This window comes from Inquilinus limosus DSM 16000 (assembly GCF_000423185.1).
GTDB lineage: Bacteria > Pseudomonadota > Alphaproteobacteria > DSM-16000 > Inquilinaceae > Inquilinus > Inquilinus limosus.
Genome location: NZ_AUHM01000001.1, coordinates 613,108 through 668,878 on the forward strand (window position 1 = coordinate 613,108; position 55,771 = coordinate 668,878).

Annotated in this window: 54 protein-coding genes (2 of these 54 running past the window's edge); 24 read left to right on the forward strand and 30 right to left on the reverse strand. The window is 69.9% G+C overall.

Annotated elements, in window-relative coordinates; genetic code table 11:
* Positions 1–267, forward strand: the 3' end of a protein-coding gene (locus G537_RS0103015) for a LysR family transcriptional regulator (RefSeq protein ID WP_026868843.1). The gene continues 648 nt to the left of window position 1, outside the view; 267 of the gene's 915 nt are visible here — the last part of the coding sequence; its start codon lies beyond the left edge, outside the window; the stop codon is at positions 265–267.
* Here G537_RS0103015 and G537_RS0103020 read toward each other — a convergent pair.
* From G537_RS0103020 to G537_RS0103035, 4 genes are all read right to left on the reverse strand, one after another.
* On the reverse strand, positions 251–1,900 hold the full coding sequence (locus G537_RS0103020) for an OPT/YSL family transporter (RefSeq protein WP_051247738.1): 1,650 nt from the start codon (positions 1,898–1,900) through the stop codon (positions 251–253). The genes G537_RS0103015 and G537_RS0103020 overlap by 17 nt on opposite strands.
* 109 nt (positions 1,901–2,009) lie before the next feature.
* Positions 2,010–5,801, reverse strand: coding sequence for a hydantoinase B/oxoprolinase family protein (locus tag G537_RS0103025; protein WP_026868845.1), 3,792 nt, complete (start codon positions 5,799–5,801; stop codon positions 2,010–2,012).
* 17 nt (positions 5,802–5,818) lie between these two features.
* Positions 5,819–6,595: an IclR family transcriptional regulator gene (locus tag G537_RS0103030; RefSeq protein WP_026868846.1), complete on the reverse strand. Its 777-nt coding sequence runs from the start codon at positions 6,593–6,595 to the stop codon at positions 5,819–5,821.
* A 157-nt stretch (positions 6,596–6,752) separates the two neighbouring features.
* A complete protein-coding gene (locus tag G537_RS0103035) occupies positions 6,753–7,601 on the reverse strand; it encodes a phytoene/squalene synthase family protein (RefSeq protein WP_026868847.1) in 849 nt (282 codons plus the stop codon).
* Between the two features lie 104 nt (positions 7,602–7,705).
* Between G537_RS0103035 and G537_RS0103040 the strand changes: the two genes are divergently transcribed.
* Complete coding sequence (locus tag G537_RS0103040) at positions 7,706–8,947, forward strand: flavin-dependent oxidoreductase (RefSeq protein ID WP_026868848.1); 1,242 nt, start codon at positions 7,706–7,708, stop codon at positions 8,945–8,947.
* Here the strand turns inward: G537_RS0103040 and G537_RS0103045 are convergent, their stop codons facing one another.
* The 3 genes from G537_RS0103045 to yajC form a co-directional block, all read right to left on the reverse strand.
* The gene (locus G537_RS0103045; RefSeq protein WP_026868849.1) at positions 8,948–9,397 is read right to left on the reverse strand and encodes a cupin domain-containing protein; all 450 of its coding nucleotides are present in this window, start codon (positions 9,395–9,397) and stop codon (positions 8,948–8,950) included. It abuts the gene before it with no gap.
* A gap of 65 nt (positions 9,398–9,462) precedes the next feature.
* Positions 9,463–9,837: an Mth938-like domain-containing protein gene (locus G537_RS0103050; RefSeq protein ID WP_026868850.1), complete on the reverse strand. Its 375-nt coding sequence runs from the start codon at positions 9,835–9,837 to the stop codon at positions 9,463–9,465.
* 23 nt (positions 9,838–9,860) lie between these two features.
* Positions 9,861–10,304 (reverse strand): preprotein translocase subunit YajC, encoded by a 444-nt coding sequence (gene yajC / locus G537_RS36160; protein WP_051247741.1) that lies wholly within the window; start codon positions 10,302–10,304, stop codon positions 9,861–9,863.
* Positions 10,305–10,472: 168 nt separating this feature from the next.
* Here yajC and G537_RS0103060 point away from each other — a divergent pair, with 168 nt between their 5' ends.
* Positions 10,473–11,345 carry an ATP-binding protein gene (locus G537_RS0103060; RefSeq protein WP_026868851.1) on the forward strand — a complete coding sequence of 291 codons (873 nt, stop codon included), beginning with the start codon at positions 10,473–10,475 and terminating at the stop codon, positions 11,343–11,345.
* Between the two features lie 34 nt (positions 11,346–11,379).
* Here the strand turns inward: G537_RS0103060 and G537_RS0103065 are convergent, their stop codons facing one another.
* Together G537_RS0103065 and G537_RS0103070 are read right to left on the reverse strand one after the other, a co-directional pair.
* Entirely contained in the window at positions 11,380–12,903 is a 1,524-nt protein-coding gene (locus tag G537_RS0103065) for an AbgT family transporter (RefSeq protein WP_211230266.1), read from the reverse strand.
* Positions 12,904–12,905: 2 nt separating this feature from the next.
* A complete protein-coding gene (locus G537_RS0103070) occupies positions 12,906–14,063 on the reverse strand; it encodes a M20 metallopeptidase family protein (protein ID WP_026868853.1) in 1,158 nt (385 codons plus the stop codon).
* A 117-nt stretch (positions 14,064–14,180) separates the two neighbouring features.
* Here G537_RS0103070 and G537_RS0103075 point away from each other — a divergent pair, with 117 nt between their 5' ends.
* Positions 14,181–15,083: a LysR family transcriptional regulator gene (locus tag G537_RS0103075; protein WP_026868854.1), complete on the forward strand. Its 903-nt coding sequence runs from the start codon at positions 14,181–14,183 to the stop codon at positions 15,081–15,083.
* A 1-nt stretch (position 15,084) separates the two neighbouring features.
* Here G537_RS0103075 and G537_RS36165 read toward each other — a convergent pair whose 3' ends face one another.
* The 5 genes from G537_RS36165 to G537_RS0103100 all read right to left on the reverse strand — a co-directional run bounded on the left by G537_RS36165 (position 15,085) and on the right by G537_RS0103100 (position 19,972).
* The gene (locus G537_RS36165; protein WP_051247743.1) at positions 15,085–15,936 is read right to left on the reverse strand and encodes a peptidoglycan DD-metalloendopeptidase family protein; all 852 of its coding nucleotides are present in this window, start codon (positions 15,934–15,936) and stop codon (positions 15,085–15,087) included.
* Between the two features lie 101 nt (positions 15,937–16,037).
* Positions 16,038–16,709: a protein-L-isoaspartate(D-aspartate) O-methyltransferase gene (locus G537_RS0103085; RefSeq protein WP_026868855.1), complete on the reverse strand. Its 672-nt coding sequence runs from the start codon at positions 16,707–16,709 to the stop codon at positions 16,038–16,040.
* A 152-nt stretch (positions 16,710–16,861) separates the two neighbouring features.
* Entirely contained in the window at positions 16,862–17,620 is a 759-nt protein-coding gene (surE, locus tag G537_RS0103090; RefSeq protein ID WP_026868856.1) for a 5'/3'-nucleotidase SurE, read from the reverse strand.
* Positions 17,621–17,622: 2 nt separating this feature from the next.
* Positions 17,623–18,897 carry a serine--tRNA ligase gene (gene serS, locus G537_RS0103095; protein ID WP_026868857.1) on the reverse strand — a complete coding sequence of 425 codons (1,275 nt, stop codon included), beginning with the start codon at positions 18,895–18,897 and terminating at the stop codon, positions 17,623–17,625.
* A 343-nt stretch (positions 18,898–19,240) separates the two neighbouring features.
* The gene (locus G537_RS0103100) at positions 19,241–19,972 is read right to left on the reverse strand and encodes a hypothetical protein (protein ID WP_155888476.1); all 732 of its coding nucleotides are present in this window, start codon (positions 19,970–19,972) and stop codon (positions 19,241–19,243) included.
* Between the two features lie 134 nt (positions 19,973–20,106).
* Between G537_RS0103100 and G537_RS0103105 the strand changes: the two genes are divergently transcribed.
* The 5 genes from G537_RS0103105 to G537_RS0103125 all read left to right on the forward strand — a co-directional run bounded on the left by G537_RS0103105 (position 20,107) and on the right by G537_RS0103125 (position 25,128).
* Positions 20,107–21,780 carry an ABC1 kinase family protein gene (locus G537_RS0103105; RefSeq protein WP_026868859.1) on the forward strand — a complete coding sequence of 558 codons (1,674 nt, stop codon included), beginning with the start codon at positions 20,107–20,109 and terminating at the stop codon, positions 21,778–21,780.
* Positions 21,781–21,994: 214 nt separating this feature from the next.
* On the forward strand, positions 21,995–22,204 hold the full coding sequence (locus tag G537_RS36170; RefSeq protein ID WP_064742071.1) for a hypothetical protein: 210 nt from the start codon (positions 21,995–21,997) through the stop codon (positions 22,202–22,204).
* A gap of 279 nt (positions 22,205–22,483) precedes the next feature.
* Positions 22,484–23,275, forward strand: a complete 792-nt coding sequence (locus G537_RS36175; RefSeq protein WP_034850375.1) for a class I SAM-dependent methyltransferase — start codon at positions 22,484–22,486, stop codon at positions 23,273–23,275.
* A gap of 170 nt (positions 23,276–23,445) precedes the next feature.
* Entirely contained in the window at positions 23,446–24,159 is a 714-nt protein-coding gene (locus G537_RS0103120; RefSeq protein WP_026868860.1) for a DNA helicase, read from the forward strand.
* 99 nt (positions 24,160–24,258) lie between these two features.
* Complete coding sequence (locus tag G537_RS0103125) at positions 24,259–25,128, forward strand: alpha/beta fold hydrolase (RefSeq protein WP_026868861.1); 870 nt, start codon at positions 24,259–24,261, stop codon at positions 25,126–25,128.
* A 29-nt stretch (positions 25,129–25,157) separates the two neighbouring features.
* Here the strand turns inward: G537_RS0103125 and G537_RS0103130 are convergent, their stop codons facing one another.
* Complete coding sequence (locus G537_RS0103130) at positions 25,158–25,604, reverse strand: aminoglycoside 6'-N-acetyltransferase AAC(6')-E141 (protein WP_026868862.1); 447 nt, start codon at positions 25,602–25,604, stop codon at positions 25,158–25,160.
* A 191-nt stretch (positions 25,605–25,795) separates the two neighbouring features.
* Here G537_RS0103130 and G537_RS0103135 point away from each other — a divergent pair, with 191 nt between their 5' ends.
* The 3 genes from G537_RS0103135 (at position 25,796) to G537_RS0103145 (ending at position 28,058) form a co-directional block, all read left to right on the forward strand.
* Entirely contained in the window at positions 25,796–26,977 is a 1,182-nt protein-coding gene (locus G537_RS0103135) for an MFS transporter (protein ID WP_026868863.1), read from the forward strand.
* A 99-nt stretch (positions 26,978–27,076) separates the two neighbouring features.
* A complete protein-coding gene (locus G537_RS0103140; RefSeq protein ID WP_026868864.1) occupies positions 27,077–27,547 on the forward strand; it encodes a VOC family protein in 471 nt (156 codons plus the stop codon).
* A gap of 58 nt (positions 27,548–27,605) precedes the next feature.
* Positions 27,606–28,058, forward strand: a complete 453-nt coding sequence (locus G537_RS0103145) for a GFA family protein (protein WP_026868865.1) — start codon at positions 27,606–27,608, stop codon at positions 28,056–28,058.
* A 352-nt stretch (positions 28,059–28,410) separates the two neighbouring features.
* On the opposite strand, the gene tatC is transcribed toward G537_RS0103145, so the two are convergent.
* The 5 genes from tatC to G537_RS36185 form a co-directional block, all read right to left on the reverse strand.
* Entirely contained in the window at positions 28,411–29,238 is an 828-nt protein-coding gene (tatC, locus tag G537_RS0103150; protein ID WP_026868866.1) for a twin-arginine translocase subunit TatC, read from the reverse strand.
* 3 nt (positions 29,239–29,241) lie between these two features.
* Positions 29,242–29,766, reverse strand: coding sequence for a Sec-independent protein translocase protein TatB (gene tatB, locus G537_RS0103155; protein WP_026868867.1), 525 nt, complete (start codon positions 29,764–29,766; stop codon positions 29,242–29,244).
* Positions 29,767–29,828: 62 nt separating this feature from the next.
* The gene (gene tatA, locus G537_RS0103160; protein WP_425402269.1) at positions 29,829–30,080 is read right to left on the reverse strand and encodes a twin-arginine translocase TatA/TatE family subunit; all 252 of its coding nucleotides are present in this window, start codon (positions 30,078–30,080) and stop codon (positions 29,829–29,831) included.
* A 116-nt stretch (positions 30,081–30,196) separates the two neighbouring features.
* Complete coding sequence (scpB, locus tag G537_RS36180; protein ID WP_051247747.1) at positions 30,197–30,805, reverse strand: SMC-Scp complex subunit ScpB; 609 nt, start codon at positions 30,803–30,805, stop codon at positions 30,197–30,199.
* Positions 30,802–31,602 (reverse strand): segregation and condensation protein A, encoded by an 801-nt coding sequence (locus G537_RS36185; RefSeq protein WP_034850376.1) that lies wholly within the window; start codon positions 31,600–31,602, stop codon positions 30,802–30,804. Before G537_RS36185 ends, scpB begins: the two co-directional genes overlap by 4 nt.
* 119 nt (positions 31,603–31,721) lie before the next feature.
* Between G537_RS36185 and G537_RS0103175 the strand changes: the two genes are divergently transcribed.
* Complete coding sequence (locus tag G537_RS0103175) at positions 31,722–32,282, forward strand: flavin reductase family protein (protein ID WP_026868869.1); 561 nt, start codon at positions 31,722–31,724, stop codon at positions 32,280–32,282.
* A gap of 4 nt (positions 32,283–32,286) precedes the next feature.
* Here G537_RS0103175 and nagZ read toward each other — a convergent pair whose 3' ends face one another.
* The 3 genes from nagZ to G537_RS0103190 all read right to left on the reverse strand — a co-directional run bounded on the left by nagZ (position 32,287) and on the right by G537_RS0103190 (position 35,660).
* Complete coding sequence (gene nagZ, locus G537_RS0103180; RefSeq protein ID WP_034850377.1) at positions 32,287–33,306, reverse strand: beta-N-acetylhexosaminidase; 1,020 nt, start codon at positions 33,304–33,306, stop codon at positions 32,287–32,289.
* 11 nt (positions 33,307–33,317) lie between these two features.
* Positions 33,318–34,418 carry an SPOR domain-containing protein gene (locus G537_RS0103185; protein ID WP_155888477.1) on the reverse strand — a complete coding sequence of 367 codons (1,101 nt, stop codon included), beginning with the start codon at positions 34,416–34,418 and terminating at the stop codon, positions 33,318–33,320.
* A 78-nt stretch (positions 34,419–34,496) separates the two neighbouring features.
* A complete protein-coding gene (locus tag G537_RS0103190; protein WP_026868872.1) occupies positions 34,497–35,660 on the reverse strand; it encodes a deoxyguanosinetriphosphate triphosphohydrolase in 1,164 nt (387 codons plus the stop codon).
* A gap of 117 nt (positions 35,661–35,777) precedes the next feature.
* Here G537_RS0103190 and erpA point away from each other — a divergent pair, with 117 nt between their 5' ends.
* The 6 genes from erpA (at position 35,778) to G537_RS0103220 (ending at position 44,058) form a co-directional block, all read left to right on the forward strand.
* The gene (erpA, locus tag G537_RS44620; protein ID WP_026868873.1) at positions 35,778–36,119 is read left to right on the forward strand and encodes an iron-sulfur cluster insertion protein ErpA; all 342 of its coding nucleotides are present in this window, start codon (positions 35,778–35,780) and stop codon (positions 36,117–36,119) included.
* A gap of 105 nt (positions 36,120–36,224) precedes the next feature.
* Entirely contained in the window at positions 36,225–36,995 is a 771-nt protein-coding gene (xth, locus tag G537_RS0103200; protein WP_026868874.1) for an exodeoxyribonuclease III, read from the forward strand.
* A gap of 138 nt (positions 36,996–37,133) precedes the next feature.
* On the forward strand, positions 37,134–39,269 hold the full coding sequence (locus G537_RS36190; protein WP_034850379.1) for a putative bifunctional diguanylate cyclase/phosphodiesterase: 2,136 nt from the start codon (positions 37,134–37,136) through the stop codon (positions 39,267–39,269).
* Between the two features lie 77 nt (positions 39,270–39,346).
* Complete coding sequence (locus G537_RS0103210; RefSeq protein ID WP_162146074.1) at positions 39,347–40,129, forward strand: histidine kinase dimerization/phospho-acceptor domain-containing protein; 783 nt, start codon at positions 39,347–39,349, stop codon at positions 40,127–40,129.
* Positions 40,130–40,430: 301 nt separating this feature from the next.
* Positions 40,431–41,291 carry a histidine kinase dimerization/phospho-acceptor domain-containing protein gene (locus G537_RS0103215; protein WP_026868876.1) on the forward strand — a complete coding sequence of 287 codons (861 nt, stop codon included), beginning with the start codon at positions 40,431–40,433 and terminating at the stop codon, positions 41,289–41,291.
* Between the two features lie 277 nt (positions 41,292–41,568).
* Complete coding sequence (locus G537_RS0103220; protein WP_162146075.1) at positions 41,569–44,058, forward strand: hybrid sensor histidine kinase/response regulator; 2,490 nt, start codon at positions 41,569–41,571, stop codon at positions 44,056–44,058.
* Positions 44,059–44,133: 75 nt separating this feature from the next.
* On the opposite strand, the gene G537_RS36195 is transcribed toward G537_RS0103220, so the two are convergent.
* Positions 44,134–45,090: a crotonase/enoyl-CoA hydratase family protein gene (locus G537_RS36195; RefSeq protein WP_051247749.1), complete on the reverse strand. Its 957-nt coding sequence runs from the start codon at positions 45,088–45,090 to the stop codon at positions 44,134–44,136.
* 553 nt (positions 45,091–45,643) lie between these two features.
* A complete protein-coding gene (locus G537_RS44625; protein ID WP_211230267.1) occupies positions 45,644–46,804 on the reverse strand; it encodes a lytic transglycosylase domain-containing protein in 1,161 nt (386 codons plus the stop codon).
* Positions 46,805–47,088: 284 nt separating this feature from the next.
* Here G537_RS44625 and G537_RS0103235 point away from each other — a divergent pair, with 284 nt between their 5' ends.
* Positions 47,089–47,997: an alpha/beta fold hydrolase gene (locus G537_RS0103235; RefSeq protein ID WP_026868878.1), complete on the forward strand. Its 909-nt coding sequence runs from the start codon at positions 47,089–47,091 to the stop codon at positions 47,995–47,997.
* Here G537_RS0103235 and G537_RS0103240 read toward each other — a convergent pair.
* Complete coding sequence (locus tag G537_RS0103240) at positions 47,984–48,541, reverse strand: TetR/AcrR family transcriptional regulator (RefSeq protein ID WP_026868879.1); 558 nt, start codon at positions 48,539–48,541, stop codon at positions 47,984–47,986. The two genes, G537_RS0103235 and G537_RS0103240, sit on opposite strands and share 14 nt — an antisense overlap.
* 2 nt (positions 48,542–48,543) lie before the next feature.
* Positions 48,544–49,017: a nuclear transport factor 2 family protein gene (locus G537_RS0103245; protein WP_026868880.1), complete on the reverse strand. Its 474-nt coding sequence runs from the start codon at positions 49,015–49,017 to the stop codon at positions 48,544–48,546.
* A 182-nt stretch (positions 49,018–49,199) separates the two neighbouring features.
* On the opposite strand from G537_RS0103245, the gene G537_RS0103250 reads away from it, so the two are divergent.
* The 3 genes from G537_RS0103250 to G537_RS0103260 all read left to right on the forward strand — a co-directional run bounded on the left by G537_RS0103250 (position 49,200) and on the right by G537_RS0103260 (position 51,861).
* Complete coding sequence (locus G537_RS0103250; protein ID WP_155888478.1) at positions 49,200–49,709, forward strand: DUF1993 domain-containing protein; 510 nt, start codon at positions 49,200–49,202, stop codon at positions 49,707–49,709.
* Between the two features lie 219 nt (positions 49,710–49,928).
* Positions 49,929–50,960 carry an NAD(P)-dependent alcohol dehydrogenase gene (locus tag G537_RS0103255; RefSeq protein ID WP_026868882.1) on the forward strand — a complete coding sequence of 344 codons (1,032 nt, stop codon included), beginning with the start codon at positions 49,929–49,931 and terminating at the stop codon, positions 50,958–50,960.
* 91 nt (positions 50,961–51,051) lie between these two features.
* Complete coding sequence (locus G537_RS0103260; protein ID WP_026868883.1) at positions 51,052–51,861, forward strand: DUF72 domain-containing protein; 810 nt, start codon at positions 51,052–51,054, stop codon at positions 51,859–51,861.
* 6 nt (positions 51,862–51,867) lie between these two features.
* On the opposite strand, the gene G537_RS0103265 is transcribed toward G537_RS0103260, so the two are convergent.
* Both G537_RS0103265 and G537_RS0103270 read right to left on the reverse strand, forming a co-directional pair.
* The gene (locus tag G537_RS0103265) at positions 51,868–52,815 is read right to left on the reverse strand and encodes a shikimate dehydrogenase family protein (protein WP_026868884.1); all 948 of its coding nucleotides are present in this window, start codon (positions 52,813–52,815) and stop codon (positions 51,868–51,870) included.
* A 3-nt stretch (positions 52,816–52,818) separates the two neighbouring features.
* Complete coding sequence (locus G537_RS0103270; protein WP_026868885.1) at positions 52,819–53,454, reverse strand: glucose-6-phosphate isomerase; 636 nt, start codon at positions 53,452–53,454, stop codon at positions 52,819–52,821.
* Positions 53,455–53,602: 148 nt separating this feature from the next.
* On the opposite strand from G537_RS0103270, the gene G537_RS0103275 reads away from it, so the two are divergent.
* Positions 53,603–55,105: a xylulokinase gene (locus G537_RS0103275; RefSeq protein ID WP_026868886.1), complete on the forward strand. Its 1,503-nt coding sequence runs from the start codon at positions 53,603–53,605 to the stop codon at positions 55,103–55,105.
* A 154-nt stretch (positions 55,106–55,259) separates the two neighbouring features.
* On the opposite strand, the gene G537_RS0103280 is transcribed toward G537_RS0103275, so the two are convergent.
* A protein-coding gene (locus tag G537_RS0103280) for an aldo/keto reductase (RefSeq protein ID WP_026868887.1) crosses the window boundary here: on the reverse strand, positions 55,260–55,771 show its 3' portion. It continues 322 nt past the right edge of the window; only the last 512 of its 834 coding nucleotides appear in the window; its start codon lies off the right edge, out of view — the gene reads right to left on this strand; the stop codon is at positions 55,260–55,262.

Sequence of the window (55,771 nt, forward strand, 5' to 3'; positions counted from 1 at the left end):
GTGGCAGTGGAAGGCCCGCTCACCGTCACCGAGCCCGAGGTTGCGATCCGGGCGGTGCTGGACGGCGTCGGCATCGGCTATCTCTTCGACCTGCAGATCCGGCCGCTGGTCGAAGCCGGCCGTATGGTGCGGCTGCTGGAGGAATGGACCCCGCCCTTCCCCGGCTTCTATCTCTATTACCCCAGTCGCCGGCAGATGCCGCCGCCGCTGCGCGCCTTCCTCGATTTCGTGCAGCGGCGGCAGGCCGCGCCTAGCGGCGGCCGGTGAACGGCTTGGTCACCGAGTCGAAGAAACTGAACAAGGCGTCGCCGGCGATCACCCCGGCTGCGACCACCTCCATCTCGCTTCGTCCCGCCTCGCCGCGCCAGCGGGTCCACAGGAAACGGATGAAGATGCCGGCCAGCACCGCCCAGCCCGCCAGAGGCGAGTTCAGCAGCAGGCCGGTCGCGAACAGGATGCCCATCTGCCGCTTCGATCCGCCGAGCCACTGGACGATCGCTCCGGGAATCGCCCACAGCGCGAGCGACCGCGCCACCTCCGGCGCCACGCCGGCGCCGATCGTGGCCGCGTAGACCCGGTCGACCGGCGGCAGCATGTCCTGCGTGAAATAGGCTTCCCAGGAGAAGTAGACGACGACGATCGCCACCAGGAATGCGACCATGGCGGCCAGCAGCTGCTGCCGCCGGCCGTCGCGCTCGAATTCCGGGTCGGCGCCGTGGCCGCGCAGGATGTGGCCGGCCTTCAGGTCGTAGCCCATGTCGGCGAAGGCCGGGCCGGTGGCGGCCGAGAAGGCGACCAGCAGCGCCAGGGCCGTCGGCGGGAAGCCGACCAGCATGCCGATGATCAGGGTGATCAGCGCCACGGCGAAGGCCGGGAACCAGCCGGAATGCATCGCCGCCAGGCCGACGATCAACTCGTGCACGAAGGCGGCGAAGGCGGCGTAGACCACGAAGGCGACCAGCATGCCCCAGGACAGCTCGGCCCACAGACCGCCGGCCGCGGCGATCAGCATGGCCAGCGCGATGTAGCCGGCGGTGCCGAGCCCGAGCGCCCGTCGCAGCGCCGCGTCGGACCGTGTGCGGCTGCCGTCGTCGGCGTCGCGGCGCAGGATCGTCGAGCCCACCTGCAGCAGCGCCACCAGCCCGGCGCCGATCATCACCCCGTGCGGGATATAGGCCTTCATCAGGTCGCCGCCCGGGATGATCCCGGCGAAGGCCTCGCCGCCGAAGATCTGGGGGGAATAGCCGCGCAGCAGCAGGCCGACGCCGAACATGGCGAGCGCCCAGATGTTGCCGATGAAGGCGATGCCAAAGGCGGACATCGGGATCTTGAAGAAGGCGCCGACGGCGCCGATGGCCACGCCGACGCCCAGCAGCGCCGCCTTGCGCCCGCCCTCGTCGCCCGCCTTGATCGCCTCGGCCGCGGCCACGCCGGGCGGCCAGGCGCCAGTGGCCGGGAACACCTTGGTGTCGAACATCCGGTACAGCAGATAGGCGTCGAGTAGCATCGCCAGGGCGACGCCGCCGAACATCGGCAGCACAAGGTCCGGCCGGCCCAGCGCATAGGGAATGCCGATCGGCAGCAAGAGGCTGTTGGCGGCGCCGAAGGTGGCGCCGGAGATCGCGCTCTGCGCCAGGTTCTGGACGTGGATCGAGCGGTAGCGGGCGAACAGGCCCAGCGGGATGCGCGCCAGCACCATGGCCGCCAGGGCGCCGATCAGCGAGGTGTTCGCCGAGACGCCGAGGCTGACCAGGATCTGCATGCCGATGATGGCGCCGAAGACGCAGAGCAGGACGATCAGGGCGAGGGTCGCGGGCTCGAACACGCTGGGGTGCCGGCGGCTGGTCGCCGCCGGAACCGCGGGCGCCGCGGTCGGGTCCGCGGTCAGGTCGTGCTGCATGAAACCTCCTGGTGGGGCCGCTTGGCCGCGGCCTTGATCTCGTGATGCGGGCTCTTGGGCGTGCCCCTAACGAAAGGGCCGCGCATCGCCTGGATGCGCGGCCCGCAGCTCATGCGGCCTTGGCGGCGTCGGCCGGTGCCGAGACCAACCCGTCGCCGATGTCGCGATCCAGCGCCGCCCGCGGCCGTTCCGCCGGGTCGCCGTAGCCGGCGCCGCCGGCCAGGACGATCTCGACGATCTCGTCCGGCTTGGCCAGCTGCACCAGCTCGCCGGTGCCGCAGTCGCGCAGAATCTGCCCCTGCGTGTCGCGCACCACGCCGCGCGCGCCGCCGCCCGGCGCCCCGCCGAACAGGCCGGGGTTGCTCGACTTCACCCCCTCCGGATAGACGGCGACGAAGGTGGTCAGCCCGTCATCGGCCAGCTTGCGCAGCGAGACTCGCTGACCCAGCCCGCCGCGATGGCGCCCCGGCCCCCCGGAGTCCCGGACATAGGTCTTCTCCAGCACCAGCACCGGGACACGCGTCTCGAACAGTTCGACCGAAGTGTTAGCGGCCGAGGTCGGCCACAGCAGGCCCGACTTGCCGTCGCCATGCGACGAGGCGCCCTGCCCGCCGCCCATGAACAGCATGTCGGAATAGGTCGCGCCCACCGCGTCGCGGCCGTAGATGGTCGCGGCCACCGGCAGGCCGGTGAAGGCCTGCACCTTGTCCGGCGCCGCCTCGGCCAAAGCACGGAAGATGTTCGGCGCGATGTACCAGCCGGTGCGGGTGCGCAGGTTCACCGCCATCGGCTTGGTGGCGTTCAGGATCGACCCTTCCGGCGCCTTCACCTCGAACGGCCGGTAGCAGCCGGCATTGCCGCGGACATTCGGCGTCAGCATGCATTTCAGCGGATAGGTCGCATGCGCCGCGGTGTAGTTCAGCGTGCAGTTCAGCCCGCCTTGCGGCAACTGCGCCGGTGCGCCTTCGAAATCGAGGGTGATGCGGTCGCCTTCGATGGTCAGCGCCAGCGGATAGCGCAACCGCTCGCCAAGCGGGTTGTTCTCGATCTCCGACCGGTAGACGCCGTCCGGCAGGGCGGCGATCGCCTCGCGCATCGCCTTCTCGGACCGCCCCTGCACCACCGCGGCCAGGGCCCGCAGGTCCTGCATCCCGTATTCGCGCATGAAGGCGACGAGACGATCGGCGCCCAGCGCGTTGGCGGCGACGAAGGAATGGATGTCGCCCGTCACCTGCCCGGGGTTGCGCACATTCTCCGCCAGCAGGCGGAACAGCGTCGCGTTCGGCCGCCCTTCCTCCACCAGCTTCATCGGCGGGATCTGGAATCCCTCCTCGTAGATTTCCCGCGCCCGCAGGCTGTCCTTGGTGCCGCCGATGTCGGAGACATGGCCGACCGTGCCCATCAGCCCGACCAGCCGGCCCTCGAGGAACACCGGCGTGACCACGGCGATGTCGAACAGGTGCCCGGCGCAGAGCCAGGGGTCGTTGGTGACCAGCACGTCGCCCGGCCGCAGCGTCTCCGCCGGGTATTCGGCCAGCAGCGCCTTCACCGCGCGCGGCAGGGTCAGGTTGAACACCGGCATCGCCCGCGGCGAATGCGCCAGCGTCTCGCCCTCGGGGTCCAGCAGCTCGCAGGCGAAGTCCTGGGCCTCGGAGATCACCAGCGAGAAGGCGGTGCGGCAGACCGTCAGCCACATCTCCTCGACCACGGTGACCAGGCGGCTCCACATGATCTCCAGCGCGATCGGGTCGGCCTCGATCCGCGCGATCGCCTCGGGCAGCGGCATCTCGGCCGTGACCAGCGCCTGGACCGGCGCGGCGACGCCGATGGCGATGCGCAGGTTCAGGCTCTCGTCGACCCGCACGACATCGCCCGGCGGCACGATGGTGGTGGATTCCCGCTCCTCGATGATCGCCGGGCCTTCGATCCGGTCGCCCGGCACCAGGGCGTAGCGGTCATAGACCACCGCTTCGACCGCGCCCTCGGCGAAGCGAGCCAGCCGCGTGCCCTTGCGCTTGGCCGCGGCGTCGCCGCCGCCGGCCGCGCCGGTCAGCGACAGCGTCGGGGTCGGGCCAAGGCAGCGGACGCGGAAGTTGATCGCCTCGATCTCGGCCCCGCGATACAGCGAGGTGTAGCGGGCGGTGTAGACCTCGGCGAAGGCGGTGTGGATCGCCTCCAGGCTGCCGGCGCCGATCGGACCGGACGGCAGCGGCACGGCGATCTCGTGCATCTGGCCGGTCAGCCGCATGTCGGCGCTGCGCTCGACCGTGACCGCCGCCGCATCTACGCCCGCCTCGGCCAGCCGCCGCCGGCCCTCGGCCTCCAGTTCGGCCAGCACGCCGTTCACGGCCTCGGCGTCGAAGTCGCCCGAGAAGCGCACCGGATGCGACCGCACCAGCTCGAAGGACAGCGGGGCCGCGAGAAAGCCCAGCGCCGAGGCCGCGCCGGACGCCGGCGGGATGATCACCTCGGCCACGCCCAGGATCCGCGCCACCCCGGCGGCATGGGCCGGGCCGGCACCGCCGAAGCCGACCATGGCGTAGCGGCGCGGATCCTTGCCCTTCTCGACCAGATGCACCCGGGCGGCGGCAGCCATGCTCTCGGTCACCACCTTGTGGATGCCCCAGGCCGCCTCCTCGACTGACAGGCCGAGCGGTTCCGCGACGCGCGCGACCGCGGCCTCGGCCGCCGCCTTGTCCAGCGCCATGCGGCCGCCCAGGAAGAAGCCCGGATCGTAGTAGCCCAGCACCAAATTGGCGTCGGTCACCGTCGGCTCGATCCCACCCTTGCCGTAGCAGGCCGGGCCGGGGTCGGAGCCGGCGGAATGCGGCCCGACGCGCAGCAGCCCGACCTCGTCGATCGAGGCGATCGACCCGCCGCCGGCGCCGATTTCGATCATGTCGATCACCGGCGCCTTGATCGGCAGGCCCGAACCCTTCTTGAAGCGGTGCACCCGCCCCGCCTCCATCATCGGCGCGATCTCGGCGCGGCCATCCTCGATCATGCAGGCCTTGGCGGTGGTGCCGCCCATGTCGAAGGAGATGACGTCGGCCTTGCCGGCCAGCGCGCCGAACAGCGCCGTCGCCAGGCCGCCGCCGGCCGGGCCGGATTCGAGCAGCCGGATCGGGAAGGCACGAGCCGTCTCCGGCGCCACCAACCCGCCGGCGGAATGCATCAGCCGCAGCGTGCCGGCGAAGCCGCGCGCCGCCAACTCCCGCTCCAGCCGCTGCAGGTAGCGGTCCATCAGCGGCTGCACATAGGCGTTGGCGCAGGTGGTGACGCAGCGCTGGTACTCCCACAGCTCGGCCACAATCTCGGAGGACAGCGACATGGCCAGCTGCGGGAACTCGGCGCGGGCGATCTCGCCGACGATCCGCTCATGCTCCGGGTTGCGGTAGGAATGCAGGAAGCAGACGGCGACGGCCTCGACGCCCTCCGCCGCCAGCCGCCGGAGGGCAATGCGGACCGCCTCGCGGTCCAGCGGCTCGACCACTGTGCCGTCGCGGTCCACACGCTCCGGCACCTCCAGCCGCAGCCGGCGGGCCACCAGTAGCTCCGGGAACTGCAGGAACAGGTCGTAGATGTCGTAGCGCTGCTCCGTGCCCATCTCCAGCACGTCGCGGAATCCCCGGGTCGTGATCAGCCCCAGCTTCGCGCCCTTGCGCTCGATCACCGCGTTGGTGACCAGGGTCGTGCCGTGCACCATCTCGCCGACATCCGCCAGCCGGATGCCGGCCATCGCCACCAGCTCCTCGATCCCGATCAGCGCCGCCTCGGACGGGTCGTGCGGCGTGGTCAGCCGCTTGTGCAGCTTCACCGAGCGCCCCTCGCCGTCATAGAGGATGAAGTCGGTGAAGGTGCCGCCGATGTCGAAGCCGATGCGCCAGCGCGTCGCCTGCATGTCGATCCGTTCCTTGGTTACGCTGCGGTGGCCGAGATCGCGGCCTGCCAGTTCGGGTCGCCGGCCAGGGCCGCGACCTCTCGTGCCCCGGCCAGCAGCCGGGCGATGATGTCCTCCCGCTCCTCCGCCGTGACGGTGGACACCGGGTAGGCGATGCAGAGGCTGACCGCCTCGCCCGTCTCGGGCGACCCGACGGCGGCGGCGATCGCGCCGACGCCGCGGTTGGCCTCGTCATGCGATTCCGCGAAGCCGCGGCGGCGGACCTGCTCCAGCCGCTCCAGCAGCTCCGCCAGGTTCTGCGGCGCGGTCGGCGATACCGGCTGCCATGGATCGGGGAACAGCGCCCGGACCTGATCATTCGACAGCCGGGCCAGCAGCGACCGGCCGGTGGCGCTGGAATGGGCCGCCAGCGGCCGGCCGACCGGCGTGGCGACGCGCAGCACATTGGTGCCGGGGTGGTAGGTCAGGCCGGTCACCTCGCCGCCGTCGCGGATCGAGACATAGCCGGTGTGGCCCACGGCGGCGACGATCCGGGCCACCACCGCATCCGCCCGGCCGACCAGCGACGAGGTGGCGCTGAACAGGTGCCCGACACCGACGACCAAGGCACCGGGGCGGTAGCGCTTGGTCTCACCGACAGCCTCCAGGAACCCGGCATCACGCATCGCCCGCAGCAGGCGGGAGATGTTGCTCTTCGGCTGGGACAGCAGCGATGCCGCCTCGGTCACCGTGATCTCGGTGCGGGTGGTGGAGAAGCAGCGCAGGACAGCGGCGGCGCTTTCGAGCGTGGTCATGAAGCCAACCCATAGTTCCATTTTTTGGAACTGTGCTTTCGAATAATGAAACTCTAGCAACAGGCGAAATGGCGGATCAAGCCTGTATCCGCAGGCATGGCAAAGGGTCGGCGGAATGCCGAATTCTGAAACAAGGGAAGTGTTCGGGATCAGGAGGCTAGTAGCGCCCCAGCACGGCCCCGAGCACCAGATCCGCTTGGCGCAGCGGCGGCGGCTCCTGGACCAGAGCGGAGAAGACGTCGTGATCCGCACGACGCAGCCGGCGCAGATAGCCATCCGCGAGCCGGGCGGACAGCAGCGCCGACACGGCGGCCCGCGGCACCGCGTGGCGCAGGCTTCGTGCCTCGGCCAGGTATCCGGCAGCCACTTCGGCCACCTGGGCCACCGCCCGGCGCAGCCCCTCATGCGGCTTCATCTCGAACAGCAGGCCGCGGTCGGCGCCCTCGGCAACCATGATCTCCTGCGGCAGGTAGAGGCGCTTCTGCCGGGCGTGGAACGGCATGGCGCGCATCAGGCCGACCAGAGCCCATGCGGTGCCGATCGCCGTCGCCGCCTGATGCGTCGCGTCGTCGCGAACGCCCAGCACCTCGAGATGCAGGCGCAGCAGCGGCCCGGCCGTATCCGCGGCGTAGCCCTCGAGATCGGCGAGGGTCGCCGGCGGCTCGTCGTCCAGATCGCGCTCACGGGCGTCGATGACGGTGTCGAAATGGCCCCGGCTCAGGTCATGGGCCCAGACAGCCGGGGCCAGGGCGTCGAGCACCTCGTGCCGGCGCGGCCGGCCGTCGTAGATCTCGCCGACCGCATCGCGCCACCATTGCAGCCGGATCTGACCGAGCAGCGGCTGGCTGACCACCTCGCGCGTCTTCGCCACCTCGATGTTGAAGGCATAGAGCGCGAACAGCGCCGCACGGCGCGACGCCGGGGCGAACAGGCAGGTCAGGTAGCGGTCATGGTCGAGGCGGCGAACCTGCTCGCCGTTCTGGCCCAATGGATCGGTGGTCGGCATGGCGGCCCCTATATGCCCGCTCACGGCACCGATCGCCACCGAAGCTTGCCAGCTTAGGCTCCAGGTTGAAGACTTGCCCGCCAAAGCATCGAGGGAGGCGACCGATGAAGGCGATCATCGTCGGTGGCGGCATCGGCGGGCTGACGACGGCGCTGATGCTGCAGGCGCGCGGGATCGGCTGCGCCGTGTTCGAGCAATCGGCCGAGCCGCGGGAGATCGGCGTCGGCATCAACACCTTGCCGAACGCGATCCAGGAGCTTGCCGGGCTCGGCCTGCTCGACCGGCTCGACGCCGTCGCCATCCGCACCCGGGAGTTGCTGTACTGCAACCGCTTCGGCCAGATCGTGTGGCGCGAGCCGCGCGGCCTGGACGCCGGTTTTCCAGTGCCGCAGTTCTCGATCCACCGCGGCCGGCTGCACGGCGTGCTGCACAAGGCGGCGCGCGAGCGGCTCGGCGGCGAGATCCACCACGGACGCCGCCTGGCCGGTTTCGAGCAGACCGGGACCGAGGTCGTCGCCCATTTCGTCGACCGCCACGGCGCGCCGGCCGGAACCGCGCGCGGCGACGTCCTGATCGGCGCGGACGGCATCCATTCGATCGTCCGGGACACGCTCTATCCCGACCAGGGTCCACCCTCCTGGAACGGCGTCATGATGTGGCGTGGCGCGATCGACTGGCCGGCCACTATGGACGGGCGGACCATGATCGTCGCCGGTGGCATGCAGGCGAAGGTCGTGCTGTACCCGATCGCGGCGGGAACCGCGCCGGACCGGCGCCTGACCAACTGGGTGGTGTGCGCCCGCATCGGCGACGGCAGCGCACCCCCGCCCCGGCGCGAGGACTGGTCGCGGCCCGGCCGGCTGGACGAGGTGCTGCCGCACGCCCGGCGCTTCGCGCTGCCGGAGGCCGACATCGCCGAGATCGTCCAGGCGACGCCGGAGTTCTGGGAGTATCCGATGTGTGACCGCGACCCGCTGCCGCGCTGGCGGCACGGCCGGGTGACGCTGCTGGGTGACGCGGCCCATCCGATGTACCCGGTGGGGTCGAACGGCGCATCGCAGGCGATCCTCGACGCCCGCGCCCTGGCCGATGCCCTGGCCGACACGGCGGATGCCGTGACGGCGCTGGAGCGCTACGAGGCCGACCGGCGGCCGAAGACCGCTGAGATCGTCCGGCTGAACCGCAGCGGCGGTCCGGAGGGGGTGATCGACGTGGTCGAGCAGCTGGCGCCGGACGGCTTCGAGGACATCGAGGCCGTGCTGTCGCATGAGGAGCGTCAGGCGATCGTCCGCGGCTATGCCACGGTCGCCGGCTTCACGCCGGCCCAGCTGCGCCGTCCGCGCTGACTAAGCGGGCGGCGGCAGGAAGTCGACGTCATGCTTGGCGGCGAGCGCCACCACCGCCTCCGGCGTCTGCTCCGGCAGGTCGTGGATGGCCTGGAACAGCTCGACCAGCCGGCCGGTCGGCGCCACCCAGAACAGCGACTTCGCGATCGCGCCGCTGTTGTTGAAGATGCCGTGCGGGATGCCCTTGGGCAGTCGGACAAGATCGCCGACCGTGGCCGACGCGTTCTTGCCGTCGAGCAGGAAGTCGAGCCTGCCTTCGAGGATGTAGAGGAACTCGTCCTGCAACGGGTGAATGTGCGGCGGCACGAAGGTGCCGATGCCCAAGGTGGCGTGCCAGGCGAAGCTGTCCTCGGAGATCTGCTTCGGCACATAGGTCTGGCCGAGGATCGACCAGGAGATGCCGTCGATCCCCTCCGCGGCCCCGGTGATACCGGCCGTCATCGCCTTCATCTCGCGCCTCCCCTGCTGCTTGTCTGCAGCTTAGAGACTAAAGCGTTCGCAGCGAACGGGCGACGTCAAACCGGGATCAGCGCCGCGGCGGCGCGGCGGCCTTCGGAGATCAGCACGTTGTAGGTGCGGCAGGCGGCGCCGGTGTCCATCGCGTCCATGCCGATGCCGGCCTCACGGATCTGCCGCCGCAGCGTCGAGGGCAGCAGCACCATGCGCGGGCCGCAGCCGATCAGCAGCACCTCGACCGGTGGGTCGATCCGCTTCACCGGGTCGAGATCGGCCAGGGCCAGATCCTCGATCCGGCCGATCGGCCAGGGCGCCTCGCCCTCCGGCCACACCAGCATCGGCCCCTGATGCAGCTCTCCGGCGATGCGGAAGCCGCCCGGCTGGTAGCCGTCGATCATCCGCCGCCCGGGCGGGATGACGGAGGAGATTTCCACGATCCCGCTCCGTCCCGCTCAGCTCACTTGCGCGCCAGGAAGCGGGCCAGCCCCTTGGGCTTCTCCGCCTCGGCCGGCGCGTTGGCGGCGGCCGGCGCCGCGGTCTCCTCGGCCTTGTCGCCGTTGCCCGACCCGCCGTTCTTGGCCGGCTCGGTGCGGGCCAGGACCGTGGTCACGGTGCTGCGGATCACCTTGACCCGGACGTTCTCGGCGATCTCCACCGTCAGCTCGTCGTCGGCCACCTTCTGCACGGTGCCGACGATGCCGCCGCCGGTGACGATTCGGTCGCCCCGGCGCAGCGCGCCCAGCATGTCGCGGTGTTCCTTCGCCCGCTTCTGCTGCGGCCGGATCAGCAGGAAGTAGAACACCACGAAGATGAGGATCAGCGGCGCGAATTGCACAAGCAGGCCGGCCCCACCGGCCGCGCCGGGATCGGCCGTCTGGGCATAGGCCTCGGAAATGAACATTCCACGCTCCACCTTTACAGTCGCGCGCGACTATAGCGGCCGGGGCTGCGGTTGCAACGGAATCCGGTCCGCCTCCGACGGCGCAAGGGAGGCTTGCGGCGCTTGATCTCGACAGGCGCGCGGCACGATCGTTAGCGTCGGCGGGCCGAAAGCGAAGGAGACCGTCCGGTGGCCGACCTGGATCCGACACATCTGCAACTGCTGACCCGCATCGCCGATGCGCTGGAGCGGCTGGCGCCCCCGCCGCCGGCGCCGACCGACCTGGCCAGCGCCGACGCCTTCACCTGGGACGCCGAGCACGGGCGGCTGCAGCCGGTCGCCACGGTCAGCAAGGTCGACCTCGGCCTGCTGCAGGGCATCCAGCTGCAGCGAGACCTGCTGCTGGAGAACACCCGCCGCTTCGCCCAGGGACTGCCGGCCAACAACGCGCTGCTGTGGGGCTCCCGCGGCATGGGCAAGAGCTCGCTGGTCAAGTCGGTGCATGCGGCGGTGAACGGCGAGGCCGGCGGCGTTCTGGCGCTGGTCGAGATCCATCGCGAGGACATCTCCTCCCTGCCCCGCCTCTTGCACCTGCTGCGCGCCTCGACCCGGCGCTTCATCCTGTTCTGCGACGACCTGTCCTTCGACGGCCAGGACGCCAGCTACAAGTCGCTGAAGGCGATCCTGGAGGGCGGTATCGAGGGCCGGCCGGAGAACGTGGTGTTCTACGCCACCTCGAACCGCCGCCACATCCTGGCGCGGGAGATGATCGAGAACGAGCGGTCGACCGCGATAATCGCCGGCGAGGCGGTGGAGGAGAAGGTGTCGCTGTCCGACCGCTTCGGGCTGTGGCTCGGCTTCCACGGCTGCAACCAGGACACCTATCTGGAGATGGTGGAAGGCTATGCCAAAGCCTTCGGCCTCGAGATCGCGCCCGAGACGCTGCGCGCCGAGGCGCTGGAATGGACCATCACCCGCGGCTCCCGCTCCGGCCGCGTCGCCTGGCAGTACATCCAGGACCTGGCCGGCCGCCTCGGCAAGCGGCTGGAGGCCGCGAAGTAGGAGGAAGGGGCGGCCCGCGCCGCCCCGCCCCCTGTCAGTTCAGGAACAGCCCGACACCCGGCGCCAGCGGCAGGCCGAGCTCGACCCACAGCACCAGGAAGGCGGACCAGGCGATCAGGAAGCCGATCGAGATCGGCAGCGTCATCGCCGCCAGCGTGCCGATGCCGGCATCCTTCTGATAGCGCTGCAGGAACGCCAGGCAGACGGCGAAATACGGGCTCATCGGCGAGATCACGTTGGTGACCGAGTCCGAGATGCGGAAGGCGGCCTGGACCAGCGCCGGCTCCAGCCCCACCAGCATCATCATCGGCACGAAGACCGGCGCCATCAGCGACCACTGCGCCGAGCCCGAGGTGATGAAGACGCTCATCACCATCGCCAGCAGGATGAAGGCCAGCACCAGCGGCGTGCCGCCCAGCCCGCCGGTGTCGAGCAGATGCGAGCCGTGGATCGCGATCCACTCGCCGAGATTGGTCCAGCGGAACCAGGCCAGGAACTGCGAGATGGCGAAGAACAGCACCAGGGTCGGCGCCAGCTCCTTCACTGCCTCGGCCATGTAGCCGGCGACGTCGCGGGCGCTTTTGACCTTGCCGACCGCAGAGCCGTAGACCCAGCCGAGCAGCAGGAAGAACACCGCCAGGATGGCGACGATGCCTTCGAGGAAGGGCGACGGCACCAGCCCGCCCTGCTCGCTGCGCAGCGGCGACCCGGCCGGCAGCACCGCGGCCAGCACCACGGCGAGGAAGGCCAGCGCCACCCAGCCGATGCGCTTCAGGGCCCGAGCCTCGGTGGCACCGATCGGCTCCAGCTTCAGCACCACGTCGCCGGTGTACTTGCCGGCCAGCGGCTCGACGATCCGTTCGATCACCAGCGTGCCGACCAGCGACAGCAGCACCGCCGAGCAGGCGATGAAGTAGTAGTTGTCGAGCGGCGAAACATAGGCGTTCGGGTCGATCGCGTGCGCGGCGCCGGTGGTGATGCCGGACAGGATGATGTCGACCGGGGTGATGAACAGGCTGGCGTCGTAGCCGGCGCCGACCGCGACATAGCCGGTGACGGCGCCGACCAGCGGGTTGCGCCCGACCGCCTGGAAGATCATGGCCGAGAGCGGGATCAGCACGATATAGGCGGCGTCCGAGGCCAGGTGACTGCACATGCCGACCAGGAAGATGACGAAGGTCGTCAGATGCCGCGGCGCCTTGATCACGCTGACCTGCATCAGGCTGGCGATCATCCCGACCTTATCGGCCACGCCGATCGCCAGCATGATCACCAGGATCACGCCGAGCGGCGGGAAGTTGACGTAGTTCTTGGCCAGCGAGCCCAGGGCGAAGACCAGCCCGTCGCCGGAGATCAGGCTCTGGACCAGGACCTCCTTGCCGGTCTTCGGGTTGATGCCGGAGGCGCCGCCCAGCGCCATCAGCCAGGACAGCACGGCGACGACGCCGCAGAGGATGAGGAACAGCAGGAACGGGTGCGGCAGACGGTTGCCGGCCCGCTCGATCAGGGCGAGGAAGCGCTGCATGGCGGAGCGGCTTTCGACGGTCGAGGTGACCATGGTCAACGGCCCCCCAGGCGGCGCTCGGCGATGGCCAGGAACATCCCGGCGGCGACCGGCAGGATCTCGTCCCGGTAGTCGTAGCGGGGGTGGTGCAGATAGGCGCTGTCCTCGCCGTTGCCGACGAAGAAGAAGCAGCCGGGCACCTTCTCCAGGTAGAAGGCGAAGTCCTCCGCCCCCATGGTCGGCAGCGAGTCCATCCGGCCCGAGCGCTCCGGGCCGACCAGGTCGAGCGCGGTCGCCAGCACGAAGTCGGTCTCGCCGGCGTCGTTCACCACCGAGGGGATGCGCATGGTCTGTTCGACCGCCGCGGTGGCGCCGTGCGCCTCGCAGATCTGGGCGATCACCCAGCGCAGCTCCTGGTCGATCCGCTCATACGCGGCCGGCGACCCGTCGCGGGTGTTGATCGACAGCGTCGCCGCCGTTGGGATGATGTTGTGGCTGTTGCCGCCATGGAACTGTGTGACGGTGACGACGCCCGATTCCAGCGGCGACAGGCGGCGCGACACCACGCTCTGCAGCCCCTGCACCACGGCGGTGCCGACGAAGATCGGGTCGATCGCCAGGTCCGGCCGCGAGGCGTGGCCGCCCTTGCCGGAGATGGTGACCTCGTAGAGCGAGCTGCCGCCCATGGTCGGGCCGGCCTTGGCGAAGACGCGGCCGAGCGGATATGCCGGGCGATTGTGGTAGCCGTAGACCCTCTCGACGCCGTCCAGCGCCCCGGCCTCGATCATCCGGGCGGCGCCGAGCCCGCCCTCCTCCGCCGGCTGGAACAGCAGCTTGATCCGACCGGACAGGCGGTCGGCGATGCCGGCCAGCCCGCGGGCGGCCAGCAGCAGCGAGGCGGTGTGCCCGTCATGGCCGCAGGCATGCATCCTGCCCGGGGTCTTCGAGGCATAGGGAAGGCCCGTGTCCTCGAGGATCGGAAGGGCATCCATGTCGGCACGGAAGGCGATGGTCGGTCCCGGCCGGCCGGTGTCGAGCAGGCCGACCACGCCGGTCTCGGCCAGGCCGGTCTCGACCGCGTAGCCGAGGCCGCGCAGGCGCGACGCCACCAGATCGGCGGTGCCGTGCTCCTCGTATTTCAGCTCGGGGTTCGCGTGCAGATGCCGGCGCGTCTCCACGGCTTCCGCGATCGCCTCGGGCGAAAAGCTCTCCATCGCCATCCCTGTCCAGGTTCTCGTTCGACATCCCCTGGTATGAAGGCGATCCGCATGCCACAAGCGCTATAATTCGCACAACGCGTTGCCGCTGCGGCAACGGACGAAAGAAACGTCATGCAGAGCACCGCGCTTCGCTACTTCCTGGAAGTCGCCCGCTCCGGCTCGATCGCGGATGCGTCGAAGCGGCTGAACGTCGCCGCCTCCGCCATCAGCCGGCAGATCGCGAAGCTGGAGCGCGAGCTGGGGGCCGAGCTGTTCGAGCGCCGGCCCCGCGGCATGGTGCCGAGCGCGGCCGGGGAGATCCTGGCCGCGCACGCCCGGCGGGCGATGCTGGACGGCGAACGCGCCGCGGCCGAGATCCGCGAGCTGCAGGGCCCTCACCGCGGCCATGTCCGGCTGGCCAGCTTCGAGGGCTTCGCCCTCGACATCCTGCCGGCGGCGGTGGCCGCGTTCCGCCGCGACCATCCGGGCGTGACCTTCCACCTCTGGGTCGGCACCTCGGTGCAGATCGCCGAGCGGGTGCGGGACGGCGAGACCGACATCGGCATCTCCTTCAACCTGGCGCCCCCGCGCGGCACGACGGTGGAGCGGATGATCCGCCGGCCGATGCACGCGCTGATGCCGCGCACCCACCCGCTGGCGGAACGGCCGTCGATCGCCATGGCCGAGACCCTGCCCTACCCCGTCGCCCTGCCGGACCCGGACCGGACCCAGCGGCAGCTGATCGACGCCTGCTGCAACCTGCAGGGGCTGGCGCTGGAGCCGGTGCTCTCGACCAACTCCATGGCCGCGCTGCGCCGGTTCGCCGACATCGAGGGCTGCATCCACTTCACCAGCGCGATCCGCGACCCCGGCCGGGTGGCGATGGGCGACTTCGTCGCCGTGCCGGTCGCCGACGAGGGCATGACCGACAGCACGCTGCACATCCTGACCATGGCCGGCCGCACTCTGCCGGCCGCGGTGCGCGCCTTCCTCGACGCCCTGCTGGCCGAGCTGGCGCCGGTGGAACGGCCCTAGCTCACTGCAGATACTGCTTCGGGTCGACCGGCTGGCTGTTCTTGCGCACCTCGAAGTGGAGCTGCGGCTGGTCGACGGCGCCGGTCTGGCCGACCGTGCCGATGGTCTGGCCGGCGGTGACCTGGTCGCCCTTCTTCACCGACAGCGACGCCGCATGGGCATAGGCGGTGACCAGCCCGTCACCGTGCTGGATCAGCACCAGGTTGCCGTAGCCGCGCAGCTCGTTGCCGGCATAGGCGACGACGCCGGAGCCCGCCGCCTTGATCGGCGTGCCGGCCGGGGCGGAGATGTTGATGCCCTGGTTCGGCTTGCCGCCGAGCGGCGCGTTGTAGCCGGCGATCACCGAGCCGGACACCGGCCAGGCGAAGCGGCCGGAGCCGCGGGCAGCGGCCTGTGGCGCCGCGGCCGGCGGCGGCTGCGTGCTGGCGACCGGCGGCACCGGGGCGGCGGGCGCCGCGGGCTTCGGCACGATCGAGGTCGGAGCGGACGGCGTCGGCGCCGTGGGCGTCGGGGCGGCCGCGGTGCCGGCGGGCGGGACCGCGGCCGGAGGCACGGTGCCCGGCGGCACCGGCGCGGCGGCGCCGCCCGGCGGCGGCAGGCGCTGCACCGACAGGCCGCTGCCGGTCGAGGGCACGGTGTTGAGCGGCGCGCCCGCGGCGGCGCCCGCCGCCGGAGCCGCGGCGACGGCCCCGGTCGTGGGCAGCGTCACGGTCGGCGCCGGGCCGGGCGCCGATCCCGGCGCGCCGGGCAGGCGCAGGGTCTGGCCCGGCTGCAGCGCATAGGGCGGCTGCAGGCCGTTCAGCGCGATCAGCGCCGGCATCGAGACGTCGTAGCGGCGGACGATGGAGAGCACGTCGTCGCCCGGCTGGACCTGGGCGGTCGCCGGCCGCTGCGCCAGCTGGTCCGCGCCGGGCGGGGTGTTGCAGGCCGCGAGACCCGCGGCGGCGAGGGTCGTCAGTAGGATGGACCGGAGCCGCCATCCTCCCCGTCGGGAAGATCCGGCAGCAACGGCACGAAGCGAACTGGCCACAGATCCTCCCGCTCCAATCCGGTTTCAGTGCGCGTGAAGCGGACCACGCGCTGGTTCCGCTTCTCGTCCCCCATGGGAATCACGATTATACCACCGATCGCGAGCTGGTCGGCCAGCGCCGGGGGCGGCAGGTCGCCGCGATGCGCAGCGGTGACGATGATGCGCTCGAACGGCGCCTGCTCCGGCCAGCCCTTCATGCCGTCGCCCCAGCGCGCGGTGATGTTGCTGATGCGCAACCCCTCGATCCGCCCCAGCGCCAGGTCGAGCAGCGGCTTGTGCCGCTCGACGGTGTAGAGCCGGCGGCAGATCTTCGCCAGCACGGCCGCCTGGTAGCCGGAACCGGTGCCGATCTCCAGCACCTTGTGGCGGTCGCCGACCTCCAGCGCCTGGGTCATCAGCCCGACCACCAGCGGCTGGCTGATGGTCTGGCCATGGCCGATCGGCAGCGCGATGTCCTCATAGGCCTGGTCGAGGAAGGCGTCGGGCACGAAGGCCTCGCGCGGCACCCGCTCGATCGCGCCGAGCACGCGATGGTCGGTGATCCCCGAGCGCCGGAGATGCATCAGCAGCCGGATCAGCCGCGGCTCGGCGATCATGGGCGGGGTCCGGTCGAGGAGGACCGCCTCTCTTCCGTATCCAAAGCCGGCTCGGGCGGAGGAAACCCCCTCCCCCTTCCCCCCTCCCGCAAGGGGAGGGGGGACTGGTTCCGCCATTCACCCGAGCAAAGCCCAACCATGCGACGGCAGCCTCACCCCACGAAGGTCCGCCGCAGGGACTGGATCGCGGCGGCGTGGTTCAGGTCGAGATGCAGCGGCGTCACCGTGATCCGGCCGTCGCGCAGGGCCGACACGTCGGTCTCCTCGCCCTGCAGCGCCTCCTCCGTCCGGCTGGTGCCGATCCAGAAATAGGTGCGGCCGCGCGGATCGAGCCGCTCCTCCAGCACGTCGCCGATCTTGCGCAGGCCGTGCGGCACCACGGCGATGCCCGTCACCGCGTCCGGGTCGACCGCCGGGAAGTTGACGTTGACCAGCACCTGCTCCGGCCAGTCGGTGGCGATCGCCTTGCGCGCCACCTCGGCGCCCCAGCGCGCCGCCGTCTCCCAGTCCGGCCGCCTTCCGTCGGCGAATTGCTGGCTGAAGGCGATGGCGCGGATGCCGAGCAGCGTCGCCTCCATCGCCGCGGCGATGGTGCCGGAATAGGTCACGTCCTCGGCGATGTTGCGGCCGTGGTTGACGCCGGACAGGACCAGGTCCGGCCGCCGGTCCTTCATCACGTGGTTGACCGCCAGCAGCACGCAGTCGGTCGGCGTGCCGTCGACGGCGAAGCGCTTCTCCTCGATCTTCCGGAGGCGCAGCGGCCGGTGGATGGTCAGGGAATGGCTGGCGGCCGACTGCTCGGTCTCGGGCGCGCAGACCCAGACGTCGTCGGAGAGCTCGCGGGCGATGCGCTCGAGCACCGAGAAGCCGGTGGAGTTGATGCCGTCGTCATTGGCCAGGAGGATGCGCATCGTCAGCCCTTCGCTTCCAGGATCTCGAGTCCGCCCATATAGGGCCGCAGCGCCTCCGGCACCTCGATCGAGCCGTCCTGACGCTGATAGGTCTCCAACACCGCGATCAGGGCGCGGCCGACGGCGACGCCGGAGCCGTTCAGCGTGTGCAGGAAGCGCGTGCCCTTCTCGCCCGCCGGGCGGAACCGGCCCTGCATCCGCCGGGCCTGGAAGTCGCCGCAGTTGGAGCAGGAGGAGATCTCACGATACCGCCCCTGCCCCGGCAGCCAGACCTCGATGTCGTAGGTCTTGCGGGCGGAGAAGCCCATGTCGCCGGTGCACAGCGCCATGGTGCGGAAGGCGAGGCCGAGCCGCTTCAGCACGGTCTCGGCGCATTCCGTCATCCGCTCATGCTCGGCGGCCGACTGCTCCGGCGTGGTGATGCTGACCAGCTCGACCTTGCTGAACTGGTGCTGGCGGATCATGCCGCGGGTGTCGCGCCCGGCGGCCCCGGCCTCGGAGCGGAAGCACGGCGTCAGCGCGGTGAGGCGCAGCGGCAGGGCCTCCTGCTCGAGGATGTCGCCGGCGACCAGGTTGGTCAGCGGCACCTCGGCGGTCGGGATCAGCCAGTGGCCGGTGTTGGTGCGGAACTGGTCCTCGGCGAATTTCGGCAGCTGCCCGGTGCCGAACAGGGCCTCGTCGCGCACCAGCACGGGCGGCGCGATCTCGGTGTAGCCGTGCTCGGTCGTGTGCAGGTCGATCATGAACTGGCCGATGGCGCGCTCCAGCCGCGCCAGCGCGCCGCGCAGGACGACGAAGCGCGAGCCGGACAGCTTGGAGGCCGCGGCGAAGTCCATCAGGCCGAGGCCTTCGCCCAGGTCGACATGGTCGCGCGCCGCGTTCAGCCGGCGCGGCTCGCCCACCCGGCGCAGCTCGACATTGGCGCTCTCGTCCGGCCCGTCGGGCACGTCCTCGTCCGGCAGGTTCGGCAGCTCGGCCAGCCGCGCTGCCAGCGCCGCCTCGGCGCCGCGGTCGGCCTGCTCCAGCTCGCCTATCTTCGCCTTGATCGACGCGACCTCGTCCATCAGCGCCTGGGCGTCGCCGCCCTTGGACTTGACGGCGCCGATCTCCTTGGAGGCGGCGTTGCGGCGGGTCTGCAGCCCCTGCAGCTCGGTGGTGATCTGGCGCCGGCGCTCGTCGAGCGACAGCAGCTCGGCGGCGAGAGGCGACAGACCCCGCCGAGCCATCCCCTTGTCGAAGGCCTCGGGATGCTCTCGGATGAAACGGATGTCGTGCATCGCGCGCTCGATCTGTCGGGTCGGGGAATCGTGCGCTGGTTATAGGAGGTGGGCCGGCCGGACGCAAACGGCCCGGGGGCTTCGGATGGGTGCCTTGCCTCTCTCGCGAGGCCGAACGCTCATCCTCCCCCTCCCGCCTGATCCGGCCTCCAGCAGGCCGTTCGCGCGCGGACGCGCGCAGCCCCCTCCCCCTTCCCGCAAGGGGAGGGGGAGTGAGGAAGGCATGGCGGCTTCGTAGGTTGGGTTCGGGGCACGCGAACCCAATGGGCATAGGCGCGGCGGTGAGATGTTGGGTTCGCCCGACGGCGAACCCAACCTACGCGGTCGCGCGCCGCATCAAGACTCAGCTGCTGTCCGGCTTCGGGGGGCTGGACGGAGGGTGACCCTCTTCGAGCACGTCCGATTGTGGAGGCCAGTCGTGCCGGGCCTCGGCAGCCACGGCGACGGCAGCCGTGCCCTCACCGGCCGAGCCGGTAGTGTCGTTGGCCCCGAGGACATCGTCCCAGCCCGGCGGCAGCCGGCTCGGGTCCAGCCGGCGGCCGAGCCAGCGGCAGACCTCCCGCACGAACTCCCCCGCCGACAGGGTGTCGAGCTGCACGTCCAGCACCTCGTCCTCGGTCAGCTTCTCCCACACCTGCTCCCGCAGCCGTTCGGTCTCCTGGGGATCGACGGCCTCGCCGGCCGCGGCGAGGTCCGCGGCCTCGGCCGCCGTGACCGCCTCGACCACCGCCTGAGCAGCTTGCTCCCGCCGCCGGCGGCGGCGCTCCAGCGCCCCCGACTCCTCGCCCTCGGCCCGGCGGTGCAGGTAGTCGCCGCGGATCCGCTCGGCCATCGCGATCGACAGCCGGATCGAGCGCGACAGGCGCGACTGCATCAGCGGGAAATCGGGCGGCTCCTGCGGCTCCGCCGGGGTTGCCTGCTGCTGCCGCTCGGTCAGCCGCTTGCTGCGGATGTCGATCTCGACCACCTCGCGCAGCTTGTCCAGCGCCCATCCCGTCCAGTTCAGGTCGGGATCGGTCGGCCGGGCCTCGCCCGCCTCGCCATCGGTCTGCGCCATGTCTATGGAACATATCATGAACAAAATCGGCCATTAATGCAACTGCGGCTTTGCAGCCCCGCGGCCATTCGCGGCTGGCGGCGGAACGCGGCGGCGGCTAGACGTTGCAGTCCTCTCCGACCGCCCCCCGACCTTCCAGCGCAAGGACGAGCATGCAGGTGTTCCCGACCGCCCTGGTGGTGGCCCGCGACCTGAAGCGGCTGCAGCAGATCGTCACCGTGCTGCTGCGCTTCGGCTTCGGCGACCTGGTGCGCCGGCTGGGGCTGCACCGCCTGCTGAAGCAGGCCGGCCTGGCCCCGGGCGACACCGGGCCGGCCGCACCGGGCCAGGACACGCCCGCCCGGCTGCGGCTGGCGATCGAGGCGCTGGGGCCGGCCTTCGTCAAGCTGGGCCAGATCCTGGCGACGCGCAGCGACCTGCTGCCGCCGGAATGGATCGCCGAGCTGGAGAAGCTGCACGATCGGGTTCCGCCCCTGCCCTACGAAGCGCTGGCGCCGCTGGCCGAGGCGGCGCTGGGCAGCCCGCCCGACGCGGTCTTCGCCCGCTTCGACCGGGAGCCGCTGGCCTCGGCCTCGATCGCCCAGGTGCACCGCGCCGCGCTGGCCGACGGCACCGAGGTGGTGGTGAAGATCCGCCGGCCCGGGCTGCGGCCGCTGGTCGAGGCCGACCTGCGCCTGCTGGCCCATGCCGCCAAGCTGGCCGAGGAGGAGCTGCCGGAGCTGCGGCGCTATCACCCCGAGGCGATCACCAGGCACCTGGCGGCCGCGATCGGCGAGGAGCTGGACCTGGCCAATGAAGGCCGCAACGCCGAGCTGATCGCGGCCCAGTTCGAGGACCAGCCGGAGATCGTGGTCCCGCGCATCCATTGGGCCTGGAGCAGCGAGGAGATCCTGGTGCAGGACTTCGTCGCCGGCGTCCGGCCGAGCGACGAGGCGGCGCTGGACGCGGCCGGACTGGACCGGCGCCGCCTGGCGGCGCGCAGCGCCGGCGCCTTCCTGCAGATGATGCTGATCGACGGCGTGTTCCACGCCGACCCGCATCCCGGCAACATGCTGTGCCTGCCGGGCGACCGCATCGCCTATCTCGATTTCGGCACCATCGGCCGGCTGTCGGCGCGGCGGCGCGACCAGCTGGTGACGCTGATGGCCGCGATCACCGGCGGCAGCGCCGCCGGGGTGCGCGAGGTGCTGCTGGACTGGGCCGGCCAGCCGGACATCGACGCACGGCCGCTGGAGGAAGCCGCCGAGGCCTTCCTGGCGCGCCACACCCGCGGTGCGCTGGGCCGGCTGAAGCTGGGCCAGGCCCTGGCCGAGTTCGTCGCCCTGATGCGCGACCACGACTTGGCCCTGCCGCCCGACCTGGCGCTGGTGCTGCGGGCGCTGATGACCTCCGAGGGCGTGGTGCGGCGCCTGGACCCGGAGCTGGATGTGGTGCGCGAGGTCGAGCCGGTGGTGCGCCGCGCCCTGGCCGCGCGCTACGCCCCCGAGGCGCTGCGGCAGCGCGCCGGGTCGGCGCTCCTGGAATTCCAGGCCCTGGCCGGCGATGCGCCGGGCATCCTGCGCCGGGTGCTGCGGCGGATGGAGAAGGGCCGGGTGCGGCTGGAGGTCGAGATCGGCCGGATGGACCGCTTCGGCCGCTCGATCGAGCGCGGCGCCGCGCGCATCGCCGTCGCCATCGTCACCGCCGCCTTCGTGGTCGGTCTGGCGCCGATCCTGGCCGAGACCGGGCCGCGCCTGTTCGGCATCCCCGGCTTCGCCCTGCTGGGCTGCCTGGCCGCCGCGGCCGGCATCGCTTGGCTGCTGCTGCCGGGGCGGAGACGGGATTAGGATGGGCCGCGGCCGGATCGCGCTCAAGCGCCCTTCCCCGACGGCCGGCTGTCACAAATCTACAACTTCCGCGGTATCCCGATCGGCTCCGCGCTCACCCTCCGATGAAGCTCCGTCATGAGGACGTCATCGGACGCGGCTGAACGGCGCAATTGTTGGATGATGGTTCCTGGCGCGTAGGATCAAGCCAGATCACGGCTACTGGATGGCCACCATGAGCGAATCCTCCAAACCCGACGACACAGACGGCCCGACACAGGATCGGCGCGAGTTCCTGTCCAAATGCGGCCGTTTCGCGGTGATCACGCCGCCCGCCGTCACGATGCTGCTGTCGACCAGCCTGACGTCCGAAGCCATCGCGAAATCCGGGGGCAAGGGCCGACGGAGCACCGGTTTTGCCGAGTGGCGCCCGTCCAGGAAATAAGGGCGGGACCAGCCTGGAGTCAGGCGAAGGGTGCATAAGGGGTAGGATCGCCCGACTTCGGCACACGCCGATCCCGGCAATCCTGCTGAAACATGACGGACCGCAGCCTGGGGCCGGCTCGAGAGCCGGCCCTTCTTTTTTGACCGCGGGCCGGACGCATGTCGTGCGGTGGATCACGGTGGACGCCACGGACCACCGGCAGCTGCGCTCGAGGCATGACCGCTCCCATTGCGGTAGACTGGATTCGCGTGCTGCGAACCTGATCTGCGGACTTTGGCAATGTTCAGCTCTGTCGGAAGAACCGGCGAGGCGTTCGACGACGCGGATGTCGCCGCGTGCTATGCCTGCCGGCCGCCCTACCCGCCCGAGCTGTATCGCAGGCTGCTGGAACTGGCATCGGGACGGGGCCGGCTGCTCGACCTCGGCTGCGGCCCCGGCAAGCTGGCCATCGGCCTGGCCTCCCATTTCGAGCGGGTCATCGCCGTCGACCCGTCCGAGCCGATGCTGCGCGTCGCGCGCAAGCTGGGAGCGGGGCACGAGAATATCGAGTGGGTGCGGGCCCGGGCGGAGGAGACCACGCTGGACGGCCCGTTCGACCTCGCCGTCATCGGGGCGGCCATCCACTGGATGCGCCCCGAGATCGTGATGCCGAAGCTGAAGCATGCCCTGCGGCCCGGCGCGCCCCTGGCGCTGGTGAACGGCGACGAGCCTTCCGATGCGGCATGGATCGATGCCTATCGCGCCCACCTGATCCGCTGGGTCGAACGGGGTGGCGGGACATGGCGCGATCCCGTCAGGACGGCGCCGGCCCATCTCGATTGGATCGACGTCCAGTCCCGGGAGAGCTTCTCCAGCGAGGTCGATCAGACCGTCGACGGCCTGATCGAGACCGAGCACTCGCGCGCGACATGGAGCAGAGCCGCCATGGGAACCGAGGCCGCGAGCGCGTTCGACGGCGAGCTGCGGGGAATCCTGCAGCCGCATGCGGTCGCCGGCCGGATCCGCTATCGCGTCGACGCCGCCCTGGTCGTCTGCCTCCCCCGGTCGGAGCCGAGGGACCCACAGGCCTAGATTCCCGGCCGGCCGCGATTGCGCTATGATCCGAGTCAGGCACGGCCCGCGCCTCCCCCCTCCGCCTGGGAAAGTATACCGCATACGGGGCGACCTGATCATCGAACCGACTGTTCGGGCACCAAGCATAAGGAGGGGTTGCGAAGACGGCTCGCAATAGGAGGTTGCCGATGACTCTGTCCGCGCCGATCTTCCGTCTGAAGCGCAAGGCCAGGCTCCTGTCCCGCGCGGAGGACATCCCGCTGCACGAGGCGCTGAACCGCATCGCCGTCCAGGAAGGCTACAAGGATTGGAGCCTGCTGGCGGCGAAGCAGGCCGCGCCTTCGCCCGCCGCCAGGCTGTTCGCCCGGCTGAAACCCGGCGACCTGGTGCTGCTGGGCGCACGCCCTGGGCAGGGCAAAACCATGATGGGCCTCAAGCTCGCCGTCGAGGCCATGAAGTTCGGCCGTTGGGCCGTGTTCTTCTCGCTGGAATGGACGGAGCGGGACATCCTGGACCGCTTCCGCAAGATCGGGGTCGACTACGCGGAGTTCGAGGGGCTGTTCGGATTCGACTGCTCCGACGCCATCAGCGCCGACCACATCATCGAAGCCCTGGCAGCGGCGCCGCGCGGCACGCTGGTGGTGGTCGACTATCTGCAGCTGCTCGACCAGAAGCGCGAAAAGCCCGAGCTGGCTGTGCAGGTCCGGGCGCTGAAGTCATTCGCGCGGGAGAGAGGGCTGATCATCGTCTTCATCTCCCAGATCGACCGGTCCTACGACCCGGTGCAGAAGCCGTTTCCCGATCTCCGGGATGTCCGGCTGCCGAACCCGCTGGACCTGCAGCTGTTCAGCAAGACCTGCTTCATGAACCAGGGTGAGGTCCAGCTCCGGGCTGCAGGATAGAGACTGACGAATTTTCAGCCGGCGATGTCGGATCGCGGGAGGGATCGTTCGTCCTATCGGCAGCGTGGCGAAACCGCCCGAGATCGAGAGGAGACCCCGATGATCCGCACCGCCCTGATTGCCGCCGCCGTCCTGCTCGCCGGCGGCCCCGCCCTGGCCGAGGCCCAGCCGGCGGGCGACCGCGTCGCGGTCAACGGCATGCAGATGTATTACGAGGTGTCCGGCACCGGCGACCCGCTGATCGTGCTGCACGGCGCCTATATGAACATCCCGTCGATGGGGGCGATCATCCCCAAGCTGGCCGAGAGCCATAAGGTCTATGCGCTCGAATTCCAGGGCCATGGCCGCACCACCGACATCGACCGGCCGATCACCTATCCCAACCTGGCGGACGACGTGGCGGCGTTCATGGACGCGGTGGGCCTGCAGAAGGCCGATGTGTTCGGCTATTCCATGGGCGCCGCCGCCGGGCTGCAGCTGGCCATCCGCCATCCGGAGAAGGTGAACAAGCTGGCCGCCGCCTCGGTGGCCTATGATTTCGAAGGCTGGCAGCCGGCGTTCCGGGACTTCATCCCGCAGATGACGGTGGAGATGTTCACCGACATGCCGGTTTTCGCCGAGGCGTACCGCAAGCTGGCCCCCAATCCCGACGGCTTCCCCGAGCTGGTGCGGAAGCTGATCGCGCTGGAGAAGGAGCCGATGGCGTGGGAGGCCGACGTCAAGGCGCTGAAGACCCCGGTGCTGATCATCAGCGGCGATGCCGACGTGGCGACGCTGGAACATTCGGTGGCGATGTTCCGGCTGCTCGGCGGCGGCGCCATGGGCGACATGGGCCAGCCGCTGCCCGCCTCGCGCCTCGCGGTCATGCCGGCGACCTCGCACACCGCCGTCATCGGGCAGGTGGAGCTGCTGCACGCCTTCATCGAACCCTTCCTGAAGGGCCAGACGCCGAAGGGGATGTTCGAGTAGGACGCGGCGGGCCGGGACGGCCAGCTGACCTAGAGGGCTTTGCGGAAGAAGACCACCCGTTCCGTCTCCTCGAAGCCGAGCGCCGCGTGCAGCCTGTGGCTCGCCTCGTTGTCGAGCAGGGCATCCGAAGCGAATTCGATGCATCCCATGGACCGCCCCCAGGCGGCGACCGCATCGCACAGGCGCCGCGCCATGCCCCGCCGCCTGTGATCGGGCCGGACGTAGATGCCTTCCAGGAACAGGACGGGCGAGGTCTCGCAGCCATTGACGTAGTCGGCCCGCAGCGCGGCCTCGGCGAACCCGACGATCTCGCCGGAGCCGAGCCGGACGACGAAGGCGCTGGCCCGCTCGTCTTCCTCCCGGATAGTCCGGATCAGCTCGTCCCGATGCTCTTCGGCGGATTGGTCCGGCCAGAGGGCAGCCCGCAGCCGCGCCCAGTGTTCGATATGCTCCAGGGTGCCCCGTTCGATGTCCATCTTGCGCCCTCTCGCAGCGGCCGTTTCGGCTGTTTCGAAACGGCCGGAGAGTTACAAAAGCAAGTCGAGGCGACAACGCGAAACAGTCGCCCCTCGCCCGGAGGCCGCGACCTCCCACGCCGATCGCGTTGCCTGCCTTCTCCTCGACCACGTACAACAGGCGCGCTTGCCCAATGGAAGAAGCGTGCGACATGGCGGGGGGAAGAGGAACGAAGGCGCCCGGGCTGGTGCTTGGGCTGGTGGTCGCGAGCACCGTGCTCGGCCTGATGGGGACGGATCTCGTCCTGCCGGCGGTGCCGTTCCTGCCGGAGGCGCTGGGCGGCGACCCGGCCCGGGCGCAGCTGGTGCTGGCCGCCTATGTCGCCGGGACCTGCGCCGGCCTCGTCGCCTATGGCGCGCTGGGCGACCGCTTCGCCACCGGGCGGCTGTTCGCCGCCTCCCTGCTCGCCACCGCCGCCGTGTCGGCCGCCTGCGCGGCGGCGGACGACATCGGCCTGCTGATCGCGCTGCGGGCCCTGCAGGGCGCGGTGGCGGCCGGCCCCGCGGTGTTCGCGCCGGGCATCGTCCGGGCGCTGTTCGACGAAGCCCGCGCGGTCCGGGCGCTGGGGCTGCTCGGCAGCATCGAGGCCCTGGCGCCGGCGCTGGCCCCGATCCTCGGCGCCTGGCTGCTGGCGCTGGGCGGCTGGCAGGTGCCGTTCGCGGTGATCGGCGCCGCCGCGCTGGCCCTGGCGGCGGCGATCGGGGCGACCGGCGCCCTGCCCCAGGTGACCCGGCGGCCCCGCGGCGGATATGCGCATCTCCTGCGCGACCCCGCCTTCCTGCGCTACGCCCTCAGCCAGGCCTTCGTCCTGGGCGGGCTGCTGACCTTCGTGTTCGGCATGCCGGCCGTCTTCGTGCGCAGCCTCGGCGGCGACCTGGCCGATTTCATCACCATGCAGGTCTGCGGCATCGCCAGCTTCATGCTGATGGCCAATCTCGCCGGCGGCCTGGCGGCCCGCTTCGGGGCGGAACGGGTCATCGCCTCCGGCACCGGCCTCGCCACCCTGGGCGCCGCGGCCATGCTGGCCTACGGATCGCTGGGCGGCGCCGACCCGCTGCTGATCGCGGCCCTGTTCGTGCCGGTGAATGCCGGGCTCGGCCTGCGCGGCCCGCCGGGCTTCTACCGGGCCGTGCTGGCGGCGCGCGGCGACGACGCCCGCGGCTCCGCCCTCGTCGTCCTCGCGATCCTCGCGGTCACCGCGGGCGGCACCGCCGCGGCCGCGCCGATGATCGAGCAGGGGCTGGTCCCCTTGGCGTCGATCGCGCTGGCCTTCCACCTGATGGCCGTGCTCTGCCTCGCGGCGCTGCCGCGGCTGCGGGAAAGCGAAAGCTGAAAAAATCCCGCGCCGCTGTCGGGAGCGGCGGGCCTCCGCCGTCCTTGGGACAGAGCGGCCGTTCACGCGGCCGTCCCCATCGATCGGAAGGAACACCCGATGAAGGTCACGCAGCATCTCTGGTTCGAGAAGGACATGGAGGCCGCGCTCGGCTTCTACACCTCGCTGATCCCGGGCTCGGCGATCCACTGGGTCACGCCCCTGCCCGCCGAGACCCCGAGCGGCCCGGCGGGCAGCGTGCGCATGGCCGCCTTCACCCTGGGCGACCAGCGCTATCAGGCGATCGAGGCCGGGCCGCTGGACCCGTTCAACCACAGCTTCTCGATCATGGTCGAATGCGACACCCAGACGGAGGTCGACCGGCTGTGGGACGCGCTGAAGGAGGGCGGCCAGATCGAGCAGTGCGGCTGGCTGAAGGACCGCTGGGGCCTGTCCTGGCAGATCCTGCCGAAGCGGCTCGGCGAGCTGATGGCCGACCCCGACGAGGCCAAGGTCAGGCGCGTCACCGAGGCGATGCTGCAGATGGTGAAGATCGACATCGCCGGGCTGGAGGCGGCGGCGAAGGGCTGAGGCCTTGGCCGGGCGTCCTCTCCCGCTCTAGAACGGGGACAAGCAACAGGAGGACGCCATGACCGAACCGACCCTGCCGCAGGAAGGCCGCTGCCGATGCGGGCAGGTGCGCTTCCGCATCACCGCCCGGCCGCTGCTGACCATGGCCTGCCACTGCACCGGATGCCAGCGGATGACCGGCAGCGCCTTCTCGCTGTCCGCGGCGATCCCCGCGGAGGGCTTCACCGTGACCCAGGGCGAGCCGGTGATCGGCGGCCTGCACGGCCCGTCGCGGCACTATTTCTGCCCGCACTGCCTGAGCTGGCTGTTCACCCGGCCGGAAGGGCTGGACCACTTCGTCAACATCCGGTCGACCATGCTGGACGACCCGGCCTGGTCGGTGCCGTTCATCGAGACCTTCACCAGCGAGAAGCTGGCCTGGGCCACCACGCCGGCGGTGCACAGCTACGAGACCTTCCCGCCGATGGAGGCCTACGGCCATCTTGTCGCGGAGTACGCAGCGCGGCCGTGAGGCACCGAAGCCTCTGTTTTGTCTCAGTTTTTCTGTCATTGCCGGGCTTGACCCGGCAATCCAGAGTACGGCGACAGTCTCTGGATGCCCGGGTCAAGCCCACGGGTGTCCGGTTAAGGCTGAACAACAACCGGCGGGAGAATTTTAGAGCTAAAGCCTCAATTTATAACTGTCATGCCCGGGCTTGACCCGGGCATCCAGGAATCTCGATGCCGCTCTGGGTGGCCCCTGGATCGCCGGGTCAAGCCCGGCGATGACAATAAAAATTGAGCCCTACTCCTCTTCCGCACCTCGAAAACCCTCAACCGGACACCCGTGGGTCAAGCCCGGGCATGACAGTGAAGAGTGAAGGTCAGGCCGCGGGACCGTCGCCGCGGGCGATTTCCGCCTCGGCCTCCGCCTCGCGCTTGGCGCGGTCGCGCTCGATCATGCCGCCGAGCAGGATCGCGATCTCGTAGAGCAGCAGCATCGGCACGGCGAGGGCGATCTGGCTGATCGCATCCGGCGGGGTCAGGACGGCGGCGACGACGAAGACGATGACGATGGCATAGCGCCGTTTGCTCTTCAGCGTGGCGACGCTGAGGATGCCGACGCGGACCAGGAGCGTCAGCAGCACCGGCAGCTGGAAGGCGATGCCGAAGGCCAGCAGGAGGCGCATCACCAGGTCGAGATAGTCCGAGACCTTGGCGTCGAGCCTGATCTCGAGGCCGCTGCCGACATCGGGCCCCATGACCTGGAAGGACAGGAAGAACTTCCAGGCCAGCGGGAACACGAAGTAGTACACGAACGCCGCGCCGATGATGAACATCACCGGGCTGAACAGCAGGAACGGCAGGAAGGCCCGCTTCTCGTTGCGATACAGGCCGGGCGCGACGAACATCCAGATCTGGCTCGCCACCACCGGGAAGGCCAGGCAGAAGCCGCCCCAGAAGCCGATCTTGATGTAGGTGAAGAACACCTCGGTCAGCGCCGTGAAGATCATCGACTTGGGCTGGCCCGGCGGCAGCGCGTCCGCCAGCGGCTGGGTCAGGAACAGGTAGATCGATTCCGCGAAGTGGTAGCAGATGAAGAACCCGACCAGGATCGCCACCACCGAATAGATCAGCCGCGTGCGCAGCTCCAGCAGATGGTCCATCAGGGGCATCTGCTTGTCGTCGATCTCCTTGTCGGAGGGCGCCATGGATCAGCTCGCGCGGTCGGACGGGGTGGCGGCAGGCGCGGCCGCGGGGGCTGCAGCCGGCGACGCGGGAACGACGGCCGGCGCGGGTTCGGCGGCGGCAACCGCAGGCGCCGCGGGGGCCGGGGACTCCGGTGCGGGCTTCGGGCCTTCGACCGGCTGCGGCTCAGGAGCCGCCTGGCCGTTGGCCGCGGCCTTGTCGGGCTCCGCCAGCGGCGTGGCGCCGGGCGCCGCCTTGTCGAAGGCCTGCTTGATGTCCCGCACCGGGTCGAGCACGGTGTCGACGTGCTCCTTCACCTGGCTGCGGACGTCGAGCTGCTTGGTCGCGTCCTGGACGGTCTTGCGCACCTCCTCGAGCTCGGCCTGGCGCACGATGTCGTCGACATGGCGCTGGAACTCGCTGGTGATGCGGCGGGCATGCCGCGTCCATTTGCCGAGCTGATAGAGGGCGCGCGGCAGATCCTTCGGGCCGAGCACGATGAGTGCCACGACCACGACGATCATCAACTCCGACCAGTCGAAACCGAACATCACATTCGTCCATCACGCCCCGCCACCAGGACGGGGCGCGGTTCCGGTTCCCCGCAAGGGGACTATTGGCGGTCGACGGTCGTCCGGTTCGGACTGCCGGCTTCGGTGCCCGCGGGCGGCGGCACGGCCGGACGATCATCCGACCCGTCGCTCTTGGGGTCGTCCGACAGCCCGGACTTGAAGTTCCTGATCCCCTTGGCCAGGTCGCCCATCGCCCGCGGCAGCCGGTTCCCGAAGATCAGCAGGACGACCACCAGGACGATCAACCAGTGCCAAATACTCAAACCACCCATAAACTTTTCCTCCAGCCCCAAGGCGGCCGGATCATCGCAGAAACCCCCCGCGACCGCAATGGCGGCGGACGAGGCGAAACAGCGCAGAAATCCTGGGGTTTGCGGCGGCCGCAGCGCCGCGGCACGGTCCGCTTCGCCTAGTCGCGATCCTCGTCCTCCGGCGGCTCCTCCCCTTCCCCGTCGGACAGGCTGCCGCCGGGCAGCACCGCCATGGCCGGGCGGGTGTCGAGCAGGCCGGAGGCCTTGAGCTCATCGACGCTCGGCAGGTCGTCGAGCCCGCCGAGGCCGAAATGGTCGAGGAAGGCCGGGGTGGTGATCCAGGTCAGCGGCCGCCCCGGCGCCTGCCGGCGCCGGCCGGGCGCGATCCAGCCGGCCTCGAGCAGCGTGTCGAGCGTGCCCTTGGCCACGGCGACGCCGCGCACCGCCTCGATCTCCGGCCGGGTCACCGGCTGGTGGTAGGCGATGATCGCCAGCGTCTCCAGTGCCGCCCGCGACAGCCGGCGCACCACATGCCCGGCCTCGCGCAGCAGCGGCGCCAGGTCGAGCGCGGTGCGGAAGGCCCAGCCGCCGGCGACCGGCATCAGGGTGACGCCGCGGCCGCGATACTGCTCGACCAGCGTGTCGATCAGCGTCGGCACGTCGGCGCCTTCGGGCAGGCGCTCGGCGATCGCCGCCTCGGTCAGGGGCGTCGGCGAGGCGAACAGCATGGCTTCGACGAGACGGAGGGCTTGCGACGGTTCGGTCATTCTTCGGTGGTCTGAGGGGCCTGGACCTTGAACCAGATCGGCCCGAACAGGCCGTCCTGGCGGATGGCGAGCCGGCCGGACTTGGCCAGCTCGAGCGTGGCGACGAAGGTGGAGGCGATGGCCGAGCGCCGCACCAGCGGGCTGCCGGTCAGCGGCGGCAGGAAGGCGGCGAGCGTGGTCCAGCTCGGGAACCGGCCGAGCATGGCCTCGAGCCGCTCCAGCGCCTGCTCCGGCGAGAACAGCACCGAGGCCTCGATGCGCAGGCTGCCCTCGGCCGCGGCCTTGGCGCGCCAGTGCTCGGCATAGGCCTTGAGCAGGTCGTAGAGCGACACGGCCCAGACCGGGGTCGGCGTCGCCTTCTGGTCCTCGGCGGCGCCGCGGGCGAACAGGTCGTGGCCGAGCTGCGGCCGCGCCATCAGCGCCTGCCCGGCCTCGCGCATCGCGTTCAGACGGCGCAGCTGGAAGGCCAGCGCCTCGGCCAGCTCGGCGCCGCTCGGCTCCTCGTCGCCCGGCGGCGCCGGCAGCAGCAGGCGCGACTTGAGATAGGCCAGCCACGCCGCCATCACCAAGTAGTGCGCCGCCAGCTCCAGCGACAGGCGCCGCGCCCGCTCGACGAAGGCGAGGTACTGGTCGGCGAGCGCCAGGATCGAGATCTGGGTCAGGTCGACCTTCTGCTCGCGCGCCTGTTCGAGCAGCAGGTCGATCGGCCCTTCATAGGATTCGAATTTGAGAATGAAGGCGGCGTCGTCCCGGCTCGTCACCGGCGGGGCGTCGACCTTCGACCAGTCTTCCAGCATGGGCGGAGTGTCGCTGTCCGGACGCGCCGAAGCAACCTTGATCGCGACATCCGGCCGCCCCGGCTTTCCGCGAGGCGAAGCGGCGCCAGCTTCCTGGAGCAGCGAAGCGGAGACTCGGCATGGCGAGACAACGCAGGAAGACCGACTTCCCCGTCCACCAGATCCGGCGTTATCTGGAGCCCGGGCCGATCGTGCTGGTGTCGTCACGATGGAGGGACGAGACCAACATCATGACCATGGGCTGGCACACGGTGATGGAGTTCTCGCCGTCCCTCGTCGGCTGCGTGATCGCCGGCGGCAACCACAGCTTCCGCCTGATCCGGGACAGCGGCGAATGCGTGATCAACCTGCCGACGACGGCGCTGACCGACACGGTGGTCGGGATCGGCAACACCTCCGGCGCGGAGATCGACAAGTTCCGGGAGTTCGGCCTGACAGCGGAGGCGGCGCAGGAGGTCGGGGCGCCGCTGATCCGCGAGTGCCACGCGAATTTCGAGTGCCGGCTGCACGACGACGCGCTGGTCGAGCGCTACAACTTCTTCATCTTCGAGGTGGTGAAGGCGCATGTCGCGGCGACGCCGAAACACCCGAAGACGCTGCACTACACCGGCGGCGGGGTGTTCGTGACCGCCGGCGGAGTCGTCGACCGGAAGGCGCTGTTCCGGCCCTGGATGCTGTGATGGATCAGACGGACGGCAGTCGGCCGAGCAGCTCCCGCGCCCGCTCGATATAGCTCTCGACCGGGCGGTCGGTGGCCGGGCGGCGCCAGGCCTCGCCGCGGGCCAGCCGCGCCGCGGTCTCCGGCCCGATCGCCGGCACCTCCGCCGCGACCGCCCGCATCTCGGCGAGGTCGCCGTTGCAGTGCAGGGCCAGGTCGCAGCCGGCGGCGAGCGCCCGCGCCGCGCGGTCCGGCAGCGAGCCGGAGAGCGCGCCCATCGACAGGTCGTCGCTGCACAGGACGCCGTCGAATCCGATGCGGCCGCGCACCGCGTCGCGGATCGCGGTCGGCGACTGGGTGACCGGATGGTCGGGATCGAGCGCGGTGAAGACCAGGTGGCCGGTCATGCCCCAGGGCAGGTCGGCGAGGTCGCGGAACGGCAGGAAATCGGTGCGCTCCAGCGTGTCGAGATCGGCCTCGACCAGAGGCAGGGCAAAATGGCTGTCGACCCGCGAGCGGCCGTGCCCGGGCAGATGCTTGATCACCGGCAGGGCGCCGCCGTCGAGCAGCCCTTCCGCCACGGCGCGGCCGAGCCGGGCGACCATCGCCGGGTCGCCGGAGAAGGCGCGGTCGCCGACCACGGTGCGGTCGGCGCCGGGCAGGTCGAGGTCGAGCACCGGCGCCGCGACCACGTCGATGCCGGCGGCGCCGACGGTGAGCGCGATGGCGGTGGCGTTGGCCCGGGCCGCCTCCTCCGCCGCCGCGGGGTCGAGCGCGGCCAGGGCGCCGAAGCGGGCGGCGGCCGGGAAGGCCGGCCAGTGCGGCGGCCGCAGCCGGGCGACGCGCCCGCCCTCCTGGTCGATCATCACCGGCGCCGCGCGGCCGACCGCGTCGCGCAGATCGGCGACCAGGGCCGCGAGTTGGCCCGGCGCCTCGCAGTTGCGGCGGAACAGGATGAAGCCGAGCGGGTCGGCGTCGCGGAAGAAGCGCCGCTCCTCCGCCGTCAGGACCGGGCCGGCGCAGCCGAACAGGATGGCCTTGGGCATGATGCTCGAGATCAGCGCGGGACGACGAGGCAGCCGGTCTTCTCGCTGGCGAGGGCCTCGCACAGCCGCGTCGCCGTCGCCTGATCGAGCGGCACGGCCTGGACCCGGTAGCCCAGCCGGGTGGTGGCCGAGACCTGCGACACGGCGAGCTGCAGCCCGCCGAACAGCTCGGGGAAGCGGCGCTGGAACCGGGCCCATTCGGCCTGCGCCTCTTCCGGCGAGGTCACGGCCGCGATCTGCGCCGCGAAGCGCCCGCCCGGCACGGCGACGATCACCGGCATGGTCGACACCGGGGCGGCCTGCGGCGACAGGCCGGCGACCTGCACCGGCGCGCCGGAATCCGGGTCGATCCAGCCCTGGGCGGCGGCCGGGTCGTTCAGCAGCGCCGCGATCGGATCGGCCGGCTGTGCGGCCTGCGGGGCGGGAGCAGGTTCCGCCGGCGCGGGGGCAGCGGCCATGGCCGGGGCCGGGGCCGGATCGGCCGGCGCGGCCGCGGGAGCCGGAGCGGAGACGGGAGCCGGCTCGGGGGCGGCGGTGGGTGGCGCGGCCATGGCCTCGGGGGCAGGCTGCGGCTTCACCGGCGCGACCGGCTCCGGCGGCGTGGCGGCCTGGCCGGGCCGGGCCAGCAGGATCTCGACCACCCCGGCCCCCGGAGAGGCCGCCGGCAGCGGCAGGCGCCAGCCGCGCTGCTCGGCCCCGGCCGGCGCCGGCCGCGTCATCGGCTGCTCCGGCGGCGGCAGCACGGTGGCGACCGTCACCGGCGCCTGGCGGCGGCCGAGATCCTGCAGCACCAGCCGGTCCTGGTTCGGGATGTCAATGCCGCCCGGCTGTTCCGGGCGGGTGCGGAACTGGGTGCGGTCGGCGCGGATGATCGGCACCCCGCCTTCCATCGTCACCGAGGCGCTGGTGGTGTAGGTCGAGATCAGGATGCCGGCGAACAGGATGACGACGAGCAGGATCACCCCGGCCGTGGCGATCAGGCGCCAGGGCGGCGAGGCCGGAACCGGCCTGAGCTGAACCGTGGCGGCGGTGGCGGTCGCGGGCAAGGCGTGCGGCGCCTCCACCCATTGTCCGTCCGGTCCGAGTCGCAGTTGTGTGGTGGTGTCGACCATCCTATCCCCCGACTGATTCGGAATCGTAACCCGAATCGGAGAAACGGGCGATAAGAAATTGATTCAGCGATGAATCAATCAGACCGGCCTGTCCAGCGCAAACAGGCGCTGGTGTTCGAGCAGGGCGTAGCGGTCGGTCATGCCGGCGATGTAGTCGGCCACCAGCCGCGGCAGGCCGGCGGCGCCCGCCGCCTCGGCCTGGCGGCGCCAGTCGGTCGGCAGGGTGTTCGGCTCGGCCGTGAACAGGTCGAACAGGTCGCGCACCACCCGCCGCGCCTTGCTGGTCTCGCGGTTGACCAGGTAGTGCCGGTAGACCTCCTTGAACATGAAGCTGCGGACCACGGCGAGGTCGGCCGCGACGCCTTCGGAGAAGGCGATGACCGGCGTCGGCGCGGCGCGGACCGCCTCGACCGATTTCGGCGCCAGGGCCGCGAGGCGGCGGCGCGATTCCGCCAGCAGGTCGGTGACCATCTGGTCGATCACCCGCCGCACCGTCTCGTGGATCAGCCGGCGGCGCGGCAGGCCGGGATGGCGGGACTCGACATCGGCCAGCACCGGCCCGACCAGCGGCAGGCCGCGCAGCGCGTCGAGGTCGAGCAGGCCGGCCCGGACCGCGTCGTCGATGTCATGGTTGGTGTAGGCGATGTCGTCGGCCAGCGCCGCCACCTGCGCCTCCGGCCCCGGCTGGGAGGCGAGGTCGAGGTCCCAGGTGGCGCGGAAGGCGTCGATCGTCGCCGGCAGGGCGCCGCCGGGCGGAAGCGGCAGCAGAGGGCCGTTGTGCTTGACCACGCCCTCCAGCGTCTCCCAGGTCAGGTTGAGCCCGTCGAAATCGGCGTAGCGGCGCTCCAGCGCGGTCAGGATGCGCAGCGTCTGGTCGTTGTGGTGGAAGCCGCCGTGCTGCGCCATGGCGGCGTGCAGCGCGTCCTCCCCGGCATGGCCGAAGGGGGTGTGGCCGAGATCGTGCGCCAGCGCCACCGCCTCGCCCAGATCCTCGTCGAGGCCGAGCGCCCGGCAGGCGGTGCGGGCGATCTGCGCCACCTCCAGCGTGTGGGTCAGCCGGGTCCGATAGTAGTCGCCTTCGTGATAGATGAAGACCTGGGTCTTGTACTGCAGCTTGCGGAAGGCCGAGGAGTGGACGATGCGGTCGCGGTCGCGCTGGAACGGCGAGCGCATGCCGCTCTCCGGCTCGGCGTGCAGCCGGCCGCGGCTGCGGTCAGGGCCTGTGGCGTAGGCGGCGGTCATCGGGGTCAAGCTAGCCACCCCGCGCGGGGCTGGCAATCGCGGTGGGCGCTTTGCAGACGCCGCACGGCTCCCTACATTGGGGATGACCTGTTCCGACGTCCTGCGATTGACCGAGCCATGTCCGACGACGGCCGCATCCTGAGCCTGACCGAAAGCGCCGCCCGGCGGATCGCCGAGCTGCGACGCGCCGAGCACAACGACGCCCTGATGCTGCGCATCGCCGTGTCCGGCGGCGGCTGCTCCGGCTTCCAGTACGGCTTCAGCTTCGACGACAAGGTGAACGGCGACGACCGCACCTTCCAGCGCGACGACGTGACCGTGGTGGTCGACGACGTCTCGCTCGACCTGCTGGCCGGCGCCGAGATCGACTATGTCGAGGAGCTGATCGGCGCCTCCTTCCAGGTGAAGAACCCGAACGCCAGCTCCTCTTGCGGCTGCGGCACTTCCTTCGCAATCTGAGCGGCCGCGCCTGCCGGAGTCGGCGGGCCGCCCAGCCCCGGAGGACAGCCCATGCGCCCCACCCTGCCCCATCGTCTGCCGGCCCCTGGGGCGGAGGGCTGAGGCATGCGCATCGCCACCTGGAACGTCAACTCGGTCAAGGCCCGGCTGTCGAACGTGCTGGACTGGCTGCGCGCCGCGGATCCCGACGTCGCGGTGCTGCAGGAGATCAAATGCGAGACCGAGGCGTTCCCGCGCTTCGAGTTCGAGGCGCTGGGCTACAAGCTGCTGGTGCACGGCCAGAAGAGCTATAACGGCGTCGCCCTGCTGTCGAAGACGCCGATCGAGGATCCGCTGACCGGGCTGGACGGCGACGGCGCCGACACCCAGGCGCGTTATCTGGAAGCCACGGTCCGCGGCGTGCGGGTCTGCGGCCTGTACCTGCCGAACGGCAATCCCGCCGGCACCGAGAAGTACGACTACAAGCTGGCCTGGATGGAACGGCTGCGCCGCCGGGCCGAGACCCTGCTGACCGCCGGCACGCCCTTCGTCATGGGCGGCGACTTCAACGTCATCCCGGAGGCGCGCGACGCCGCCGACCCGGCCGCCTGGACCAGCGACGCCCTGTTCCTGCTGGAGACCCGCCGGCGCTTCCGCGCGCTGCTGCATCTCGGCCTGACCGATTCCTGGCGGGCGCTGAATCCCACCGCGGTCGGCTACAGCTTCTGGGACTATCAGAACCAGGCCTGGCAGGCCGACAACGGCATCCGCATCGACCATCTGCTGGTCAGCCCGGAACTTGCCGACCGGCTCGACGCCTGCATCATCGACCGCGAGCCGCGGGGCCGCGACAGGGCGTCGGACCACACGCCGGTGGTGGCGACGCTGTCGGAGTAGGGCCTGGCCGGCAGGATCGGAATCCTGCCTAGTCATCATACGAATTCCCTCATAATGCAGTGAAAAGGCCGCATATAGTGGGGTGGTGGTCATACCACCCGGCGGTCATCGGGTGCGACAGGGAGTGCAGAAGCGGGAATGTCGCTCGTCGTCATCTTGGATGACCGGCCCACCAACCGGAACATCTTCTCCCGGCTGGCCACCTCGCTCGAGAGCCAGGTGACGGTGCAGGCGTTCGGCGACCCCCTGGAGGCGCTGGACTGGCTGGCCGCCCACACCCCGGACCTGGTGATCGCCGACTACAAGATGCCCAACCTGGACGGCGCCGAATTCACCCGCCGCCTGCGCAGCAACCCGCATGTCGCCGACGTCCCGGTGATCGTCATCACCGCCTATGACGACCGCAGCTTCCGGCTGCAGGCGCTGGAGGCCGGCGCCACCGATTTCCTGCAGAGCCCGGTCGATCACCACGAGTTCATGACCCGTGCCCGCAACCTGCTGCGGCTGCGCCGGCAGCAGCAGCGCGTCAAGCGCCGCGCCGCGACGCTGGAGCGCGAGCTGGAGCGCACGAGGCGCAGCCAGGAGGAGGCGCTGCGCAACAGCCGCGAGGCGCTGGCCCAGGTCATCGACACTCTGCCGGCGATGATCAGCGCCGCCGACCGGGACGGCCGCTGCGTCTTCGTCAATGCCTATCAGGCGGCGATCAGCGGCTCGACCCCCGCGGCCCTGGTCGGCGAAGACGTCGCCGCCGTGTTCGGGGCCGAGCGCGGCGAGCACAGCCGGCAGCTGGACCAGCTGGTCTTCACCTCCGGCGAGCCGCTGCCGAGCTATGAGGAGGTGGTCGAACGCAGCGGCGTGCGGCAGGTGTTCCTGACCAGCAAGGCACCGCTGCGCGACGCATCGAACCAGGTGGTGAGCGTCTTGACCACCGCGCTCGACATCACCGACCGCAAGCTGGCCGAGGAGCATCTGCACCACCTGGCCAATCACGACGCGCTGACCGACCTGCCCAACCGGGTGCATCTGCTGAACCGGATCCGGCGGATCCTGGCCCAGGATGCCGACTCCCCCTTCGCCCTGCATTTCCTGGACCTCGACCGGTTCAAGTCGATCAACGACGCGCTGGGCCATCATTTCGGCGACCAGATCCTGCAGGAGGTGGCGCGGCGGCTGAGCCTGACGGCGCGGCCGGGAGACATCGTCGCCCGGCTCGGCGGCGACGAGTTCGCAGTGCTGCAGCTGGGGCTCGCGCGAAGCGAGGACGCCGCCGCCGCGGCGGCGCAGATCCTGCAGGAGATCGCCCGGCCGCATATCCGCAACGACAGCACGGTGTCGCTGACCGCCAGCGTCGGCATCACGCTATACCCGCAGGACGGCGCCGACCCGGACCAGCTGTTCCGCAATGCCGACCTGGCGATGTACCGGGCCAAGGCGGACGGGCCGGGCGAATACCGCTTCTTCGCCACCGAGCTGAATGCCGGCGTCCAGGATGCGGTGGCGCTGGAATCCGAGCTCAGGACCGCGATCGAGAGCGAGCAGTTCGTGCTGCACTACCAGCCGCAGATCGACTTGCGCAGCGGCCGGATCGTCGCCGCCGAGGCGCTGATGCGCTGGCAGCATCCGACCCGGGGGCTGCTGCTGCCGGCGCAGTTCCTGCCGGCGGCGGAAGAGAGCGGCCTGATCATCGCCATGAACACCTGGGTGCTGCGCGAGGCTTGCACCCAGGCCGCCGCCTGGGCCCGGGGTGGGCTGTCGCTGCGCGTCGGCGTCAATCTGACGTCGCTGCAGTTCCGCAAACAGGACATCTGCCGGCTCGTCCGCCAGACGCTGGGCGACACCGGCCTGGCCCCGGAGGCCCTGGAGCTGGAGCTGACCGAAGGCGTGCTGATGCAGAATGCGGAATCGGCGGCGAGCAAGATCGAGGAGCTGCGCGGCCTCGGCGTTCGCTTCGCCATCGACGATTTCGGCACCGGCTATTCCTCGCTGAGCTATCTCAAGATCTTCACGGTCAACCGGCTCAAGATCGACCGCAGCTTCATCCGCAACCTGGAGACCAGCCCCGGAGATGCGGCGATCGTGCGGGCCATCACCAATCTGGGCCACGATCTCGGCCTGGAGGTGACCGCCGAAGGAGTGGAAACTCCCGAGCAGCTCGAGACGATCCGCCTGCTGGGCTGCGATGAGGTCCAGGGATTTCATTTCGCCAAGCCGATGCCGGACGACCAGCTCCGGGACTTCGTGCGGGGCTGGACGGCGGACCCACAGGCCTCATAATCGCTCATTCGAGCTTTCGACGCGTCCATATGGCCCGGAGCGGCGCGACCGCGCCGCAGGGTGGAGTGCCTGGGCAGATGACCGACAGCAGAGAACAGGCAGGGTCGCGATCCCTGCTCGGGCGCCTCGCGCACCGCCTCCGGACCCGCCCGGACAGCGAGCACGAGATGCGGTTCAACGGCGTCATCCTGTCGACCGCGACGTTGATCTATCTGCTCGCGACCCAAAGCCTCGGCCGCAACGAGTTCATCGTCTACGCAGCCTATACCGCCTTCTGCCTCCTCATCTTCAGCCACATCCTCCTCCGGCCGGAGATTTGCCATACGCGCCGGGTTCTCGCCATGGTCGGCGACTTCGGAGTCCTGTCCTGCGAAATGTACATCCGGGGCGAGACAGCAGCCTTCCTTTTCCCACTCTTCATCTGGGTCATTCTTGGGAATGGGTTCCGATTCGGTATTCCCTTCCTTGCCCTGGCGACAAGTGGAGGCTTGGCGGCCTTCGGCGCCACGATAATCACAACGCCATTCTGGAGTTCACAGATTGCGCTGTCGTCCGGTTTACTCGGCAGCATGCTGCTGGTCTCGCTCTGCGTTGCGCCTCTGATACACAGATTGTCCAAGGCGAAACGGCAGGCCGAAACCGCAAACCGGGAGAAGAATGTTCTCCTGGCCAGCGTCAGCCACGAACTGCGCATGCCGTTGAGCGCCATCGTTGGCACGGGAGCAGTGCTGCAGGACACCAAGCTCGACCCTGCACAACAGAAGATGACCCAATCAGTCATTTCCGCCGGGCAGCACTTGTTGACGCGGATCAATGATATTTCCGACATCTCCCGAGCGGGAAAAGCTGGTTCGGATTGACGACGACTCTATGAATCGAGAAGCCGGCCCCGGCACATCCGATAATCGCATAGCTCATCACCCATCTTGGTCTGGACCTGACCGCCGAAGGGGAGGAAACTGCCGAGGCTGCATGAGGCGATGCGCATGCTGGCGTGTAATGAGGTTCAGGAATTTCATCTCCAGATTGATGGCGGGCCGTTTTATGTGGGTGCGGGTGGGTTGGCCGATCGACCGATAGGTCTCTCGACCTCTCGTCAGGTACTACGGGTTCAGAGTGGTCCGAGGCGGCGTAGCCTGCCGGCGGCTGGAGAGTTTAAAGATGACCGACAGCAAAGGGCAGGCGGAACCGAGATCTTTGGTCACGCGCATTGCGCAACGTCTTCGGACGCGCTCGGACAGCGAACACGAGATGCGGTTCAACGCCCTTGCCTTTGGAACCGCCATCCTGATCTACCTGCTGGTGGCAGTCGGCCAAGATTCGACCGCCATCGTCATCCCGCCCGTGTATCTCGCGATCAACTTGGCGGTTCTCGGTCATATCCTGCTGCATCCCGGGATCTGTCGTTCGCGTCGAATTTTTTCCATCGCCAGCGATCTCGGCGCACTGTTCTGTGTCCTGCACATGGGCGGAGAGGCCACTGCCATCCTGTTCCCGATCTACTTCTGGGTGATCTTAGGCAACGGATTCCGGTTCGGGATCTTCTTCCTCCTGCTGTCCAGCGCCGTGGGTTTCGTTTCGTTCGGTGCCGTGGTGGCGACGACGTCGTTCTGGAGCTCCTACATCGCCCTGACCGCCGGGCTCTTCGGTGGAATGCTGTTGGTGCCGCTTTGCGCCATGCCCCTCATCCACCAGCTCTCCGAGGCAAGACGCAAGGCCGAGGTGGAAAATCGGGAAAAGGGCCTCCTCCTCGCTAGCATGAGCCACGAGTTGCACCCGCCGCTGACCGCCATCGTCGGCACCGGATCGGTTCTACAGGATACCAAGCTCGATCCAGCGCAGCGGGAGATGGCCCGAAGGGTGGTATCGGCCGGACAACGGCTGCTGGAGCTGATCAATAACATCCGCGACGTTTCCCGCCCCGGAAGTGCCGATGCGCATCGAGCGCAGCGCGATCCGTGCTCGGCAGACCGGTCGCCGTATCGCAACGACTCTGCGAGTCATCGCACATTTCGGTCATAGTCGGAGCCTTGACGTCACCGCCGAAGGAGCAGAAGCCGACAGACTGCCCAAGACGATCAATGCCGGATCGCCGTGAGGGTCAGGAATTCCAAGCCGATTCCGGATCGTCGACCGCAAGACATCATGCGACCTCGATGATTGAAGGAGCAGGATTTGTGGTACCTTAATCTTGGCCTGAATGGTCAAGTACCGCTATTGTCAGGCGGGAGAAACGTCCCGGCAGATTAGAATCCTGTAATCGATGATCGACAGCAAACCACAGACGGGATCGCGATCCGTGATCAGATACATCACGCAGCGCTTCCGGAACCGGCCGGACAGCGAGCACGAGATGCGTCTCAACGGCATCGTCTTCGCGATCGCCATCCTGATCTATGTTCTGGTCACCGGCCAATACAATCAGAGCGCAATCATCGTTCTGGCGGCCTACATCGTATTGAACTTCGCCATTCTCGGCCATATCGCGATGCATCCCGGCGTCTGCCATCCGCGCCGGATCGCAGCCATCCTCGGCGACTTCGGCGCCATGTTCTATGAGATGCATATCGGTGGCGAAGCCTCTACGATTCTATTTCCAATCTATCTTTGGGTGATATTCGGCAACGGCTTTCGTTTCGGCATCGGCTTTCTCGCGATTGCCACTGCGTTCGGCCTAGCGTCGTTCGGCGCAGTGGTGGCGACGACGTCGTTCTGGCGTGAGCACGGGGCCCTGTCAGCCGGCCTGCTCGGGGGCATGGTGCTGCTTCCCCTTTACGCTGCGGTTCTGATCCGCAAGCTGTCGAAGGCGAAGCAGCAGGCCGAGGAGGCGAGCCAGGCGAAGAGCCTGTTCCTGGCCAGCGTCAGCCATGAGCTGCGGACCCCGCTGACGGCCATCATCGGCATGGGGTCGGTGCTGCACGATACCCGGCTGGACCCGTCACAGCGGGAGATGACGCAAACCGTCGTCTCGGCGGGTCAGCAGCTTTTGACCCTGATCAACGACATCCTCGACTTCTCCCGGATCGAAGCCGGGCAGATGACGGTCCAGGCCGCCGATTTCGACCTGCCGTCGCTGCTGTCGGAGATGCGGGCGATGGTCCAGACCCAGGCCCAGTCCAAGGGGCTGCATCTCGCCGTCCACATCGATCGCCGCGTGCCGCTTCGGCTGCGGGGAAGCGAGCGGCATCTGCGGGAGATCGTGCTCAATCTCCTCGGCAACGCCGTCAAGTTCACCGAGACCGGCGGCGTGACGGTCGCGGTCCGGCCCGAGACGGGGGCCGGCGAACGGCCGCGGCTGCGCTTCGAGGTCTCCGACACCGGGATCGGCATCGCACCCGAGGCCTCCGGCCATATCTTCGAGAGCTTCCGGCAGGCCGACGCCTCGATCATGGACCGGTTCGGCGGCACCGGGCTGGGCCTCGCCATCTGCAAGCGGCTGGTCACCCTGCTGGGCGGCGAGATCGGCGTCGACAGCAGCCCCGGCGTCGGCAGCACCTTCTGGTTCACGCTGGACTTCGACCATGCCGCCGATACCGAGACCGAGCCGGCCTTCGAGCCGATCCCCGAGCTCGGCCTGGCCGCCGCCGACGCAGCGCTGATCGGCCGGCTGATGCCGCTTCTGACACCGGTGGCCGGCACGATCGAGACCTTCGGCTCGATCGATGCGGCGCTGGCCTGGCCGAATTTGCGCTCCGCCGATGCGGCCGCTGTCCTCATCGTGGACCGACGAGCCCTGCCAGGCGATCCACAGCGCCGGGCGCAGGCCCTGGCGTCGCTGCGCTCGGCTCCCGCCGTCCGGTCGATCCTGCTCGACGGTCCGGCTGCCGACGAGCCTCTGCCGCGGGAGCTGAAGGAGGTCTTTGCCACGACGCTGTCCGCCGATGCGGACAGCCAGGCCGTCGAAACCGTCCTCCGCATCGCCCAGGCCGGGCGCCCATCCGGCCGGCAGGAGGCGACGGCGATCCGCCGCCGGTCCGGCCCGGTACGAAGCCTGTCGATCCTGGTCGCCGACGACAACCGCATGAACCAGAAGGTGCTGCGGGAGATGCTCACCAGGGCCGGCCATCAGGTCGAGCTGGCAGCGAATGGCGAAGAGGCCCTGGACGCGCTCGACGCCCGGACCTTCGATGTCGTCCTGATGGACATCAACATGCCGGTGATGAACGGCATCGAGGCGACGAAGCTGCACCGCTTCACCGCGCTGGGCCGGCCGCGCGTGCCGATCATCGCGCTGACCGCCGATGCCACGTCGGGTGTCGCCGCACGCTGCGCCGAGGCCGGCATGGATGCCTGCCTGACCAAGCCGATCGAACCCGAGAGCCTGTTCGCCGCGATCGAAGGTCTCCTGAGCGGACAGACCGCCTTGGCCGAGCCGCCGCCGGCCCTGCCGGACAATGTCACGGCACTGCCGCAGGTCGCCGGCCCAGCCGCTGTCGACATGCGCGTGCTCGACCGGCTGGAGGCGCTAGGCGGGAACGACTTCCTGATCGAGCTGATCGACGACTTCCTGGCGGATATCGCGACGATCGCAGAAGATTTGAGGATAGCGGCGCAAAAGGGAGATGCCCTGCTGTTCCGGGCCCATGCCCATGCGCTGCGCAGCGCGACCGCGAATATCGGCGCCCGAGGCCTGTCGGATCTCTGTCAGGATTGGCAGGGCATCAGCGGACCGGATCTCGCCCGCCAGGGCCCGTCGTATATGAGGCAATTGACCGCTGAACTAAACCGCGTTCGGCCGATCCTGCTGCGGAGGCGTAACGCCGCTGCCCGGCCGGCCCAGAACGGCTGATTCCAAACTGGTGGGTGAGGCGGCCGGCTCCCCCGCCTGCCGCCCCAGCTGCCCCTCGGACCACGAGATGAAGCGTCACTCCGCCGCGATCGGTAAGATTGCGGCCCGCCGCCGATCCTGCGCTGCGGTCAGCCTCGCCATCTTCCGAAGATCCGCCTCGCCGAGGCCGAGGCACGCGTCGGCCCAGATGTCGACCACGTCGCGCAGCTCACCGAGCGTGATCGGGTTGACCCGGCGGCGAGCCTGTAGCAAGGCACGGTGCGCATTGTATTTGCGCCCATTCTCGGCGACGTATTCGCGTACTGCCTCCACTCCCTTGCCGTCTTCCGCCAGCACGTCGACGATTCCCATCTCGTGCAGTTCCTCGGCGGTGTAAATGCGTCCGCTGGTGATCATCTTCTCGGTCGCAACCGCTCCGATGCGGCGCGACAGGAAGCTGTACGCTCCCATTCCTGGAAACAGATTGAACAGGATCTCCGGCAAGCCCATCTTGGCGCTCCGCTCGGCAACGATCATGTCGAGCGACAACGCGCATTCGAAGCCACCGCCCAATGCGTCGCCCTGGACCAGTGCCATCGTAATGATCGGCGTGCCGAAGGCGACGTGGTTGCGGTGGATCGCCTCGATCGCCACATGGGCATAGCGGCGAAGGGCCGCCCGGTCCCCAAGCCGGATCTTCTCTATAAACAGGCCCAAGTCGCCGCCCATGCTGTAAATTCCTGGCAGGCCTGAGGCGAAGACGAAGTAACGAATTGGCGGCTCTTGATCCGCCCGTTCCGTGAACATGCGCCGGATCGAATGCTGCATGTCACTGATGTCCCGCAGCAGTTCCGGCGTGAAGCTCGGGCGACCTTCCGGACGCATGAAGCACCAGAAGGTCCGATCGACCGGATCGAGTTCCACGACCAGGTTGCGGTAGTGGCTGCGGGCCACCTCGATATGGGCGGGTTCCCGGGCCTGTGCCTGTGATTGCTGTCCGAAAACAAGGGGCCGCTGCTGCACTGGCTCGGGAATGGCGATGCTGGGGGTCATCTCGTGCTCCTTCGGTTGGTGCCGACCGCGTCAAGCCCGATCGTCAGCTAGGGAGGTCTTCTTCTGCGGAGCGGCAGATCATTGTGTGCATTTCCCGTTATCTTGGCCACCCGGATCAATTATCGGCGTATTGTTTCTATAAAATAGAATAATTTTTACTAGCATTTTATGCCAAAGCCCGTATTTCCGGCCAACTATGCCCAAGAGCGAATTCAGCCTGAACTGGCCTAAAATAGGGACCGGGACCCATCAAATTCGACACCGCTACGCTATTTGGCGTATGTGACATGGGATCGGGACGGATGCGCCCAAGTCAGGAAACCTCCGGCTGCGCCCGAGAATTCCACTTGGCGCTGTTGTCTTCAGCCTGGAAGCGTCTGCGCAAGCCCGTGACCGGACTGTGCCTGCCGGAAGGCGCCGGCCTTGATCGCGGCGTCCGGGGCGCAAGGGGCAGCGTGCCCCTTGCGCCGGATCTTCATCCCACGGCCCTCAGCCGCCGCGGTCGTTCTCGGCGCCGTGGCCGGCGTGGCCGCAAACCGAAGGCCAGATCCCGCTATTTCACCGGCGCCGAGGGCACATACCAGCCGGCGGGAAGCCCGCTGGCCTGGCGGCGGACCGGCGCCGGGGCGGCCGGGGCGGTCGCCGCCACCCGGGTCGGCGCCACCATCACCGGGGCCGGCGCGGGCACGGGCCCGGGCGCCGTCACCCGGGCCGGCCGGGCCTGCGCCGGGCGCGCCTGCGGCTGGGCGACCGACCGGGGCGCGACCGGGGGCGGGCTCGGCCGCTCCGGCTGCGAGGCCGCCATCGCCAGCAGCACGTCGTCGACCGGCTCGACCCGCGGCCGGTCCGGGATCGGCGCCATGGTGACGGGCGCGGGCCGCACCGAGGCCGGGCGGGCGGGCGCGGCCGCCGGCATCGGCGCCACACGGTCGGGGATCGGCTGCATCGCCACCACGACCGGGCGGGACGGCGGCGCCGGAGGCGCCTGGCCGGTACGATCGGCGATGGCGGCGTCGACCCGCGCCATCGTGCCTTGCTCCTCGGGCGACAGCCGATCGGGGATCGGCGCCATCGCCATCACCACCGGCGACCGGCTGCCCGGCCGGCCGGTCCGGGCCTGGATCGCGCCGTCGACCCGCTGCTGGATCTGCTGCTCGGCGTATTGCGTCATCCGGTCGGGCCGGCTCGAACCCGGCTCGATGCCGGCGATCTGCGGGCCGATGATGTCCATGTAGCGCCGGGTCTCGGGCGGCAGCGGGCGCCCGTTCTCGACATACTGCTTGTAGCGGCCGGGCCCGGCATTGTAGGCGCCGAGGAAGCCCGGCGAGCCGTACATCTCGTACAGCTCGCGGATATAGGCGGCCCCGGCCATGATGTTGTTCTCGGGATCGTAGGGATCGCGGCCCAGGCTGTGCCTCTGGCGCAGCTCCTCATAGGTCCCGGGCATCACCTGCATCAGCCCCTGGGCGCCGGCCGAGCTGGTGATCGGCTGCCCGCCCTTCCAGGTGGCCCGGCCGCCGCTCTCCACCCGCATCACCTCGCGGATCCATTCCGGCGGGATGTTGAAGCGCCGCGACGCCTTCTGGATCTGCGGCTCCCAATAGGCGATGTTGCCACCCGACGGCCGAGGCCTGTCGCCACCGCAACCGGCGATCAATCCGGCGACCAGTCCGAGCGTGGCCGCGGCCCTCAGCCAGCTTCCCCTACCGGCCATGATGGCCCCCTCCAGACTCCCCCGGGCACAAGCGCCCATTCTTACATCGTGATCACAGAGATCCACGACAAGCCATTCAAACCTATCATGTTTGTCGAAAGAATGGCAGCCCCGACGAATCGAGGCGCAAGGCGGCTTTCGGGAAATGCCGCTCCGGCTGGGCGCGCCGTCACCGCCTCTCCCACCCCGCCGCCGACCGGGCGCGCTGCATCGCGCGCCGGTATCGGTCGCGATCGCAGCCGGGATCGGCGAGACTGGATCGGTCCCATTCGTGGAGGGAGCCGATGACCGACGACCTGATGCCCGGCTTCACGCCCTTCGAGATCGAGACCGAGCCCGGCATCCGCATCCGCGGCGCGTGCGGCGGCGAGGGACCGCCGGTACTGCTGCTGCACGGCCATCCGCAGACCCATGTCACCTGGCATAGGGTAGCGCCGCGGCTGGTCGCGGCCGGGTACGGCGTGGTCGCTGCGGACCTGCGCGGCTACGGCGATTCCTCCCGGCCGGAGGGCGGCGACAACCACGTCAACTATTCGAAGCGGGCGATGGCGCGCGACCAGGTGGCGGTGATGCGCGCCCTGGGCCATGACGGCTTCGCCGTGATCGGCCATGACCGCGGCGGGCGCGTCGCCCATCGCATGGCGCTGGACCATCCGGGCGCGGTCCGCCGCGTCGCGGTGCTGGACATCGCGCCGACCGCGACCATGTACGCCCGCACCGACCGGGCCTTCGCCACCCGCTACTTCTGGTGGTTCTTCCTGATCCAGCCGGCGCCGCTGCCGGAGCGGCTGATCGAGGCCGACCCGGAGTTCTTCCTGCGCCACCACCTGGCCGGGCAGAGCCGCACGCCGGGCGTGCCGGAGGAGCGGCTGGTGCGGGAATATCTGCGCTGCTATCGCCAGCCGGGCACGATCCACGCGATCTGCGAAGATTACCGGGCCGCGGCCACGATCGACCTGGAGCACGAGGCCGCCGATGCCGACCGGAAGGTCGAGGCGCCGCTGCTGGCGCTGTGGGGCGCCAGGGGTGTGGTCGGGGAGATGTACGACGTCCCGGCGACCTGGCGCGAGAAGGCGACGGATGTCCGCGGCCGCGCCCTGCCCTGCGGCCACACCCTGCAGGAGGAGGCGCCGGACGAGACCGCCGAGGCCCTGGTCGATTTCCTGCGCGAGGATCCGGTCACCCCGCCCTGAGCCGGTCCTCGATCCGGGCCAGCGAGCGGCGGAAGGCGGCGGGATCGTCCAGCGCCCGGGCCAGGACCAGGGCGCCCTGGATCGCCGCGACCGCATCCTCCGCCCGATCGCGAGCCGTGTCCTCGGGCAGGCCGGACCGCGCCAGCGCCTGCGCCAGGGCATCGGTCCAGGCGGCGAAATAGCCCCGGACGGCGGCGGCGAACCGGTCGCGGACATCGCCGAGCGCGAAGGCGCCGACCAGGCAGACCCGGCGGCCGGAGCGGAAATAGGCGTCGACCGCGCGGATCATCTCCGGCACCGCCTGCCGCGGCTCCTCCTCCCGCAGCGGCCGGAAGATGTGCTCCTCGAACCACCCCCCGATCTCGGCCAGCACCGCCGCCGCCATCTCCTCCTTCCCGCCCGGGAAGAAGTGGTAGAGGCTGCCCTTGCCGAGGCCGGTGCGCTCGCCGATCAGGGCCAGGCTGGCGCCTTCGAAGCCGTGTTCGCGGAACACCTCGGCCAGGGCCGGCAGCACGTCGGCGCGTTCGGCGACGATCCTGGGCAAGGCTATAGCCCGAGATCGCTGAGTCCCGGATGGTCCGCCGGCCGCGGGCCGGAGCGGTCCCAGTGGAACTTCCGCTCGGATTCCGCGATCGGCCGATCGTTGATCGAGGCGTGGCGGGCGCGCATCAGCCCGTGCTCGTCGAACTCCCAGTTCTCGTTGCCGTAGGAGCGGTACCACTGGCCGGAATCGTCGCGCCACTCATAGGCGAAGCGGACGGCGATGCGGTTGCCCTCCCAGGCCCAGAGCTCCTTGATCAGGCGGTACTCAAGCTCTCGCGACCATTTCCGGGTCAGGAACTCGACGATCTGGGCACGGCCCTGCGGGAACTCCGCCCGGTTCCGCCAGCGGCTGTCCTCGGTATAGGCCAGTGAGACGCGCTGCGGGTCGCGGGTGTTCCAGGCGTCCTCGGCCATGCGGACCTTCTGGATCGCGGTCTCGCGGGTGAAGGGCGGCAGCGGCGGACGGTCGGCGGTCATGGCGGCTCTCCTCGACGGGATTGTACCGAACGAAACTGACTTTACCGATCAGTACAGACAAAATATTCTCCGTCAAGCCGACCCGCTGCGGCGCTTGACCGCAACCGAGTCGAGGGCGGAGGAATCATCCGCCGCCGAACGCCCGGGCTGTCGCGGCGCCCGCCCTTGATCGGAGCACTCCCTTGCCCTTCTCCCTGCACGAGATCTCGATCGGCGTGATGCTGCCGAAGCTGCGCATGCTGTCGATGCTGCTGGACAAGGCCGCGGCCCATGCCGAGGCCGAGCGGATCGATCCCGCCACGCTGGTCGAGGCCCGGCTGGCGCCCGACATGTACCCGCTGTCGGGCCAGATCCAGCGGGTCAGCGACGCCGCCAAGTTCGGCGCCGCCCGCCTGGCCGGGCTGACGCCGCCGCCCTTCGAGGACAACGAGACCACCCTGCCCCAGCTGCAGGAGCGGCTGGCCAGGACCATCGCCTATCTGGAGAGCATCCGCCCCGACCAGGTCGACGGCCGGGAGGAGGAGACGATCACCATCCCGCTGCGCGACCGGAAGATGGACTTCACCGGCCGCAGCTACGCGCTGAACATGGTGCTGCCGAACTTCTATTTTCACGTCGTGACGACCTACGACATCCTGCGCCACAAGGGGCTGCAGATCGGCAAGCGGGACTATCTGGCGCTGGTGTCCTGAGGACTCCCCAGTTTCCGTCATGGCGAGGCGCGCAGCGCCGTGGCCCCGTCGGGGCTCGCCATGACGACATAAGAGCCGGCGGCACGACCTTGCCATCATGAACATTGGTAACCGCCACTAAACATTTGTGCAGAGAGACCTTCCCCGGCCCCGGCAAAGTGTCGTACCAATGGACGTGAGGCCGGCCGCGCGTCCGGCCTGTATTCGGGAGGATATGAGATGCGTGCCTTGGTCCTGGAGCGGCAGAGGGAATTGTCGCTGCGCGAGATCGACCTGCCCCGGACGCTCGGGCCGGGCGACGTCCGGATCAAGATCGACACCGTCGGCGTCTGCGGCAGCGACGTGCACTACTACACCCATGGCCGCATCGGCCCCTTCGTGGTGAGGGAACCGATGGTGCTGGGCCATGAGGCCGCCGGCACCGTGGTCGAGACCGGCCCCGGCGTCACCAGCCTGAAGGTGGGCGACCGGGTGTGCATGGAGCCGGGCATCCCCGACCTGACCTCCAAGGCCTCCAAGCTGGGCCTCTACAATGTCGACCCCAGCGTCGTGTTCTGGGCGACGCCGCCGGTGCATGGCTGCCTGACGCCGGAGGTGGTGCACCCCGCCGGCTTCACCTTCAAGCTGCCGGACAACGTCTCCTTCGCCGAGGGCGCGATGGTCGAGCCCTTCGCCGTCGGCCTGCAGGCGGCGGTGAAGGCGCGGATCCAGCCCGGCGACCTGGCCGTGGTGATCGGCGCCGGGCCGATCGGCATCATGGCCGCGCTGGCGGCCCTGGCCGGCGGCTGCAGCCGGGTGCTGATCTCCGACCTGCTGCCGGAGAAGCTGGCGATCGCCGAGCGTTATCCCGGCGTCACCGGCGTCAACATCCGCGAGAAGAGCCTGGCCGACGCGGTGGCCGAAGCGACCGACGGCTGGGGCGCCGACGTGGTGTTCGAGGCCAGCGGCAGCCCGCGCGCCTATCCCGGCATCTTCGACACCGTGCGCCCCGGCGGCTGCCTGGTGGTGATCGGCATGCCGGTCGAGCCGGTGGCGGTCGACCTGGTCGCCGCCGCGGCCAAGGAGGTGCGGATCGAGACCGTGTTCCGCTACGCCAACGTGTACGACCGCGCGATCGCCATGATCGCCTCGGGCAAGGTCGACCTGAAGCCGCTGGTCACCGACACCTACCGCTTCGAGGACAGCATCGCCGCCTTCGAGCGGGCGGCCGAGGGCCGGCCGGGCGACGTCAAGCTGCAGATCAAGCTGTAACGGCGCAGGGCGCCGGCCCGGAGCGGCCGGCGCTTGATTCCGCGTTCGCCTTATGTTCCGATAGATGGATCAGCCGTCGGGGAGGAGCGCCATGGCGTCGAAGCAGGCATCGGGGATTCGCGTCGGCATCGGCGGCTGGACCTTCGAGCCCTGGCGCGGGACCTTCTATCCGGAGGGCCTGGCCCAGAAACGCGAGCTGGAATACGCCTCGCGCCATGTCACCTCGATCGAGATCAACGGCACCTATTACGGCTCGCAGAAGCCGGAGAGCTTCGCCAAATGGCGCGAGGAGACGCCGGAGGGATTCGTCTTCTCGGTCAAGGGCACGCGCTTCACCACCAACCGGCGGGTGCTGGCCGAGGCCGGCGAATCGATCGACCGCTTCGTTTCCAGCGGCATCCTGGAGCTGAAGGAGAAGCTGGGGCCGATCAACTGGCAGTTCCTGCCGACCAAGCAGTTCGCCCCCGACGACTTCGAGGCATTCCTCAAGCTGCTGCCGCACAGCGTCGAGGGCCGCGAGCTGCGTCATGTCGTCGAGGTCCGGCACGACAGCTTCCGCACCCCCGAATTCATCGACATGCTGCGCGCCCACAAGGTGGCGACGGTGCTGACCGACAAGGAGGGCTTCCCGGAGATCCCGGACGTGACCGCCCCCTTTGTCTATCAGCGGCTGCAGCGCGCCTCGGAAACGGAGGAGACCGGCTATCCGGCCAAGGAGCTGGACCGTTGGGCCGAGCGCGCCCGGGCCTGGGCCAAGGGCGGCGCGCCCGACGACCTGAAGCCGATCGGTTCGCCGGAGGAGAAACCGCCGAAGTCGCGCGACGTCTTCATCTATATGATCAACGGCTTCAAGCCGAAGGCGCCGGCCGCGGCCATGGCCCTGATCGAAAGGCTGGGGTGAACGGGCCTATCCCCGCCCCGCCGAGGCGGCGATCCGGGACAGCTCGTCGAAGCGCGGGCCGGAGGTCGGGATCTCGATATGGAAGATCTCGGCGATCGCCCGGGTCCAGCCGTGGATGAAATAGGTCCAGCCGTCCTCGACCGTCAGGCCGCGCGCCGCCTGCTGCCGCCGGGCCTGGTCCAGGAACAGCAGGTCGCCGCGGTAGTTGAGGTCCCAGACGAGGCCGCCCCGCGGGAACGGCGCGTCGTCGCCGAGCGGCGAACCCGGCGCATCCTTGCCGAGGCCGGTGGCGTTGACCACCACCGATCCGGGCTTCAGCCCGCGCAGCGCCGTGTCGTTGTCGGCGGGGCCCTGTGCCAGGACATAGTCGACCGGGACGGTGCGCCCCATCTCGCCATGGAGGCGTCGGATCTCCTCGAGCCGTTCCGGGCTGCGGTCCGACACCACGATCCGCGCCGGCCGGTCGGGCCGGGCGTGCATCGCATGCCAGGTCAGGGCGATGGCGGCGCCGCCGGCGCCGATCGTGAACAGCTCCACCCCCGTCCGGGCGAAGTGGCCCGCCGGCACGAAGGCGTCGAAGGCGAGGCCGGCAGAGATCGGGTCCTTGGCATGGCCGACCAGCCGGCCGCCGGACTTGGAGAGGCAGCTGACCTCGTCCAGCCGTGCGGCGTGCGGATCGAGCTCGTCGAACAGGTCGCGGCTGGCGTGGAACAGGTCGATCTTGTGGGTGGTGATCAGGGCGCCGCGCGACAGCGGATCCTCGCGGATGAAGGCCACGGCCTCGCGATAGGCGGCCGGGTCCGCATGCAGCGGGAAGTCGATGCCGCGGATCACGGCGTCGGCCAGGCCGAGCGCCTCGGCCCAGGCCGGGAACACCGTCATGATCGAGCTCTTGCCGGTGGTGACGCCGATGAAATACAGCGTCGGCCGGGTGGTGGGCGGATAGGCGGCCACGGCTCAGCCCCCCTGCCCCGCCGCGGCGGACAGCGCGTCGATCTCGGCCTGCGACCGCGGCCGGTAACCCGGATTGTCGACCGCTATCCAGCCGCCGGCGCCGTCGTCGAGAATACGCTGCCGCATTCCGCCGGAGCGTTCGATGATGCCGTAATCCTGGCCGGCGTCGGCCGGGTAGCAGAAGCTCATCACCAGCTCCTCCGCGCCGATGTTGATCGAGCGGTGGATCCAGTAGGGCGGCACGTAGCAGACGGTGCGCGGCAGGATCTCGACGACACGGGTCTCGCCGGCCGGCGATTCCAGCAGCATCAGGCCGCGCCCGGCCTCGCCGGTGTAGATCTCCGGCCGGTCGGCCTTGGCATGAATGTGGCCGCGGGTCAGGAAGTATTCCCGGCCGATCCTGCCCGGCACCATGCGGGTGACGCCGAAGATCAGGTCGCCCGACGCAGTGGAGGGGCGGACGTCCTGCACCTCGTACACCACCTGATCGCCGGAACGCGCCCGCGCCGCCTCATAGGCGGCGGTGTCGGCGAAGAGGCCGGCCAGATCGGCCAGGGTCTTGACGTACCGGCCGGTCGCCCCGGCCAGTTCCCCGTCCCGCACCTGCAGCGTGCAGCTTATGGGTTCGCGCAGCAGCATGACGGCCCGCGTTTCGTTGTTTCCCACCGACGGAAGGAGTGGCCCGGTTCCTGTGCGGACGCAACCCCGTTCCCGGTCGGGGCTGGATTGACGGCGGGAAGCGCCCGCGGTCCTACTATCGGCAAACAGCGCGACAGACGCCACGCCCATGACCCAGGATCTCGCCCTCTCGATCGACGTCGGCACCGGCAGCGCACGGGTGGCGCTGGTCGACGGCCGCGGCCGGATCCTGGCCATCGCCGCCCGGGAATACGAGCAGATCGTGCCGGCCTTCGGCTGGTCGGAGCAGCGGCCGGCCGATTGGTGGGACGGCGTCGTCCACTCCGTGCGCGCGGTGCTGGACAAGGTCGAGGGCGCCCGCAGCCGGATCGCCGCGGTCTGCGCCTGCGGCCAGATGCACGGCACGGTGCTGGTCGATGCCAACGGCGCCCTGACCCGCGACACGGTTCCCCTGTGGAACGACAAGCGCACGCTCGACCTCGTCGCCGCGTTCGAGCGCGGCCACGACCCGAAGGATTACCTGGCCGAGAGCGGCAACCCGCCGACCCCGGCCTGGCCTGCCTTCAAGCTGGCCTGGATACGCGACCACGACCCCGAGGCCTATCGCCGGGCGGCGGCGGTGATGATGCCGAAGGACTGGGTCAATTTCCGCCTGACCGGCGAGATCGCCATGGAGGCGACGGAAGGGTCCTGCAGCTTCCTGATGAACCCGGCGACGCGCGACTGGTCCCCCGCCATGGTCGCGCTGCTGGGCCTCGACGCCGCCAAGCTGCCGCGGCTGCGCTCGCCGCTGGAGATCCTGGGCGGCGTCACCGCCGCGGCGGCGGCCGAGACCGGCCTGCTCGAGGGCACGCCGGTGCTGGTCGGCGGCGCCGACTATCCGGTGGCGCTGCTGGGCTCGGGCGCCTGCCGGCCGGGGCTCGGCTCCGACGTCACCGGTACCTCCTGCATCATCACCCTGATCACCGAGGCGCCGCTCTTGGACCCGGAGATCTGCAACGTCGCGACGATCGAGGGCGGCTGGGGCCCCTTCGTGCTGCTGGAGAGCGGCGGCGACGCCATGCGCTGGGCCCGCCGCGCCTTCCACGAGGGCGCGCTGGGCTACCCCGAGATCGTCGCCAAGGCGGCTGAAGCCGCACCGGGCGCCGGCGGCCTGCTGTTCCTGCCCTATCTGGTCGGCGAGCGGCTGGGCGCCCATCGCAACGCCCGGGCGCAGTTCTTCGGCCTGGGCGCCGGGCACGGCCTGGCCGAGCTGCACCGGGCGGTGCTGGAGGGCGTGGCCTTTGCCGCCACACGCCACATCCGGGTGATGGAGGCGGCGTCGGACCGCCCGCTCGACCGCGTGATCGCCTCCGGCGGCGGTGCCAAGACCGGGCTGTGGCTGAAGATCAAGGCCAGCGCCTACGGCATCCCGATCCTGGTGCCGGAGGAGGCCGAATGCGGCGTCATCGGCTGCGCCGCCATGGTCGCCGCCGCCATCGGGCGCTTCGCCACGGTGCAGGACGCCGCCGCGGCCCTCGTGCGCTATGCCGCCGAAATCGCGCCCGACCCAGGCTGGGCCGAGCGCTACGCCCGGATGCAGCCGGTCTTCGACCGGCTCTACCGCCACAGCCAGGCGCTGTACGACGACCTGGATGGGATCACGTCATAGCGGCTCGGAGCCCATTCCCAGCCGTCATTGCGAGGAGGCAAAGCCGACGAAGCAATCCAGGGCCACGCCAAACGGCCCTGGATTGCTTCCCCCGGCTCAAGGCCGGGGTCGCAATGACGGCATTGGAGAAGGCTTGAGACGGTCTCGCTTCTGATCACGCCGCATCCCACACCGGCGCCAGCCCTTCCGGGCTGACCAGGCGGCCGTCCGGCCGGGCCAGGGCGTGGATCGCGGCCATCTCCTCGGCCGAGAGCGCGAAGTCGAAGATCGCCAGGTTGGCGGCCGCGCGCGCCTCGCCGACCGTCTTCGACAGGGCGACGACGCCCGGCTGCTGCACCAGCCAGCGCAGCACCACCTGGACCTCTGTCCTGCCGTGGCGGTCGGCGATCGCCTTGATCACCGGATCGCCGATCACCTTGCCGTCGGCCATGGCGTAATAGGCGGTCACGCTCATGCCCGCCTTGCGGGCCGCGGTCAGGACCGCCGACTGGTCGAGATACGGATGGTACTCGACCTGGTTGGTGACCAGCGGCGCGTCGCTGAGCGACACGGCCTCGGCCATCAGCGCCGTGGTCATGTTGCTGATGCCGATATGGCGCACCTTGCCGGCGGCCCGCACCTCGTTCAGCGCGCCGATCTGCTCGGCCAGCGGCACGTCCTGGTTCG

Excerpts from the sequence above, each read along its gene's own strand:
- G537_RS0103020 (WP_051247738.1), bottom strand. The coding sequence starts at position 1,900 with ATGCAGCACGACCTGACCGCGGACCCGACCGCGGCGCCCGCGGTTCCG.
- G537_RS0103025 (WP_026868845.1), bottom strand. The coding sequence starts at position 5,801 with ATGCAGGCGACGCGCTGGCGCATCGGCTTCGACATCGGCGGCACCTTC.
- G537_RS0103030 (WP_026868846.1), bottom strand. The coding sequence starts at position 6,595 with ATGACCACGCTCGAAAGCGCCGCCGCTGTCCTGCGCTGCTTCTCCACC.
- G537_RS0103035 (WP_026868847.1), bottom strand. The coding sequence starts at position 7,601 with ATGCCGACCACCGATCCATTGGGCCAGAACGGCGAGCAGGTTCGCCGC.
- G537_RS0103040 (WP_026868848.1), top strand. The coding sequence starts at position 7,706 with ATGAAGGCGATCATCGTCGGTGGCGGCATCGGCGGGCTGACGACGGCG.
- G537_RS0103045 (WP_026868849.1), bottom strand. The coding sequence starts at position 9,397 with ATGAAGGCGATGACGGCCGGTATCACCGGGGCCGCGGAGGGGATCGAC.
- yajC (WP_051247741.1), bottom strand. The coding sequence starts at position 10,304 with ATGTTCATTTCCGAGGCCTATGCCCAGACGGCCGATCCCGGCGCGGCC.
- G537_RS0103065 (WP_211230266.1), bottom strand. The coding sequence starts at position 12,903 with ATGGTCACCTCGACCGTCGAAAGCCGCTCCGCCATGCAGCGCTTCCTC.
- G537_RS0103070 (WP_026868853.1), bottom strand. The coding sequence starts at position 14,063 with ATGGAGAGCTTTTCGCCCGAGGCGATCGCGGAAGCCGTGGAGACGCGC.
- G537_RS0103075 (WP_026868854.1), top strand. The coding sequence starts at position 14,181 with ATGCAGAGCACCGCGCTTCGCTACTTCCTGGAAGTCGCCCGCTCCGGC.
- G537_RS0103085 (WP_026868855.1), bottom strand. The coding sequence starts at position 16,709 with ATGATCGCCGAGCCGCGGCTGATCCGGCTGCTGATGCATCTCCGGCGC.
- surE (WP_026868856.1), bottom strand. The coding sequence starts at position 17,620 with ATGCGCATCCTCCTGGCCAATGACGACGGCATCAACTCCACCGGCTTC.
- serS (WP_026868857.1), bottom strand. The coding sequence starts at position 18,897 with ATGCACGACATCCGTTTCATCCGAGAGCATCCCGAGGCCTTCGACAAG.
- G537_RS0103100 (WP_155888476.1), bottom strand. The coding sequence starts at position 19,972 with ATGATATGTTCCATAGACATGGCGCAGACCGATGGCGAGGCGGGCGAG.
- G537_RS0103105 (WP_026868859.1), top strand. The coding sequence starts at position 20,107 with ATGCAGGTGTTCCCGACCGCCCTGGTGGTGGCCCGCGACCTGAAGCGG.
- G537_RS36170 (WP_064742071.1), top strand. The coding sequence starts at position 21,995 with ATGAGCGAATCCTCCAAACCCGACGACACAGACGGCCCGACACAGGAT.
- G537_RS36175 (WP_034850375.1), top strand. The coding sequence starts at position 22,484 with ATGTTCAGCTCTGTCGGAAGAACCGGCGAGGCGTTCGACGACGCGGAT.
- G537_RS0103120 (WP_026868860.1), top strand. The coding sequence starts at position 23,446 with ATGACTCTGTCCGCGCCGATCTTCCGTCTGAAGCGCAAGGCCAGGCTC.
- G537_RS0103125 (WP_026868861.1), top strand. The coding sequence starts at position 24,259 with ATGATCCGCACCGCCCTGATTGCCGCCGCCGTCCTGCTCGCCGGCGGC.
- G537_RS0103130 (WP_026868862.1), bottom strand. The coding sequence starts at position 25,604 with ATGGACATCGAACGGGGCACCCTGGAGCATATCGAACACTGGGCGCGG.
- G537_RS0103135 (WP_026868863.1), top strand. The coding sequence starts at position 25,796 with ATGGCGGGGGGAAGAGGAACGAAGGCGCCCGGGCTGGTGCTTGGGCTG.
- G537_RS0103140 (WP_026868864.1), top strand. The coding sequence starts at position 27,077 with ATGAAGGTCACGCAGCATCTCTGGTTCGAGAAGGACATGGAGGCCGCG.
- G537_RS0103145 (WP_026868865.1), top strand. The coding sequence starts at position 27,606 with ATGACCGAACCGACCCTGCCGCAGGAAGGCCGCTGCCGATGCGGGCAG.
- tatC (WP_026868866.1), bottom strand. The coding sequence starts at position 29,238 with ATGGCGCCCTCCGACAAGGAGATCGACGACAAGCAGATGCCCCTGATG.
- tatB (WP_026868867.1), bottom strand. The coding sequence starts at position 29,766 with ATGTTCGGTTTCGACTGGTCGGAGTTGATGATCGTCGTGGTCGTGGCA.
- scpB (WP_051247747.1), bottom strand. The coding sequence starts at position 30,805 with ATGACCGAACCGTCGCAAGCCCTCCGTCTCGTCGAAGCCATGCTGTTC.
- G537_RS36185 (WP_034850376.1), bottom strand. The coding sequence starts at position 31,602 with ATGCTGGAAGACTGGTCGAAGGTCGACGCCCCGCCGGTGACGAGCCGG.
- G537_RS0103175 (WP_026868869.1), top strand. The coding sequence starts at position 31,722 with ATGGCGAGACAACGCAGGAAGACCGACTTCCCCGTCCACCAGATCCGG.
- nagZ (WP_034850377.1), bottom strand. The coding sequence starts at position 33,306 with ATGCCCAAGGCCATCCTGTTCGGCTGCGCCGGCCCGGTCCTGACGGCG.
- G537_RS0103185 (WP_155888477.1), bottom strand. The coding sequence starts at position 34,418 with ATGGTCGACACCACCACACAACTGCGACTCGGACCGGACGGACAATGG.
- G537_RS0103190 (WP_026868872.1), bottom strand. The coding sequence starts at position 35,660 with ATGACCGCCGCCTACGCCACAGGCCCTGACCGCAGCCGCGGCCGGCTG.
- erpA (WP_026868873.1), top strand. The coding sequence starts at position 35,778 with ATGTCCGACGACGGCCGCATCCTGAGCCTGACCGAAAGCGCCGCCCGG.
- xth (WP_026868874.1), top strand. The coding sequence starts at position 36,225 with ATGCGCATCGCCACCTGGAACGTCAACTCGGTCAAGGCCCGGCTGTCG.
- G537_RS36190 (WP_034850379.1), top strand. The coding sequence starts at position 37,134 with ATGTCGCTCGTCGTCATCTTGGATGACCGGCCCACCAACCGGAACATC.
- G537_RS0103210 (WP_162146074.1), top strand. The coding sequence starts at position 39,347 with ATGACCGACAGCAGAGAACAGGCAGGGTCGCGATCCCTGCTCGGGCGC.
- G537_RS0103215 (WP_026868876.1), top strand. The coding sequence starts at position 40,431 with ATGACCGACAGCAAAGGGCAGGCGGAACCGAGATCTTTGGTCACGCGC.
- G537_RS36195 (WP_051247749.1), bottom strand. The coding sequence starts at position 45,090 with ATGACCCCCAGCATCGCCATTCCCGAGCCAGTGCAGCAGCGGCCCCTT.
- G537_RS44625 (WP_211230267.1), bottom strand. The coding sequence starts at position 46,804 with ATGGCCGGTAGGGGAAGCTGGCTGAGGGCCGCGGCCACGCTCGGACTG.
- G537_RS0103235 (WP_026868878.1), top strand. The coding sequence starts at position 47,089 with ATGACCGACGACCTGATGCCCGGCTTCACGCCCTTCGAGATCGAGACC.
- G537_RS0103245 (WP_026868880.1), bottom strand. The coding sequence starts at position 49,017 with ATGACCGCCGACCGTCCGCCGCTGCCGCCCTTCACCCGCGAGACCGCG.
- G537_RS0103255 (WP_026868882.1), top strand. The coding sequence starts at position 49,929 with ATGCGTGCCTTGGTCCTGGAGCGGCAGAGGGAATTGTCGCTGCGCGAG.
- G537_RS0103260 (WP_026868883.1), top strand. The coding sequence starts at position 51,052 with ATGGCGTCGAAGCAGGCATCGGGGATTCGCGTCGGCATCGGCGGCTGG.
- G537_RS0103270 (WP_026868885.1), bottom strand. The coding sequence starts at position 53,454 with ATGCTGCTGCGCGAACCCATAAGCTGCACGCTGCAGGTGCGGGACGGG.
- G537_RS0103275 (WP_026868886.1), top strand. The coding sequence starts at position 53,603 with ATGACCCAGGATCTCGCCCTCTCGATCGACGTCGGCACCGGCAGCGCA.